The organism is Streptomyces sp. CA-243310, assembly GCF_050936775.1.
Classification (GTDB): domain Bacteria; phylum Actinomycetota; class Actinomycetes; order Streptomycetales; family Streptomycetaceae; genus Streptomyces.
The window spans coordinates 2383310-2440980 of sequence record NZ_JBNJMF010000002.1 but is presented as its reverse complement, the minus strand read 5'-3'; the positions used below and the strand labels follow the sequence as shown (position 1 = coordinate 2440980).

49 protein-coding genes and 2 pseudogenes (2 of these 51 running past the window's edge) are annotated in these 57671 nt (G+C 71.9%); 22 read left to right on the top strand and 29 right to left on the bottom strand.

Going from position 1 to position 57671, the window contains the following annotated elements; genetic code table 11:
• Positions 1-823 carry the 5' portion of an MFS transporter gene (locus tag ACQEVM_RS28665; protein WP_433083733.1) on the bottom strand. The gene continues 509 nt to the left of window position 1, outside the view, so only the first 823 of its 1332 coding nucleotides appear in the window; the start codon lies at positions 821-823; its stop codon lies off the left edge, out of view.
• Positions 824-893: 70 nt separating this feature from the next.
• On the opposite strand from ACQEVM_RS28665, the gene ACQEVM_RS28660 reads away from it, so the two are divergent.
• The 4 genes and pseudogenes from ACQEVM_RS28660 to era all read left to right on the top strand — a co-directional run bounded on the left by ACQEVM_RS28660 (position 894) and on the right by era (position 5298).
• Positions 894-1961 (top strand): GlxA family transcriptional regulator, encoded by a 1068-nt coding sequence (locus ACQEVM_RS28660; RefSeq protein WP_433083731.1) that lies wholly within the window; start codon positions 894-896, stop codon positions 1959-1961.
• 77 nt (positions 1962-2038) lie between these two features.
• On the top strand, positions 2039-3427 hold the full coding sequence (locus ACQEVM_RS28655) for a beta-xylosidase (protein ID WP_433083729.1): 1389 nt from the start codon (positions 2039-2041) through the stop codon (positions 3425-3427).
• Positions 3424-3849, top strand: a pseudogene (locus ACQEVM_RS28650) (WxL protein peptidoglycan domain-containing protein); the annotation flags it as partial. The gene ACQEVM_RS28655 and the pseudogene ACQEVM_RS28650, both read left to right, overlap by 4 nt.
• Positions 3850-4347: 498 nt before the next feature.
• Positions 4348-5298: a GTPase Era gene (gene era, locus ACQEVM_RS28645; protein WP_404135315.1), complete on the top strand. Its 951-nt coding sequence runs from the start codon at positions 4348-4350 to the stop codon at positions 5296-5298.
• Between the two features lie 21 nt (positions 5299-5319).
• Here the strand turns inward: era and ACQEVM_RS28640 are convergent, their stop codons facing one another.
• From ACQEVM_RS28640 to ACQEVM_RS28625, 4 genes are all read right to left on the bottom strand, one after another.
• Complete coding sequence (locus ACQEVM_RS28640) at positions 5320-5988, bottom strand: SAM-dependent methyltransferase (protein WP_433083727.1); 669 nt, start codon at positions 5986-5988, stop codon at positions 5320-5322.
• A 200-nt stretch (positions 5989-6188) separates the two neighbouring features.
• A complete protein-coding gene (locus ACQEVM_RS28635) occupies positions 6189-7001 on the bottom strand; it encodes a GNAT family N-acetyltransferase (RefSeq protein ID WP_433083725.1) in 813 nt (270 codons plus the stop codon).
• 76 nt (positions 7002-7077) lie between these two features.
• Positions 7078-7347 (bottom strand): protealysin inhibitor emfourin, encoded by a 270-nt coding sequence (locus ACQEVM_RS28630; protein WP_433083723.1) that lies wholly within the window; start codon positions 7345-7347, stop codon positions 7078-7080.
• Between the two features lie 28 nt (positions 7348-7375).
• Entirely contained in the window at positions 7376-8440 is a 1065-nt protein-coding gene (locus tag ACQEVM_RS28625) for a M4 family metallopeptidase (protein WP_433083721.1), read from the bottom strand.
• 365 nt (positions 8441-8805) lie between these two features.
• Here ACQEVM_RS28625 and leuA point away from each other — a divergent pair, with 365 nt between their 5' ends.
• From leuA to ACQEVM_RS28595, 6 genes are all read left to right on the top strand, one after another.
• Positions 8806-10569, top strand: a complete 1764-nt coding sequence (gene leuA, locus ACQEVM_RS28620) for a 2-isopropylmalate synthase (protein ID WP_433083720.1) — start codon at positions 8806-8808, stop codon at positions 10567-10569.
• A 395-nt stretch (positions 10570-10964) separates the two neighbouring features.
• Complete coding sequence (locus ACQEVM_RS28615) at positions 10965-11660, top strand: TerB family tellurite resistance protein (protein ID WP_433083718.1); 696 nt, start codon at positions 10965-10967, stop codon at positions 11658-11660.
• 640 nt (positions 11661-12300) lie between these two features.
• Complete coding sequence (locus ACQEVM_RS28610) at positions 12301-13869, top strand: nucleobase:cation symporter-2 family protein (protein ID WP_433085433.1); 1569 nt, start codon at positions 12301-12303, stop codon at positions 13867-13869.
• 121 nt (positions 13870-13990) lie between these two features.
• Positions 13991-14737: a DNA repair protein RecO gene (recO, locus tag ACQEVM_RS28605; RefSeq protein WP_053681973.1), complete on the top strand. Its 747-nt coding sequence runs from the start codon at positions 13991-13993 to the stop codon at positions 14735-14737.
• Between the two features lie 11 nt (positions 14738-14748).
• A complete protein-coding gene (locus ACQEVM_RS28600; protein WP_053681972.1) occupies positions 14749-15573 on the top strand; it encodes an isoprenyl transferase in 825 nt (274 codons plus the stop codon).
• A 59-nt stretch (positions 15574-15632) separates the two neighbouring features.
• Positions 15633-16184 (top strand): YcxB family protein, encoded by a 552-nt coding sequence (locus ACQEVM_RS28595; protein ID WP_433083715.1) that lies wholly within the window; start codon positions 15633-15635, stop codon positions 16182-16184.
• Here ACQEVM_RS28595 and ACQEVM_RS28590 read toward each other — a convergent pair.
• Genes ACQEVM_RS28590 through ACQEVM_RS28575 form a run of 4 tightly spaced genes read right to left on the bottom strand, consistent with a single transcriptional unit; the run spans position 16181 to position 19337 of the window.
• On the bottom strand, positions 16181-16612 hold the full coding sequence (locus ACQEVM_RS28590) for a Fur family transcriptional regulator (protein WP_078999356.1): 432 nt from the start codon (positions 16610-16612) through the stop codon (positions 16181-16183). The genes ACQEVM_RS28595 and ACQEVM_RS28590 overlap by 4 nt on opposite strands.
• A gap of 51 nt (positions 16613-16663) precedes the next feature.
• Positions 16664-17527, bottom strand: a complete 864-nt coding sequence (locus ACQEVM_RS28585; protein ID WP_433083713.1) for a metal ABC transporter permease — start codon at positions 17525-17527, stop codon at positions 16664-16666.
• Positions 17527-18318 (bottom strand): metal ABC transporter ATP-binding protein, encoded by a 792-nt coding sequence (locus ACQEVM_RS28580; RefSeq protein ID WP_433085431.1) that lies wholly within the window; start codon positions 18316-18318, stop codon positions 17527-17529. The genes ACQEVM_RS28585 and ACQEVM_RS28580 overlap by 1 nt, the downstream gene beginning before the upstream one ends.
• Positions 18319-18344: 26 nt before the next feature.
• Positions 18345-19337, bottom strand: coding sequence for a metal ABC transporter substrate-binding protein (locus ACQEVM_RS28575; protein ID WP_433083711.1), 993 nt, complete (start codon positions 19335-19337; stop codon positions 18345-18347).
• Between the two features lie 166 nt (positions 19338-19503).
• Between ACQEVM_RS28575 and ACQEVM_RS28570 the strand changes: the two genes are divergently transcribed.
• Complete coding sequence (locus ACQEVM_RS28570) at positions 19504-20886, top strand: glycine--tRNA ligase (protein WP_433083709.1); 1383 nt, start codon at positions 19504-19506, stop codon at positions 20884-20886.
• Between the two features lie 118 nt (positions 20887-21004).
• Here the strand turns inward: ACQEVM_RS28570 and ACQEVM_RS28565 are convergent, their stop codons facing one another.
• The 4 genes from ACQEVM_RS28565 to ACQEVM_RS28550 form a co-directional block, all read right to left on the bottom strand.
• Positions 21005-21745 carry a VC0807 family protein gene (locus ACQEVM_RS28565; RefSeq protein WP_433083707.1) on the bottom strand — a complete coding sequence of 247 codons (741 nt, stop codon included), beginning with the start codon at positions 21743-21745 and terminating at the stop codon, positions 21005-21007.
• A gap of 263 nt (positions 21746-22008) precedes the next feature.
• Positions 22009-22602, bottom strand: a complete 594-nt coding sequence (locus tag ACQEVM_RS28560; protein ID WP_433083705.1) for a TetR family transcriptional regulator — start codon at positions 22600-22602, stop codon at positions 22009-22011.
• A gap of 21 nt (positions 22603-22623) precedes the next feature.
• On the bottom strand, positions 22624-23661 hold the full coding sequence (locus ACQEVM_RS28555; protein ID WP_433083703.1) for an aldo/keto reductase: 1038 nt from the start codon (positions 23659-23661) through the stop codon (positions 22624-22626).
• A 96-nt stretch (positions 23662-23757) separates the two neighbouring features.
• A complete protein-coding gene (locus tag ACQEVM_RS28550; protein WP_433083701.1) occupies positions 23758-24102 on the bottom strand; it encodes a DoxX family protein in 345 nt (114 codons plus the stop codon).
• Positions 24103-24193: 91 nt separating this feature from the next.
• Here ACQEVM_RS28550 and ACQEVM_RS28545 point away from each other — a divergent pair, with 91 nt between their 5' ends.
• Positions 24194-24649 (top strand): MarR family winged helix-turn-helix transcriptional regulator, encoded by a 456-nt coding sequence (locus ACQEVM_RS28545; protein WP_433083699.1) that lies wholly within the window; start codon positions 24194-24196, stop codon positions 24647-24649.
• Positions 24650-24920: 271 nt separating this feature from the next.
• Here ACQEVM_RS28545 and ACQEVM_RS28540 read toward each other — a convergent pair whose 3' ends face one another.
• The gene (locus ACQEVM_RS28540) at positions 24921-26360 is read right to left on the bottom strand and encodes an MFS transporter (protein ID WP_433083697.1); all 1440 of its coding nucleotides are present in this window, start codon (positions 26358-26360) and stop codon (positions 24921-24923) included.
• A gap of 51 nt (positions 26361-26411) precedes the next feature.
• Between ACQEVM_RS28540 and dusB the strand changes: the two genes are divergently transcribed.
• The 3 genes from dusB (at position 26412) to ACQEVM_RS28525 (ending at position 32119) form a co-directional block, all read left to right on the top strand.
• Positions 26412-27554, top strand: coding sequence for a tRNA dihydrouridine synthase DusB (gene dusB / locus ACQEVM_RS28535; protein ID WP_433083695.1), 1143 nt, complete (start codon positions 26412-26414; stop codon positions 27552-27554).
• A 365-nt stretch (positions 27555-27919) separates the two neighbouring features.
• Positions 27920-30628: a pyruvate, phosphate dikinase gene (ppdK, locus tag ACQEVM_RS28530; protein WP_433083693.1), complete on the top strand. Its 2709-nt coding sequence runs from the start codon at positions 27920-27922 to the stop codon at positions 30626-30628.
• Positions 30629-31066: 438 nt separating this feature from the next.
• On the top strand, positions 31067-32119 hold the full coding sequence (locus ACQEVM_RS28525; protein WP_433083691.1) for a helix-turn-helix domain-containing protein: 1053 nt from the start codon (positions 31067-31069) through the stop codon (positions 32117-32119).
• A 113-nt stretch (positions 32120-32232) separates the two neighbouring features.
• Here the strand turns inward: ACQEVM_RS28525 and ACQEVM_RS28520 are convergent, their stop codons facing one another.
• Positions 32233-33393: an alkaline phosphatase PhoX gene (locus ACQEVM_RS28520; RefSeq protein ID WP_433083689.1), complete on the bottom strand. Its 1161-nt coding sequence runs from the start codon at positions 33391-33393 to the stop codon at positions 32233-32235.
• Positions 33394-33737: 344 nt separating this feature from the next.
• Here ACQEVM_RS28520 and ACQEVM_RS28515 point away from each other — a divergent pair, with 344 nt between their 5' ends.
• Positions 33738-34145, top strand: a complete 408-nt coding sequence (locus ACQEVM_RS28515; RefSeq protein WP_433083687.1) for a VOC family protein — start codon at positions 33738-33740, stop codon at positions 34143-34145.
• 3 nt (positions 34146-34148) lie between these two features.
• Here the strand turns inward: ACQEVM_RS28515 and nirD are convergent, their stop codons facing one another.
• Positions 34149-34595, bottom strand: a complete 447-nt coding sequence (gene nirD / locus ACQEVM_RS28510; RefSeq protein ID WP_433083685.1) for a nitrite reductase small subunit NirD — start codon at positions 34593-34595, stop codon at positions 34149-34151.
• Positions 34592-37135: a nitrite reductase large subunit NirB gene (gene nirB, locus ACQEVM_RS28505; protein WP_433083683.1), complete on the bottom strand. Its 2544-nt coding sequence runs from the start codon at positions 37133-37135 to the stop codon at positions 34592-34594. Before nirB ends, nirD begins: the two co-directional genes overlap by 4 nt.
• A gap of 363 nt (positions 37136-37498) precedes the next feature.
• Between nirB and ACQEVM_RS28500 the strand changes: the two genes are divergently transcribed.
• Positions 37499-38275 (top strand): sulfite exporter TauE/SafE family protein, encoded by a 777-nt coding sequence (locus tag ACQEVM_RS28500; protein ID WP_433083681.1) that lies wholly within the window; start codon positions 37499-37501, stop codon positions 38273-38275.
• Positions 38276-38341: 66 nt separating this feature from the next.
• Here ACQEVM_RS28500 and ACQEVM_RS28495 read toward each other — a convergent pair whose 3' ends face one another.
• Positions 38342-38788: a DUF1772 domain-containing protein gene (locus ACQEVM_RS28495; RefSeq protein WP_433083679.1), complete on the bottom strand. Its 447-nt coding sequence runs from the start codon at positions 38786-38788 to the stop codon at positions 38342-38344.
• A gap of 91 nt (positions 38789-38879) precedes the next feature.
• Between ACQEVM_RS28495 and ACQEVM_RS28490 the strand changes: the two genes are divergently transcribed.
• A complete protein-coding gene (locus ACQEVM_RS28490; protein ID WP_433083677.1) occupies positions 38880-39458 on the top strand; it encodes a TetR/AcrR family transcriptional regulator in 579 nt (192 codons plus the stop codon).
• A 165-nt stretch (positions 39459-39623) separates the two neighbouring features.
• Here ACQEVM_RS28490 and ACQEVM_RS28485 read toward each other — a convergent pair whose 3' ends face one another.
• From ACQEVM_RS28485 to ACQEVM_RS28470, 4 genes are all read right to left on the bottom strand, one after another.
• A complete protein-coding gene (locus ACQEVM_RS28485; RefSeq protein ID WP_433083675.1) occupies positions 39624-40256 on the bottom strand; it encodes a class F sortase in 633 nt (210 codons plus the stop codon).
• A 135-nt stretch (positions 40257-40391) separates the two neighbouring features.
• Positions 40392-40934 (bottom strand): hypothetical protein, encoded by a 543-nt coding sequence (locus ACQEVM_RS28480; RefSeq protein ID WP_433083673.1) that lies wholly within the window; start codon positions 40932-40934, stop codon positions 40392-40394.
• Between the two features lie 211 nt (positions 40935-41145).
• A complete protein-coding gene (locus ACQEVM_RS28475) occupies positions 41146-42420 on the bottom strand; it encodes an ATP-binding protein (protein ID WP_433083671.1) in 1275 nt (424 codons plus the stop codon).
• On the bottom strand, positions 42417-43127 hold the full coding sequence (locus ACQEVM_RS28470; RefSeq protein WP_433083669.1) for a hypothetical protein: 711 nt from the start codon (positions 43125-43127) through the stop codon (positions 42417-42419). Before ACQEVM_RS28470 ends, ACQEVM_RS28475 begins: the two co-directional genes overlap by 4 nt.
• 178 nt (positions 43128-43305) lie before the next feature.
• On the opposite strand from ACQEVM_RS28470, the gene ACQEVM_RS28465 reads away from it, so the two are divergent.
• A complete protein-coding gene (locus ACQEVM_RS28465) occupies positions 43306-43749 on the top strand; it encodes a gamma-glutamylcyclotransferase family protein (protein ID WP_433083667.1) in 444 nt (147 codons plus the stop codon).
• 42 nt (positions 43750-43791) lie between these two features.
• Here ACQEVM_RS28465 and dnaG read toward each other — a convergent pair whose 3' ends face one another.
• The 4 genes and pseudogenes from dnaG to ACQEVM_RS28445 form a co-directional block, all read right to left on the bottom strand.
• A complete protein-coding gene (gene dnaG / locus ACQEVM_RS28460; RefSeq protein ID WP_433083665.1) occupies positions 43792-45696 on the bottom strand; it encodes a DNA primase in 1905 nt (634 codons plus the stop codon).
• A gap of 34 nt (positions 45697-45730) precedes the next feature.
• Positions 45731-47005, bottom strand: coding sequence for an NAD(P)/FAD-dependent oxidoreductase (locus ACQEVM_RS28455; protein ID WP_433083663.1), 1275 nt, complete (start codon positions 47003-47005; stop codon positions 45731-45733).
• A 108-nt stretch (positions 47006-47113) separates the two neighbouring features.
• Positions 47114-48427, bottom strand: coding sequence for a deoxyguanosinetriphosphate triphosphohydrolase (locus ACQEVM_RS28450; protein WP_329445422.1), 1314 nt, complete (start codon positions 48425-48427; stop codon positions 47114-47116).
• Between the two features lie 56 nt (positions 48428-48483).
• Positions 48484-49355: pseudogene (locus ACQEVM_RS28445) on the bottom strand (sirohydrochlorin chelatase).
• Between the two features lie 204 nt (positions 49356-49559).
• On the opposite strand from ACQEVM_RS28445, the gene ACQEVM_RS28440 reads away from it, so the two are divergent.
• From ACQEVM_RS28440 to ACQEVM_RS28430, 3 genes are all read left to right on the top strand, one after another.
• Positions 49560-50243, top strand: coding sequence for a SanA/YdcF family protein (locus ACQEVM_RS28440; protein ID WP_433083660.1), 684 nt, complete (start codon positions 49560-49562; stop codon positions 50241-50243).
• 45 nt (positions 50244-50288) lie between these two features.
• Positions 50289-51080 (top strand): glucose 1-dehydrogenase, encoded by a 792-nt coding sequence (locus ACQEVM_RS28435; RefSeq protein WP_433083658.1) that lies wholly within the window; start codon positions 50289-50291, stop codon positions 51078-51080.
• Positions 51081-51290: 210 nt separating this feature from the next.
• Complete coding sequence (locus tag ACQEVM_RS28430; protein WP_371591370.1) at positions 51291-52424, top strand: RNA polymerase sigma factor; 1134 nt, start codon at positions 51291-51293, stop codon at positions 52422-52424.
• A gap of 110 nt (positions 52425-52534) precedes the next feature.
• On the opposite strand, the gene ACQEVM_RS28425 is transcribed toward ACQEVM_RS28430, so the two are convergent.
• From ACQEVM_RS28425 to ACQEVM_RS28415, 3 genes are all read right to left on the bottom strand, one after another.
• Positions 52535-54457: an ABC transporter ATP-binding protein gene (locus ACQEVM_RS28425; RefSeq protein WP_433083656.1), complete on the bottom strand. Its 1923-nt coding sequence runs from the start codon at positions 54455-54457 to the stop codon at positions 52535-52537.
• Positions 54454-56187: an ABC transporter ATP-binding protein gene (locus ACQEVM_RS28420; RefSeq protein ID WP_433083654.1), complete on the bottom strand. Its 1734-nt coding sequence runs from the start codon at positions 56185-56187 to the stop codon at positions 54454-54456. Before ACQEVM_RS28420 ends, ACQEVM_RS28425 begins: the two co-directional genes overlap by 4 nt.
• A gap of 173 nt (positions 56188-56360) precedes the next feature.
• Positions 56361-57671 carry the 3' portion of an FGGY family carbohydrate kinase gene (locus ACQEVM_RS28415; RefSeq protein ID WP_433083652.1) on the bottom strand. 138 nt of this gene lie beyond the right edge of the window, so the window shows 1311 of its 1449 coding nt (coding positions 139-1449); the start codon falls outside the window, past its right edge; it ends in the stop codon at positions 56361-56363.

Genomic DNA, 57671 nt, shown 5'->3' with positions numbered 1-57671 from the left:
GGGTCCGCACCAGGCCGTTCGTGGTGGCGCCGCAGATCGCGAAGGTGCCGGCCAGCAGCCAGAAGGGGCCGGTGCGGGCCGCCTTGAACAGCACCGTCAGCGCCCGGCGCGCGGCTCCGGGGACCGGGGCGGGCTTCTCCGCGTACGCGCCCCCGTACGGTGCGAGGCCCACGTCCGCCGGGTGGTCGCGCAGCAGCAGCCAGACGAACGGGACGACCACCAGCGCCGCGAGCGAGACCGTGACCGCCGCCGGCCGCCACCCGTGGTGCTCGACCAGCCAGGACAGCAGCGGCAGGAAGATCAGCTGACCGGACGCCCCGGCCGCGGTCAGGATGCCCGTGACGAGCCCGCGCCGGGCGATGAACCAGCGGTTGGTGACCGTCGCCGCGAAGGCCAGCGCCATCGAGCCGCTCCCCAGGCCCACCAGCACGCCCCAGAACAGGATCAGTTGCCAGGACTCGGTCATCCAGAGCGTGGCCACGGTGCCGCCGGATATGACCAGCAGGGCGACGGCGACCACCTTGCGGATGCCGAAACGGTCCATCAGGGCCGCCGCGAAGGGCGCGGTGAGCCCGTAGAGGGCGAGGTTCACCGAGACGGCGAGCCCGATCGTGCCGCGCGACCAGTCGAACTCCTCGTGCAACGGCTCGATGAGCAGGCCGGGCAGGGAGGCGGAGGCGGCGGCGCCGATGATCGTCACGAAGGCGACGGCCGCCGCGAACCAGGCGCGGTGCACGCGCCCCGTCTTCCGCGGGGCGGCGGGAGCGGGGGCGGCCGGCGTGGGGGCGGGTGTGGATGCGGGGGTGGAGGCTGTCTGCGTCACGCAGTCAGCTTCCGGCCCGCAGGCGTCGGCCGACAGTGGCCCGAACGACATGCTTCGCTACGATCGGGCCATGGAGTCCCGTGCGCACCGTGTCGTCGTACTCGCCCTCGCCGGTCTGCTGCCCTTCGAGCTGGGCATCCCGCACCGGATCTTCGGGTACGCCAAGGACCCGGCCGGGCGGCCCTTCTACGAGACCCTCACCTGCGCGCTCCGTCCCGGCCCCGTGGTCACGGACGCCGACTTCGCGGTCCACGTCGAGCACGGCCCGGAGCTGCTGGCCACCGCCGACACGGTGGTGGTGCCCGCCTCGTACGAGCTGGGGCCGGTGTACGAGGAGGGCCGGCTGACCGGGGCGCTCGGCGCGGCGCTCCGTCACATCCGACCCGGTACCCGGCTGGTCTCCATCTGCACGGGGGGCTACGTCCTCGCCGCCGCCGGGTACCTCGACGGCCGCCGGGCAACCACCCACTGGGCCTCCGCCGAGCACTTCCAGCGGCTCTTCCCGGCGGTGCGGGTCGACCCCGGCGTGCTCTACACGGACGACGGGGACGTGCTGACCTCCGCCGGGGTCGCCGCCGGCATCGACCTGTGCCTGCACATCGTGCGCCGCGACCACGGCGCGGCCGTGGCCAACGAGGTGGCCCGGCGGACCGTCGTACCGCCCCACCGCAACGGCGGGCAGGCGCAGTTCATCGAACGTCCGGTCCCCGAAACGCAGTCGGCCAGTACCACGGCGGCGCGCGCCCGGGTGCTCGACCGGTTGCACGAACCGATCCGGTTGAGCGACCTGGCCCGGCAGGAGTCCATGTCGGTGCGGACGTTCACACGCCGCTTCCGCGAGGAGTCCGGGGTCAGCCCGGGGGAGTGGATCGTCGGGCAGCGGGTGGAGCGCGCCCGGTGGCTGCTGGAGCGCACGGAACTGGCGATGGAACAGGTGGCGCGGGAGGTGGGCTTCGGGACGGCGCAGTCGCTGCGCAAGCACGTGCGGGCGGCGTTGGGGGTGAGCCCGACGGCGTACCGGCGCACGTTCCGGGCCTCGGGCGCCCCGGTGGGGTCGGCCGGGGCGGCCGGTCCGGGCGGGTCGGACACCCTCCCATCTTCTGATGGGTCATCAGTTGTTGCCGGTTCCGCGCATTGACTTCTCCCGCCGCCCGCTCGTGAATTGACCCCCTGCCGGGGCGACGGAACGCGGGCGGCGAACGCGGGGGGCGGACAGTGCGAGCAGGACGGACGGGACGGGTCGGGGCGCGCGACAGACGGTGGTCGGCCGCCTTCGCGGTGGGCGGCGTGGTGGTCCTGCTGGCCGCCACGACCGGCGGAGCGCCGGCCGCCGAGGGGGAGCCGCCGCCCCCGGGACAGGTGGAGTTCCCCACGCTCTGTCTCCCGCCCCAGGAGGCCGGGCTGCCGCCCGCCGAGGGGCCGACGACGGCCCGGATCAGCGTCGACGACCCCGCCCCGAAGGTCGGCGCCACCGTCACCGTGACGTACCGGATCATCGCGACCCCCGCCGTGAACCCCGTCGCGGGCGAACTTCCCGCCGACGCGGTGACCCCCACCGGGCGGATCGTGCTCGCGGGCGCGCAGAGCGGCGAGGTGACCGTGGTGGGCATTCGGCGCAACGACCCGGTGCCGGCGGGCGCGGCCCTGCCGGGCGTGACCATGACCGGGACCTTCACCGTCACCGCGCCCGGCGAGATCACCCTCGCCCCGGGCGGCTACAGCCTGCACACCGCTCACCCCGCGGACCTGGACACCCCGTGCACCGCGTCCGGACCCGCCCCCGTGTCCCAGCGCCTCACGGCCGCCCCCCTGCCGGAGGCCAACCTGCGCGCGCTCACGCTGGGGACGGCGTACGGGAAGCCGGGCGCGAGGGTCGCCGTCACCGGCTCCGGCTTCGCCCCGGGGGCGGCCGTCACGGTGGCGGGCCGCACCGGCGCCGCCGAGACCGCCGACCGGGTGGCCGCCGCCGCCGACGAGCGGGGCGTGGTCCGGGCCGAGCTGCCGGTCACCGACAAGGGGACGACGGGCGTGGTCGCGTACGAGGGCGCGGCCTGGTCGGCGCGGGGCGGATCGGGACCCGCCGCCTACACGGTGATCGGGGCCGCCTCGGTGATCGACGCCACCACGGTGATCGGGGCCGCCCCGCCCTCGCAGGGCACCCGGAGGGTCACGGCGGTCGTCGAGCCGGGCGTGCTGACGATGGCCCAGGCGGGGGAGTCCGTGACACTCGGGGCGGTCTCGTACGGGGACGGCGGGTCGGCGGGCGGCCGGATCGGCACCGTCACCGTCGAGGACGCGCGCGGCGGCCCGGCGGGCTGGTCGCTGGTCGGCAGGGTCACCGACTTCGCGGGACCGGGCGGGGTCCGGATCCCGGGCGCCTCCCTGACGTGGACCCCGCGGTGCGTCGCGGCGGCCGGGAGCCCGAGCGCCTGTCGGGCGGGCAGCGCGGGCACGGTCGGCCCGGAGGGGGCCGTGCTGGCCTCCACGGCGGACGGCGCGCCGGCGGGCGGGACCTTCACGGTGGACGCCGGGGTGGAACTGCGCGTCCCGCCCTACACCCCGCCGGGGTCGTACACGGCCGTCCTGACGCTGACCCTGTCGTGACGCGGTCGGTCGCCCGGTGGCGGCGACTCCCCGTCGCCCTCGTCGTCGCGGGCCTCGCCTGGCTCGCCGGCGCCGGACCGGCGACCGCCGCCGACAACGGCCGGTGGTCCGTGCTCCCCGCCGCCACCGCCGTCGGACAGCGCCCGTACTTCCACCTCGCCGCCGCCCCCGGCACGGTGGCCCGGGACACCGTCACCGTCGCCAACCGCACCGACCGCCCCCGCACCTTCCGGCTCTACGTCGCCGATGCCCACAACACGGCCCGCGACGGCGGCTTCGCGGTCCGCGGACCCGACGAGCCGCGCCGCGCCACCGCCGCGTGGACCGCGCTCGCGCGGGAGCGGGTGACCGTGCCGGCCCGGGGATCGGTCGACGTCGGATTCACCGTCACCGTCCCCGACCGGGCCGAGCCGGGGGACCACGCCGGCGCCGTCGTGGCCCTGGAGGACCGACCCGCCGGCGCGGGCTCCGGCATCGACGTGCGGAAGGCGGTCGCGGCCCGCCTCCATCTCCGGGTCACCGGGCCGACCGCGCCCGCCCTCGCCGTCCGGGACGTCCGGGTCGGAGGGAGCGACGGACGCGCCGAGGTCACGTACACGCTCCACAACCGGGGCAATGTCACCCTCCGCCCCCGCGCCGCCCTCACCGTTTCCGGGGCCTTCGGGCGCACCTTGTCGCAGCGGACCCTCACCGGCCTGCCGGCCGAGCTGCTGCCGGGGCAGGACGTGCGGCTGAGCAGCAGGTGGGACGGCCCGCCGACCCTGGAGTGGACCCGGCTGACGATCCGGGCACAGGCCGCGGGGGCCACCGCCGAGGGCGCCGTCGAGCATGCCGCGCACCCCCTCCTGACCACCTTCCTGGCGGGCGCTTCGACCGTCCTGGCGGTGGGCTGGTCGGCGCTGGGAGCCGCATCGGGGAGAATGGCCCGTATGAGCGATCGTTCCCCCGAGCCCACCGCCCCGCACCGCGCGGGCTTCGCATGCTTCGTCGGCCGCCCCAACGCGGGGAAGTCGACCCTGACCAACGCGCTCGTGGGCACCAAGGTCGCGATCACCTCCAACCGGCCGCAGACCACGCGCCACACGGTCCGCGGCATCGTGCACCGCCCGGACGCCCAGCTGGTGCTGGTCGACACCCCCGGCCTGCACAAGCCGCGCACCCTGCTCGGCGAGCGCCTCAACGACGTCGTCCGCTCCACCTGGTCCGAGGTCGACGTCATCGGCTTCTGCCTGCCGGCCGACCAGAAGCTCGGCCCCGGCGACAAGTTCATCGCGAAGGAACTCGCGGGGATCAAGAAGACCCCCAAGATCGCCATCGTGACGAAGACCGACCTGGTCGAGTCCAAGCAGCTCGCCGAACAGCTCCTGGCCATCCACCAGCTCGCCGCCGAGCTCGGCTTCGAGTGGGCCGAGATCGTCCCCGTCTCGGCCGTCGGGGACAGCCAGGTCCAGTTGCTGGCCGACCTGATCGCGCCGCTGCTGCCCGAGAGCCCGCCGCTGTACCCGGAGGGCGACCTCACCGACGAGCCCGAGATGGTGATGGTCGCGGAGCTGATCCGCGAGGCCGCGCTGGAAGGCGTACGGGACGAGCTCCCGCACTCCATCGCCGTCGTCGTCGAGGAGATGATCCCCCGGGAGAACCGCCCGGCGGACCGCCCGCTGCTGGACATCCACGCGAACGTCTACATCGAGCGGCCCAGCCAGAAGGGCATCATCATCGGCCCGAAGGGCTCCCGCCTGAAGGAGGTCGGGATGAAGTCGCGCAAGCACATCGAGGCGCTGCTCGGCACCCCGGTCTTCCTCGACCTGCACGTGAAGGTCGCCAAGGACTGGCAGCGCGACCCCAAGCAGCTCCGCAAGCTTGGCTTCTGACCTCGACCAGGACGAAAAGCACTAGGGCAGCCGGCGGACCTTCACCGCGTTGTCCAACCGGGTCCCGGGCCGGCCGTCAGGCCGGTTCTGGGCCCGTTCGTGTTCCTCGGCCAGCAGCACCTCCCAGGCGCCGTCCGGCAGCTCCAGGTCGGCGACGACCTCGGTGGGCGTCGGGAAGCGCACGCCCTCGACCGGCGGCTCCTGCCAGGGCGCCCAGCCCGCGTGGCCGACGATCAGCAGGACTCCGCCGGGGGCCACGGCGGCGGCGGCCCGGCGCAGGATCCGCTCGCGCGGGAACTCCCCGTACGAGTGCAGGAAGCAGGCGGAGACGAGGTCGTACTCGCCGGCCGGGAACGAGTGCGCGAAGTCGTGCCGCTGCCACTCCACCCGGTCGCCGACGCCGGCGTCCGCCGCGTGCGAGGCCGCGCGTTCCAGGGCCACCCCGGAGATGTCGCTCGCGGTCACCCGCCAGCCCCGCCGGGCCAGCCAGACGGTGTCGCCGCCTTCGCCGCAACCGAGGTCCAGGGCCCGGCCGGGGGCGAGGTCCCCCGCCTCGCGGACCAGGGCGGTGTTGGCCTCGCCGCTCCAGATCCGGTCGTTCTCCCGGTAGCGGCCGTCCCAGAACTCCTCGCCCGTGACACCGGGCTCGGGGGTGGGCGGCTGGGCGTGGGTGTGCGCGTGGTCGGACACGAGGACCTCGGTCTCTGCGGGAAGGGGCGCGGGCCAGGCCCCGACCGTCCGGGTGCCTGTGCCGCCGATGCTCCGCCCGGGCCCCCCGAAACGCCAAAGACTCTTGCCGTTTCGGCAACCGCCAGGCCGTCCGGCCGTCCGGGCGCCCGTCCGGGCAGCCGCCGCACCGCGCCCGACTCCCCGCCGGCCGGTCCGGAGGGCTACTCCGGGGGTGCCACGGGCTCCGCGATGAGGGCGGTGGCCATGCGGCGGAAGCCGATCCGGCCGTATATCCGGGCCACGTCCTCGTCTCCCGCCGACAGGAACACCGTCCGGACCCCGCTCGCGAGCGCCTGCTCGACCAGGGCCGCCGTCACCGCGAGGGCCAGGCCCTGCCGGCGCGCCGCCGGGAGGGTGCCGACGGCGACGACCTCCGCGACGTCGCCGACCGGGATGTACTGGCCCGAGCAGAGCACCACGCCGTCCCGTACGGCCGCGGCCATCCCCGTGCCGCCCGAGGCGAGCTGATCCGAGAGCCGCGCGCGGCGCGGTTCCACCGACGGATCCGTCAGCGCCGCCGCCAGTTCGGTCGTCCCGGCTTCGCCCAGCGCCGTGCCCGGGGCCGCGAACGCCAGCGCCGGCACCGTCACCGCCGCCGCCAGCAGCGGGTCGTCCGCGCCGAGGACCCGTACGTCCGGATGGGCCGGGGTCGGCCGCACGGACTCCAGCACCATCAGCGGATGCGAGCTGACGCGCAGTCCCGCCGCCTCCACCGAGGCCCGCAACGAGGGGCTGTTTTCGGCCACCCATTCGAAGGCCTCGGGTACCTTCAGCTCCCGTTGGCGGGCGAGCACCCGTTCCACGTCGGCCGCGGAAGCCTCGGGTCCGCCGAGCGAGGGGCGCGCGTAGTACGACCACCCCTCGCCCTCCCGCACGAACAGGGTGAGCGGCCCGAAGTCCTCGGCCCGGGCTCCGCCCACGCGCGGGACCGTGTCGTAAAACCGCTCAAGGGCGGAAAGAATCTCTGTGGTCATCCGCCAATCCAAGCAAAGCGCCTGCTCGAAGGCCTCCCAATTACCGCAGGACGACCGCAGGCGCCCGAGGGGTGGCCTACGCGCCCTCCTTCAGCACGCGCGAGATCAGATCGCGTTGGGCGTCCGACAGGTACGGCTCCGCGCAGGACACCGTCCGCCCGTCCACCGTGATCCGGTACGAGAAGCCGTCCCGCACCCGGTCCGGCCCGTGTCCCGGCGGCCCCGGCAGCAGGGCCTGCCGGGCCAGGTGCCGCCACTCGTCCTCGTCCGGCCGGCCCGAGGTGTCCACCTCGGCCCGGCGCTCGATGCCCGCGAAACCGCCCGTCCGCACCACCAGAATCCGCATGCCCGCCTTCTTACCCCGGATCGGCCGGCTACCCCAGGCCGACGGTCGACCACGCCTTCTGGAGCGCCTGGTGCTCGGGGCCGCCGTCCCCGTGGCGCGCGACGGCCGCAGCCGTCGACAGCCGGGCGAAGTCCGCGAACTCCGCGTCCGGGGCGAGTTCCCCGCCGGTGAGGGTGTCGTACCAGATCTGCCCGGCCCGCTCCCAGGCCTTGCCGCCCAGCTCGGTCGCCACGATGTAGAAGGCGTGGTTGGGGATGCCGGAGTTGATGTGCACGCCGCCGTTGTCGCTGTGCGTGCGGACGTAGTCGTCCATCGACGCCGGCTGCGGGTCCTTGCCCAGCTCGTCGTCGTCGTACGCCGTTCCGGGTGCCTTCATCGAGCGCAACGCGACGCCGCTGACCTGGGGGCCCAGCAGTCCCGCGCCGATCAGCCAGTCCGCCTGGTCCGCCGTCTGCTCCAGCGAGTACTGCTTGATCAGGGAGCCGAAGACGTCGGACATCGACTCGTTCAGGGCTCCCGACTGGCCCCGGTACTCCAGGTTGGCCGTGTACTGGGTGACGCCGTGGGTCAGCTCGTGGCCGATCACGTCCACCGACACCGTGAAGTCGAGGAAGAGGTCCCCGTCCCCGTCGCCGAAGACCATCTGGCGGCCGTCCCAGAAGGCGTTGTTGTAGTCCTCGTCGTAGTGCACGGTGGCGTCCAGGGGCAGCCCCGAGTCGTCGATCGAGCGCCTGCCGAAGCCCTTCAGGAAGAGGTCGTACGTGGCCCCCAGTCCCGCGTACGCGCGGTTCACGGTGGCGTCCCGCGTCGGGGCGTCACCCTCCCCGCGCACCTTGTTCCCGGGGAGCCGGGTGCGGTGCAGCGCGTCGTACACGGTGCGGCGCGGTGCGTCGGACACGGGCGCGCCGAGCGTCGGGGCGACGCCCCGGACGGTGGTGACCCGGCGCCGGGTGCGCAGCAGGGAGTCGCGTTCGAGGGTGCGCTGCGCGGCGTCGGCGCGACGGGTGTTCTCGGACCGGGCGATGCGGTCGAGGAGGTGGGGCGGGACCACCGTGCAGAAGACGGGGTGCGCGGGGTGGTGAGTGGCGTCCATGCGGGCAATGTGGCAGTACGTGATTGTCCTGTCACTAGCAGCGACCATGATTCATTCGGTTGTCTGAAAGCGCCCGCGCCACGTTGACGGATCGACCGGACCTGACGGCCGGGAAAGAGCTTTACCTCACAAACGGTGCAAAACGGACCACCCGGTCTTGCATACTGAAACAGGTCCTCGCATCACGGCGCGGCTCGGCTAGGCTCGGTCCATCATGCGTTTCGGGCTGCTTCTCCTTAGCTGCCGCGGCGAGGGTCTGTAGTCGTAGGCCGGCCCCCTCCCCGCGGAGTTTGGTGTTGCGGTTTTGCGACCGCCCGTCGGCCGTCCCAGCGAACTACACGCGGACACGCGAGGAGCCCTACGCCATGAGCCAGCAGCCTTTTGTCGGTCGCCCCACGCCCATCACGAACGCGACCCACACCCAGCGCCCCTCCGGGATGCCGGTGCACAAGTACGGCTTCTACGAGCAGGTCGAGATCCCGGACCGCACCTGGCCGAACGCCCGCGTCACCAAGGCCCCCCGCTGGCTGTCCACCGACCTGCGCGACGGCAACCAGTCGCTGATCGACCCGATGACCCCCGCCCGCAAGCGCGAGATGTTCGACCTGCTGGTGCGCATGGGATACAAGGAGATCGAGGTCGGCTTCCCGTCCTCCGGCGAGACCGACTTCAACTTCGTGCGCTCCATCATCGAAGAGGGCGCGGTCCCGGACGACGTCACCATCTCCGTACTGACCCAGGCCCGCGAGGACCTGATCGAGCGGACCGTGGAGTCCCTGGTCGGCGCCCGGCGCGCGACCGTCCACCTGTACAACGCGACCGCCCCCACCTTCCGCCGCGTGGTCTTCCGCGGCTCGAAGGAACAGATCAAGCAGATCGCCGTCGACGGCACCCGCCTGGTCATGGAGTACGCGGAGAAGCTGCTGGGCCCGGAGACCACCTTCGGTTACCAGTACAGCCCGGAGATCTTCACCGACACCGAGCTGGACTTCGCCCTGGAGGTCTGCGAGGCCGTCTGTGACGTCTGGCAGCCGGGCGAGGGTCGCGAGATCATCCTGAACCTGCCCGCCACCGTGGAGCGTTCGACGCCGTCCACGCACGCGGACCGCTTCGAGTGGATGGCCCGCAACCTGACCCGCCGCGAGCACATCTGCATCTCCGTGCACCCGCACAACGACCGCGGCACCGCCGTCGCCGCCGCCGAGCTGGCGCTGATGGCCGGCGCCGACCGCATCGAGGGCTGCCTGTTCGGGCAGGGCGAGCGCACCGGCAACGTCGACCTGATCACGCTGGGCATGAACCTGTTCTCCCAGGGCATCGACCCGCAGATCGACTTCTCGCAGATCGACGAGATCCGTCGCACCAGCGAGTACTGCAACCAGATGGAGGTCCACCCGCGCCACCCCTACGCGGGCGACCTGGTCTACACCGCCTTCTCCGGCTCCCACCAGGACGCCATCAAGAAGGGCTTCGACGCGATGGAGGCCGACGCGGCCGCCGCCGGCAAGACGGTCGACGACATCGAGTGGGCGGTCCCGTACCTGCCCATCGACCCCAAGGACGTCGGCCGCTCCTACGAGGCGGTCATCCGCGTCAACTCGCAGTCCGGCAAGGGCGGCATCGCCTACGTCCTGAAGAACGACCACAAGCTGGACCTGCCGCGCCGCATGCAGATCGAGTTCTCCCGGATCATCCAGGCCAAGACCGACGCCGAGGGCGGCGAGGTCACGCCGAAGGCGATCTGGGACGTGTTCTCGGACGAGTACCTGCCGAACCCGGAGAACCCGTGGGGACGCATCCAGCTGCGCTCCGGCTCGACCGCCACCGACAAGGACGGCACGGACACGCTGACCGTCGAGGCCGTCGTGGACGGCGTCGACGCCGTGCTGACCGGCACCGGCAACGGCCCGATCTCGGCCTTCTTCGACGCCCTGGCCGGCATCGGCATCGACGCCCGCCTGCTGGACTACACCGAGCACACGATGAGCGAGGGCGCCTCCGCCGTGGCCGCCTCGTACATCGAGTGCGCGATCGACGGCCGCGTCCTGTGGGGCATCGGCACCGACGCCAACACCACCCGCGCCTCCCTGAAGGCGGTCATCTCCGCCGTCAACCGCGCGGGCCGCTGACCCTCCCCGCCCCGTCCGCAACCCCGCCGCTCCACCCGGAGCGGCGGGGTTGCGCGCGTCCCGGCCGAGCGGGAGACGTCACCGCCGTGACCTCCGCGCCGCTCCGTCCGGATGGTGCGGGCGGCCACGGCGTTGACGCGGATCGCGCCCGCCGCGCGATCCCGCGCGAGCCGCCCCGCAGGGCCGACAACCCCTGCGCCGCCAGGCCAAACGCCGCCCGGGCGGGCCGGAATCGGGCAGACGGAGATCGGCCAAGTCCCGGATCCGGGGGATGTTGTCTTGTCACACGACTGACGCATCCTCACCGATGTGGCTAACATCACGCCAACCCGGGCGATGGTGCCAGGGGGTCCCGCCCGTGCCCGAAAGCCACGGGGGAGTTACGGAGGTGCGACGTGCTGCCAGCTCGGGATGGGGACGGCCGGAAGCTGACGGCCTGGGGCATCCGGACCACCTGGAGCACCGTGGGCGACGGGGAGTTCTACTGCCCCGACTGTGGGGGTGACCGCAACTACCGCCGCCGCACCGGCCGCCGCAGGTTCACCGTCCTCGGGATCCCGCTGCTGCCGCGCGGCCACGCCGGGCCCGTCGTCGAATGCCAGGCCTGCCGGGAGCGCTACGACGCCGACGTGCTGGACCACCTGACCACCACCCGCTTCTCGTCGATGCTCCGGGACGCGGTCCACACGGTGACCCTCGCCGTGCTGGCGGCGGGCGGAACCACCTCCCAGAGCACACTGGAGGCCGCCGTGTCGGCCGTACGGTCCGCCGGGTTCCAGGACTGCACCGAGGAGCAGTTGGAGTCCCTCGTGGACGCCCTGGCCGCCGACGAGGGCCGACTGGGTCTGTACGACGGCCCGGAGTGCCGGGGTGCCGCGCTGTCGATCGAACTCCACGAGACCCTGGAACCCCTGGCCCCGCACCTGGCCGGGCCGGGCCGTGCCTCGCTGCTGCTCCAGGGCGCGCGGATCGCCCTCGCCGACGGGCCGTACACCCCGGCCGAGCGCGAGGTGCTGGCCACCGTGGGCGCCGCGCTGCGGATGGAAACGGACGAGGTGGCACGGCTGCTGTCGGCGGTCCGGGCCCCGTAGCCCCACCCGCCGCACCCCGAACACCATGCGCCCCCGGCCACGCGAGGCCGGCGGCGACGCGCGCCCGGACACCGTGCGCCCCGCCCGCCCCGATCGCATCCGAAACCGGTCGCCGCGCCCCTCCTCGACGTAACGATCCGGCCTCGCGGGGCCGAACCGGAGCGCCGCGCGATCCGTGCCAAGGGAGGGAACCGGCCCCTCCGGGAGTGGGACGCCGGACCGCCCGATGGCTGGAACCATGCGCTCGGCTTTGCCGTGCCGAACCCCGGCGAAGGCGGTCCGCGCAGGTCATCGCCGCGGGCTTCGCGCGTGCGCAGTACCTGCGCGGTGCGTGCGCGGTACGGGATGCGGCCTTCGCGGTCCACCGGCCATAGCCGCCGCTCGCGTGTTCCCGCCAGTGGCGGAACCTCCAGATCGACGACCCCGAAACGTCAACACTTTGTAGAAGTCGACGATATCTGTGAGCGCCCCCACAGGCGTTCAATTCCGGTCACACGACGAGACGCCGCCGGTAACACAGCGGGGCTTCGATGCACGTGAATTCACTGACATCCCGGCGGACCAACGGGTTCGCGACCCACTCCGGCCAGGGATGACCAGATCTCCTCTCGTCACCTACCTATCGAAGGGCAAGGCAGAGATGGCACGTGTCGCCGCCCGGCTTTCCGCCAACGGAGAGCAGAGCTCGCACCCGGTCGACGAGGTGCTCCCCCTCCCCAAGCTGGCGCTGTACGGCTTCCAGCACGTACTCGCCTTCTACGCCGGTGCGGTGATCGTTCCGATCCTCGTCGGCAGCGCGCTCAAGCTCAGTCCCGAGCAACTGGTCTACCTGATCAACGCGGACCTCTTCACCTGCGGCATAGCCTCGATCATCCAGGCCTGGGGCATCGGGCGGATCGGTGCCCGACTGCCGATCATCCAGGGCGTCACCTTCACCGCCGTCTCCCCGATGATCGCCATCGGCCTGGGCGCGGGCGGTGGCACGGCGGCCCTGCTGGTGATCTACGGAGCCGTCATCACGGCCGGCATCGCCACCTTCGCCTTCGCCTGGATGCCCGCACGTGTCTTCCGCGTCGTGATGTCGCTCTTCCCGCCGGTGGTGACCGGCACGGTGATCACCATCCTCGGCATCGTCCTGCTCCCGGTCGCGCTCAAGGACGTGGTCGGTGGCGCCCCGCTCGTCGGCGACGGCGGGGACCCGAAGCAACTCGCCTACGCGGTCGGCACCATGCTCTTCGTCCTCGTGATGATGCGCCTCGGCCGCCCCTTCGTCTCCAGCATCGCGGTCCTGCTCGGCCTGGTCGGCGGCACGCTCGTCGCCTTCGCCCTCGGCGACGCCAAGTTCGCGGCCGTCGGCCAGTCCGACTGGATCGGCGTCACCACGCCCTTTCACTTCGGCGCCCCGAAGTTCGAGTGGTTCCCGATCCTCCTCATGCTGATCGTCATGCTGATCACGATGGTCGAGACGACCGGTGACACCTACGCGGTCGGCGAGATCGTCGGCAAGGACATCGACAGCGAGACCGTCGCCCGGGCGCTGCGGGCCGACGGCGCGGCCACCGCGATCGGCGGCCTGCTGAACTCCTTCCCGTACGTGGCCTTCGCCGAAAACGTCGGGCTGGTCCGCGTCACCAAGGTCAAGAGCCGGTTCGTGGTCGTCGCGGCGGGCGTGATCATGATCATTCTGGGTCTGCTGCCCAAGGCCGCGGCGGTCGTCGCCGCGATCCCGCCCGGTGTCCTCGGCGGCGCCGCCACCGTGATGTTCGGCATGGTCGCCCTCGCAGGCATCCAGACCCTCGGCAAGGTGGATCTCAAGGAGGAGAAGAACGCCCTGATTGTCGGCGTCGCCCTCGCCTTCGCGCTCTTCCCGGCGACCGTCCCGGCCTTCTTCGAGAAGCACATGAGCGTGGATCTCGCCTCGCTCCTCAACAGCGGTGTGACGCTCGGCGCCACGGCCGCGATCTTGATGAACCTGCTCTTCAACGGCCTGGGCAAGGGCGATCCGCACGCCGAGCCGCAGGCCGCCCCCGACGCCGCCCCGGAGGTCGTGCTGCCCGCCCAGGCGGACGCACCGGTCGCCCTGGCGGTCGCGCACAAGGCCGACGGGACGGACGGGACGGACAGGACGGACGGGACGGACCGCACGGACAAGGCGGCTGCGGGGGACCCGGCCGGCACGACGGACGGCGCGGCGACGCCCGCGGGCTGATCCTCCCGAGACGTGACGGCCCCGCGCCCGGACCCCGGTCCGGCGCGGGGTCTCGCCGTTCCCGCGCGGGTCCTCGTACAGGCGTCCCCGCCCGGGTCCCCGTACAGGCGACAATGGGGCCATGAGTCTGTTCCGCGACGACGGCATCGTGCTGCGCACCCAGAAGCTGGGTGAGGCGGACCGCATCATCACGCTCCTCACCCGGGGGCACGGCCGGGTGCGGGCCGTCGCCCGCGGCGTACGGCGGACGAAGTCGAAGTTCGGGGCCGGGCTGGAACCTTTCTCCCACGCCGACGTGCAGTTCTTCGCCCGGGGCAGCGAACTGATCGGCCGCAGCCTGCCGCTCTGCACCCAGACCGAGATCATCGCCCCGTACGGCAACGGCATCGTCACCGACTACGCCCGCTACACCGCCGGCACCGCGATGCTGGAGACCGCCGAACGCTTCGCCGAGAACGAGGGCGAACCGGCCGTGCAGCAGTACCTCCTCCTCGTCGGCGGACTGCGCACCCTCTCGCGCGGCGAACACGAACCCCACCTCATCCTCGACGCCTTCCTGCTGCGCTCCCTCGCCGTCAACGGTTACGCGCCCAGCTTCGACGACTGCGCGAAGTGCGGGATCCACGGCCCCAACCGGCACTTCTCCGTCGCCGCGGGCGGGGTGATATGCGGAGACTGCCGGGTACCCGGCAGCGTCGTACCCTCGTCTGAGGCCATCGCTCTGCTCAGCGCGCTGCTGACGGGCGACTGGGGTCACGCGGACGCCTGCGAGGCGCGTCACGTGCGGGAGGGCAGCGGGCTGGTCTCGGCCTATTTGCACTGGCATCTGGAGCGCGGGCTACGCTCCCTGCGATACGTCGAGAAATAGGAGCTGGACACATGGCACGACGCGGGATTCTGGGACGCTCTCGCCGGGAGTACAAGGTTCCCGAGCCGCACCCGTCCGGTGCGCGCCCGCCGAAGATCCCCGGCGAGCTGGTCCCGAACCACGTGGCCGTGGTCATGGACGGCAACGGCCGGTGGGCCAAGGAGCGCGGACTGCCGCGCACCGAGGGCCACAAGGTCGGCGAGGGCGTCGTCCTCGACGTGCTCAAGGGCTGCCTGGAGATGGGCGTCAAGAACCTCTCCCTCTACGCCTTCTCGACGGAGAACTGGAAGCGCTCGCCCGACGAGGTCCGCTTCCTCATGAACTTCAACCGCGACGTCATCCGCCGCCGCCGCGACGAGATGAACGAATTGGGCATCCGCATCCGCTGGGTCGGCCGCATGCCCAAGATGTGGAAGTCGGTCGTCCAGGAACTCCAGGTCGCCCAGGAGCAGACCGTCGACAACGACGCGATGACCCTGTACTTCTGCGTCAACTACGGCGGCCGCGCGGAGATCGCGGACGCGGCGCAGGCCATCGCCCGTGACGTCGCGGCCGGCCGGCTCGACCCGTCGAAGGTCAACGAGAAGACCTTCGCGAAGTACATGTACTACCCGGACATGCCCGACGTGGACCTCTTCCTGCGCCCGAGCGGCGAGCAGCGCACCTCCAACTACCTGCTCTGGCAGAGCGCGTACGCCGAGATGGTGTTCCAGGACGTGCTGTGGCCGGACTTCGACCGCCGGAACCTGTGGGCGGCCTGCCTGGAGTACGCCCAGCGCGACCGCCGCTTCGGCGGCGCCGTGCCGAACCAGGGAGAACCGGGCGCCTCCGCCTGACCGGCTGACGGCTCGACCGGCTGACGGATTGACCGGATCCCGCCGATAAGCTCCCTGTCATGGACACGGATACGGAGCCCTCGGCGCAGCCGGACGGGCAGGCGGTCGAGCTGGTCTACTCGATGACCAGGGCCGACATCGTGCAGGCCCTGCGCACGCGGGACTCCCACACGGCCTCGGGACGCCGCGCCAGGTGGGCTTTCCCCCTGGGCGGACTGATGGCCATGGGGCTCGGCGCCCTGACCCTGGCGGAGGGGGAGGGGGTCCTCGGCAGGCCCCTGTTCTTCTTCGCCGCCGGCGCGTTCCTGTGGGCCCTGGTGTTGTTCGCTCCGCGGCTCCAGGCACGGGCCTTCGGCGGGCTGCTGGACAAGACGGGGGAGGCCCGCGTCGTCGTCGACGCTTCCGGCGTGCACGTCAGGACTGCCGACACCCGGACGCACATCGGCTGGGCGGCCCAGCCGCGGTACACGGAGACGGACGGGATGTTCCTTCTGCTCAGCGACGACAAGCGGGCGGCGGCCATGACCATGCTGCCCAAGCGGGGCGCTCAGGATCCCGCCGACATCGACCGCCTGCGGGACGTGCTGGACCGGAACCTGCGCCGGATCTAGCCGGCCGCCGCGGCGCAGTCGGCGCAGGTGCCGAAGATCTCCACGGTGTGGGCGACGTTCACGTAGCCGTGCTCGGCCGCGATGGACTCCGCCCACTTCTCCACGGCCGGACCCTCCACCTCGACCGCCTTGCCGCACTTGCGGCAGACCAGGTGGTGGTGGTGATCGCCGGTGGAGCAGCGGCGGTAGACGGACTCGCCGTCGCTGGTGCGCAGCACGTCGACCTCACCCGCGTCGGCGAGCGACTGCAGGGTGCGGTACACGGTGGTCAGGCCCACGGAATCGCCGCGGTGCTTGAGCATGTCGTGGAGTTCCTGGGCGCTGCGGAACTCGTCCACCTCGTCCAGTGCCGCCGCCACGGCCGCCCGCTGCCGGGTGGATCGTCCTCGTACTGGCGCGGTATTCATCTCGCCAGGCGCAGTCGCCACCGGTTCCTCCTCGTTTCGGCCTCGGCCCATTGTGCCAGGCGGCCGAGACTCCTAGACCTTCACATCGTCGCGCGTACAGACCTCCTCGGCGCTCCGGGCGACCCTGGCCCGGCGCCGGGCCAGGGGGGTGGACAGGGCCGTCATCACCATGAAGACGGCGATGGCGAGCAGCACGATCATGGCGCCGGAGGGCGCCTCGACGTAGTACGTGGCGGCCGTGCCGGTCAGGGCGACGGTGACGCTGATGGCGATGGCCAGGCCCAGCGTCGTGGCGAAACCGCGGGTCATGCGCTGTGCGGCAGCGACCGGGATCACCATCATGGCGCTGACCAGGAGCAGGCCGACGATCCGCATCGCTACGGTGACGGTGACGGCCGCGGTGATCGCGATCAGCAGGTTCAGCGCGCGCACCGGCAGCCCGGTGACCCGGGCGAACTCCTCGTCCTGGCAGACGGCGAACAACTGCCGGCGCAGGCCGATCGTGACGGCGAGGACGAAGGCGGCCAGGATCACCATGGCGATGACGTCCTCGGACGCGACCGTGGTGATCGAACCGAACATCGACCCGAGCAGCATGGTCGTGGACCCGCCGCCCAAGTTGATGATCATGACTCCACCGGCCAGACCGCCGTAGAAGAGCATCGCGAGGGCGACGTCGCCGCTGGTCCGGCCGCGGGAGCGGATCAACTCCATGCCTACGGCGCCGACGACCGCGACGAGGGTGGCCATCCACACGGGACTCGTGTGCAGGACGAAGCCCAGCGCGACGCCGGTCATGGCGACGTGGCCGAGGCCGTCACCCATGACGGCCTGGCGGCGCTGGACGAGGTACGTGCCGATGGCGGGGGCGGTCAGTCCGACCAGACCGGCCGCGATCAGCGCCCGCACCATGAAGGGGTAGGTCAGGAGGTCCATCAGCTCAGCAGTCCCGTCCGGAGGGGCTCGGCGTCGTGCGCCGCGTGGGGGTGTACGTGGTCGTGGCCGGGGAGGGCGTGCTGGCCCACGGCCTCCGGGGGCGGTCCGTCGTGCATCACGCAGCCGTCGCGCAGGACGACGGCCCGGTCGATCAGCGGCTCCAGCGGGCCCAGCTCGTGCAGGACGAGGAGGATGGTCGTCCCGGCCTCCACCTGGTGCCGCAGGGCGTTCGCGAGGACCTCCTGGTTCGCCAGGTCCACGCCGGCCATCGGCTCGTCCATGATCAACAGTTCGGGTTCCACGGCGAGTGCCCGGGCTATGAGCACGCGCTGGTGCTGGCCGCCGGAGAGGGCGTTGATCGAGGCGTCGGCGTACGTGTCCATGTCGACGAGGGCCAGTGCCCGCTCGACGGCGGCCCGGTCGGCCTTGCGCAGCACCCCGAAGCGGGAGCGGGCCAGCCGGCCGGCGGAGACGATCTCCCGGACGGTGGCCGGGACGCCGGCGGCGGCCGTGGTGCGCTGCGGGACGTAGCCGATGCGTGACCACTGGCGGAAGCGCCTGAACTCGGTTCCGAAGAGGGACAGCTCGCCGTCGGTCAGCGGGACCTGGCCGACCACGGCGCGTACGGCCGTGGACTTCCCGGAGCCGTTGGCGCCGAGCAGGGCGACGACCTCACCGCGCCGGACGGTGAGGTCGATCCCGCGCAGCACGGGGCGCGAGCCGAGCGAGGCCGTGGCTCCGCGCAGGGATATGACGGGCTGGTCCGTTGTCTGACCCGACGTGGACTGCATGGCTCGCGCCTCCGTTGCTGCTGTCATCACTTGGCTCCGAGGGCCTTCTGGAGGTTCTTCAGGTTCGACCGCATGACCTCGAAGTAGTCAGCGCCCTGGGACTTGTCGGTGATTCCCTCGAGAGGGTCGAGGACGTCGGTCTTCAGGCCGGTGTCCTTCGCGAGGGCCTTGGCCGTCTTGTCGCCCGCCAGCGTCTCGAAGAACACGGTGGTCACCTTGTCCTTGGCCGCGACGCCCTGGAGGTCCTTCATGCGGGCCGGGCTGGGCTCGGACTCGGGGTCGATGCCGGAGATGCCCTCCTGGTCGAGCCCGTAGCGCTCGGCGAGGTAGCCGAAGGCGGCGTGGGTGGTGATGAAGGTCTTGGAGGCCGTGGTCCTCAGGCCGTCCTTGAACTCGGTGTCCAGGGAACCCAGTTCGGTGACCAGCGTCGCGGTGTTCTTCTCGTAGTCCGCCGCGTGCGCGGGGTCGGCCTTCCCCAGGGCCGCGCCGACGCCCTTGGCGATCTGCGCGTACTTGGCGGGGTCGAGCCATACGTGCGGGTCCTTGCCGGCGCCGCCGTGGTCGTGGTCGTGCCCCTCGCCCTCGGTCGCGTGATCGCCGCCCTCGGCCGCGTGGTCGTGGTCGTCGTGCCCGGAGGCGGCGTGCGCCTCCAGCTCGGTGAGGGCGCCGGCGTCGACGACGTTCTTCACGCCGGACTGGGCGACGGCCTTGTCCACGGCGGGTTGCAGCGTCTTGAGGTAGAGGATCACGTCGGATTCGCCGAGTCGGCCCGTCTGCTTGGGCGTGATCTCCAGATCGTGCGGTTCGACACCCGGCTTGGTCAGGGTGGTGACCGTCACGTGCTCCTTGCCTATCCGCTCGGCGAGGAACTGCATGGGGTAGAACGACGCCGTCACGGCGAGCTTGCCGTCCGTGTTCCCTCCGGCGGCACTGGCTCCGGAGCAGGCGGTGAGGGCCGTCGCGCCGAGGGCGACGGCGCCGGCGAGGGCTGCGGCGGGTATGAGGCGTCGTACGTTCATGACATCCATTTTCATCAAAGATGGAAACGATTGTCAAAAACCCTGGTGGGGGGAGCCCGCGCGGGCCGCCGGAGGGCCGGGCAAGGCCCTCCCGATTTGAAAGGGGGGGTGCGGGCGCCGGTAACCTAAAGGCTTCGCCGTTCGTCCTCGTAATGAAGAGAGCACCGTGGCCGCCGACAAGATCGAAACCATCGTCAGCCTGAGCAAGCGCCGTGGCTTCGTTTTCCCGTCCAGTGAGATCTACGGCGGCTCCAAGGCCGCCTGGGACTACGGCCCGCTCGGTGTCGAGCTGAAGGAGAACATCAAGCGCCAGTGGTGGAAGGCCATGGTCACCGGGCGTGAGGACATCGTCGGTATCGACTCCTCCGTGATTCTGGCTCCCGAGGTGTGGGTGGCCTCCGGCCACGTCGCCACCTTCTCGGACCCGCTGACCGAGTGCACCTCCTGCCACAAGCGCCACCGCGCGGACCACCTGGAGGAGGCGTACGAGGCCAAGCACGGCCGCGTGCCCGCCAACGGTCTTGCCGACATCAACTGCCCCAACTGCGGTGTGAAGGGCCAGTTCACCGAGCCCAAGCAGTTCTCGGGCATGCTGGAGACCCACCTGGGCCCGACCCAGGACACCGGCTCCAAGGCGTACCTGCGCCCGGAGACCGCCCAGGGCATCTTCACCAACTTCGCCCAGGTGCAGACGACTTCCCGCAAGAAGCCCCCCTTCGGCATCGCGCAGATGGGCAAGTCCTTCCGCAACGAGATCACCCCCGGCAACTTCATCTTCCGCACGCGCGAGTTCGAGCAGATGGAGATGGAGTTCTTCGTCAAGCCGGGCGAGGACGAGCAGTGGCAGGAGTACTGGATGCAGGAGCGGTGGAACTGGTACCGCGACCTCGGCATCCGCGAGGAGAACATCCGCTGGTACGACCACCCGAAGGACAAGCTGTCCCACTACTCGAAGCGCACCGCCGACATCGAGTACCGCTTCAACTTCGGTGGCAATGAGTTCTCCGAGCTCGAAGGCGTGGCCAACCGCACCGACTTCGACCTCAAGGCCCACTCGGCCGCCTCCGGCCAGGACCTGACGTACTTCGACCAGGAGGCCGGCGAGCGCTACACGCCGTACGTCATCGAGCCGGCGGCCGGTGTCAACCGCGCCATGCTCGCCTTCATGCTCGACGCGTTCAACGAGGACGAGGCCCCCAACGCCAAGGGCGTCATGGAGAAGCGCACCGTGATGCGCTTCGACCCGCGCCTGGCCCCGATCAAGGTCGCCGTCCTGCCGCTGTCCCGCAACGCGCAGCTGTCGCCGAAGGCCAAGGGCCTTGCCGCCGACCTGCGCAAGAACTGGAACATCGAGTTCGACGACGCGGGTGCCATCGGCCGTCGTTACCGTCGTCAGGACGAGATCGGTACGCCGTTCTGCGTCACCGTCGACTTCGACACCCTGGACGACAACGCGGTGACCGTGCGCGAGCGCGACACCATGAAGCAGGAGCGCGTTTCCCTGGACCAGATCCAGAGCTACCTGGGCAGCCGTCTGCTCGGCTGCTAGTCCGCGGTTGCCGGTCGGCGGCCTCGCCGTCACGGCTCGCCGGAATGCCGGTGGCCCGGTGCGCGACGCGCACCGGGCCACCGGCATTTTCCGTCTCCCTGCGGCGGGGGCCTCAGGCCTATGCGGTCCCGGCATGCTGCTCGGCCGAGGCCGTCTCCGCGGCCGCGGCCGAGGCCGTCTCCGCGGCGCGCCGTTCGCCCTCCGCCTGCGAACGCTTGCCGTAGAGGGCGGTCCAGACGCCCAGCAGGCCGAGCACCGTGTAGATCGTGACGGGGCTGAGGACCACCATCGTGTCCGTGTCCAGCGCGTAGGTCAGGGCGATGCGGACCCCGGCCTCGAGCAGGTAGACCACGCCCCACACCGTGGTCATCACGATCATGGTCCGGCGGAAGCCCTCGTACTGCCACAGGCCGTTCCACCAGGCCGTGCTCTCGGGAGTCCCGTCCGTGGCGAACTTGCGGCCGAAGTAGAACATCAGCGGCCTCGGTGCGAGAAGGGTGGCGAGGCAGAGCAACCCGAACAACCCCGTCACCCCCGAGTCCTTGATCAGCAGGGCCCGCGCCGAGTGCGCGCCGATCAGCGAGACGACCGCCGTGATCACCAGGAAGACCAGGGTGACGATCGCGAACTCGTCGACCTTGCGGCGCCAGGCCAGGTGGATGGCGCTGTCGAGGACGGGCCACGCGCTGCTGATCAGCAGCGCGTCGAACTCCCTCCAGCCGTGGTCGTGCAACTGGTTGTAGGTGATGATCGGCGCGACCACGTTGAGCCCGATGGTCAGAATCCAGCCGAGCGCCGCGGCGCCGCCCGACCGGGCGGGTGGTGCGGGGCGGGGGCCCTGCGGTGGTGGAGCGGACATGCTTCCCCCTGAGAAGTACCTGACGGTGTCTCGGGGAACGTAGGGCAGGGCCGCGTCCGGTGACAGGGGTCTCCGACTCAAATGATCACCAAGTCGAACGGAACCGCCTGCTCCGAATCAACGCCGCCCGGAGCGGGGGCAGTCGGACGGTCGTCGGTCCCCGGTCGTCCGTCCGCAGTCCGCGGCCGTCGATCCCCGGCCCGCGGCCGACGATCTGCGGTCGGGGTCCCGGGGGCGTCGGGTCAGGCGCGCAGACCCCGGGGTCAGGCGCGCAGACCCCGGATGACGAGCGAGGTGACCGCCTCGAACTCCGGGAGGATGGTCGGGGAGAGCCAGTCGGCGGCGTACTGCGGATCATGGAACCGGCCCGTGGCGTCGAAGACGGCCCGCGCCGCGGCCGGCACGTCGGGTGCGGCCAGCGTCCCGGCCTCGACCCCGTCGGCGATGATCCGGACCAACTGCTCGATCAGCTCGCTCAGGTGCCGGTCCACCACGCCGCTGTTCTCGGCGAGCAGCACGGTGTACGTCGCGAACAGCTCCGGGTCGGCGCCCGCCTTCTTGCGCTTGGCCTCGAAGAGGGCCTCCAACCACGCCTCCAGCCTGGAGGGTGCCGTCTCGGCGGGGGCCGAGGCGATCTCCTCCAGCATCGCGACGCTCTTGGCGAGCCAGCGGTCGGTGACCGCCTCGCGCAGCGCCGCCTTCGACGGGAAGTGGCGGTACACGCTGCCGTGACTGACGCCCAGCGCGCGCGCCACGTCCACCACGGTCGCCTTGGTGGGGCCGAAGCGACGCAACACGTCCTCGGTGGTTTCGAGGATGCGCTCCGGAGTCAGGGGTTCGGCAGCAGCAGGGGGCATGAGTACGACCGTACAGCTGGCTCAGTGCTCACTGTCGAGGTGGGCCATCTGGGCCTGCGGGTATCGATCGCCGGCCGCCGCCCCGGCCGGGACCGCCTCCTCGATGGCGGCGAGGTCGGCGGAGGTCAGCTCCACGTCGAGTGCGCCCAGTGCCTCGTCGAGGCGGTCCCGGCGGCGGGCGCCGACCAGCGGCACGATGTCCTCCCCGCGGGCCAGCACCCAGGCGATGGCGATCTGGGCGACACTCACGCCCTTGCTGTCGGCGACCTTGCGCAGGGCGTCCACCAGGTCGAGGTTCCGGTCGAGGTTGTCGCCCTGGAAGCGGGGGCTCATCCCGCGGAAGTCGCCGGGGGCCAGCGCCCGGTCGCGGCCGAAGTGGCCGCTGATCAGGCCTCGGGAGAGCACCCCGTACGCGGTGACTCCGATGCCCAGCTCGCGGGCGGTCGGCAGGATCTCCTCCTCGATGCCCCGCGAGATCAGCGAGTACTCGATCTGGAGGTCCGAGATCGGTGCGACGGAGGCTGCCCGGCGCAGGGTCTCCGCGCCGACCTCCGAGAGGCCGATGTGCCGCACGTGTCCGGCCTGGACGGCCTCGGCGATGGCACCGACCGTCTCCTCGATGGGGACGTCCGGGTCCACGCGGGCGATCCTGTAGACGTCGACGTGGTCCCGGCCGAGCCGCTGGAGGGAGTAGGCGAGGAAGTTCCGGACGGCGTCGGGCCGGCCGTCGTACCCGGCGAAGCCGCCCTCGACCGTGCGCAGCGCGCCGAACTTCACGCTCGTCAGCGCCTGCTCACGGGCCGCGGCGGGCGCGGTGCGCAGCGCCTCGTTGATCAGCAGTTCGTTGTGGCCCATGCCGTAGAAGTCGCCGGTGTCGAGCAGGGTGACGCCCGCGTCCAGGGCGGCGTGGATGGTCGCGATCGACTCGCTCCGGTCGGCCTCGCCGTACAGGGCGGACATGCCCATGCAGCCCAGCCCCAGCGGGAAGACGGAGGGGCCGGCGGTGCCGAGGCGGCGGGGGGTGCGAGGGGTATGGGGAGCGTTCTGGTGAGTGGTCATGAAAAGAGAATGGCATGACGAGTGACAGATTTCAATATCTGTCACTCGTCAGCATGAAGGGGTGCCGGATCCGGATCGAGGTGGGGTGGGGGTGGGTCAGGAGGCCAGGCGCAGCGCCAGCGCCGCCGCCGAGAGCAGCGTGAGGACGGCTGCCGGGGCGAGGTCGTAGTCCTTGACGCGCAGGTGGCTCACGACCGCGCCGATGAAGTAGAGGGTCACTCCGGCGGCGGCGGCCACGCCGAGGGGTGCCACCCACATGCCCACGACCAGCCCCACCGCACCGGCGGCCTTCAGTGCGGCCAGGGTCGGCAGCAGGGAGTCCGGCACCGCCACCTTTCGCATGTTCGCGAGGATCGTCTCGTTGCGCCGGAGGGTGAGGGTCGCCGACGCGGCGAGCGTGAGGGCGAGCAGGGCGGCGATGGCGACGTAGGCAATGAACATGATGAGCTCCAATGGTCGAGTATGTAAAACCATTGAATAGCATCAATGATCAGAAGATCGCAATCATTTCATGGGCGCTACGATGTGGGACATGACGGCAGCACAGGACGCCCCGAACCCGCCGCAGCGGCTGGGCCTGCTTCTCGCCTGGCACGGATCGGTCACCCAGACCCGCATGAAGAAGGCGCTCAGTGCGGCCGGGCTCACCCCCCGACACGCCATGACGCTCATGCACCTGGAGGGCGGCCCCGTCGGTCAGCGGGCGCTCGCGGCCCGGCTGGAGGTGGACCCGAGCGTGCTCGTCGGGATCCTGAACGACCTCGAGCGCGACGCTCTGGTCGAACGCCGCCGCGACCCGGCCGACCGCCGTCGCCACAACGTGGCCATCACGGCCGCCGGCTCGGCCGCCCTCGGCGAGACCAACGCGGCCCTCGACGCCGTCGAGCTGGGCCTGTTCTCCGGCCTGTCCGGGGCCGACCAGGAAACCCTGCGCGCGCTCCTGGCCCGGATCGACTCGCACGCCGACGACTTCGAGTGCGGGGAATAGGCCCCCGGAACCCCGCCGCGCGGCAGGGCCCGAAAGGGGCGGGCCAAGGGCTGTCCCGTCATCCCGGGCGGATCGGGGCACGCTTCCGGTTCCTTCCCGGGCGGATCGGGGCGCGCTTCCGGTTCCCGGGCGGATCGGCGCACGCTGCCGGTCCGGCCCCTCGCCGTGTCGCCGGAAGACCCGAATGCGCCCGGTACGAAAAAGCCCCTCCGCCTTGCGGCGCACCGCGTCCGACGCCGTGCGCCGATCCGCCAGGGGTGAGGGACGGCCCTCAGGAGACCCGTGCACCGATGTCGCGGCTCGGGGCCTCCAGGGTGCTCGCCGTGCGCAGGGCCGTCGCGCGGGCCCAGGGGCCGGTGGTCAGGAGGCCGACCGCGAGGACCGACGCACCGCAGAGCGTGATGATCCACCAGGCGGGCCGGGTCGCCTCCACGAAGCTCGCGCCGCCCGACGTGCCGGCCGCCAGGACCGCGCCGATCACGGCGACGCCGAGGGTGGCCCCGGTCTGTCGGCTGGTGGAGGCCACCGCCGCCGCCACGCCCGCCTGGGCGCGCGGCATCCCGGAGACGGCCGCGTTGGTGATCGGCACGTTGACCATCCCGAAGCCGAGGCCGAAGAGCACGTAGCCGGCGAACATCATCGGGGTCGAGGTCTCGGCGGAGAACGCCGCGAAGAGCAGGCCGCTCGCCGCCATCGTCACGCCGGCGATCACCAGCGGCAGCCGCGGCCCGGAGCGGGCCAGGAGCCGCCCGGACACGGGCGCGCAGAGGAAGGCCATCGCGGCCATCGGCAGCATGTACAGGCCCGCGCCGAGGGCGTCGAGCTCGAGCACGTCCTGGAGGTAGAGGGTGTTCAGGAAGAGGAACCCGGACATCGCGGCGAAGGCGCTCACCGCGATCACCGTCGCGCCGCTGAAGGGGGCGCTGCGGAAGAACCGGGGGTCGATCAGCGGCTCCGCCCGGCGGCTCTCGTGCAGCAGCAGCCACACCAGGGTGACCGCGGCGGTCAGCGCGCAGCCGATGACCAGCGGCGAGGTCCAGCCGGCGGCCGGGGCCTCGATGATCCCGTACGTCACCGAACCCAGCAGTGCCATGACGAGGAGCTGGCCCACCGGGTCCGGGCGGCGTGCGTGCTCGGCCCGGGACTCGGGGACGTAGCGCAGGGTCAGGACGAGGGCGAGCAATCCGATCGGAAGGTTGAGCCAGAAGATGGAGCGCCAGCCGACCGAGTCCACGAGCAGCCCGCCGATCAGGGGGCCGGCGGCCATGGAGATGCCGACGACGGCGCCCCACACGCCGATGGCGCGGGCTCGTTCCTTCGGGTCCGTGAAGGTGTTGGTGATGATCGACATGGCGACCGGGTTGAGCATCGAGCCGCCCACGGCCTGGAGCATGCGGAAGACGATGAGCCATTCCAGGCTCGGTGCGAGCGAGCACAGCAGGGAGCCCGCGGTGAAGAGCACCAGCCCGAGGGCGAAGATCCTGCGGCGCCCGAGCCGGTCCCCGGTGGACCCCGCCAGCATCAGCAGCGAGGCCAGCACGAGGGTGTAGGCGTCGATCGTCCACTGCATCCCTGCGACCGAGGCGTCCAGATCGTGCCGGATGGCGGGCAGGGCGACGTTGAGGACGGTGGTGTCGAGACTGACGATGAGCAGGCTCATGCAGCAGATCGCCAAGACGAGAGTGCGCCGCCCGGGGCTCAAGTCACGCATGCTGCCGATAGTACGACTAACTAACGACATGCGTGATGCGACAATGGGCGGATGACCACGCTTCCTCCGCCTCTCGCGATCGGCCCGCACACCGTGCAGCCCCCGGTGGTGCTCGCGCCGATGGCAGGCATCACCAATGCCCCGTTCCGTACCCTCTGCCGCGAGTTCTCGGGCGGCAAGGGGCTGTTCGTGAGCGAGATGATCACGACCCGCGCCCTGGTCGAGCGCAACGACAAGACCATGCAGCTGATCCACTTCGACGAGACCGAGAAACCTCGCTCGATTCAGCTGTACGGGGTGGACCCCGTCACGGTCGGCAAGGCCGTCCGCATGATCGTCGAAGAGGACCGGGCCGACCACATCGACCTCAACTTCGGCTGCCCCGTCCCCAAGGTCACCCGCAAGGGTGGCGGCTCCGCCCTCCCGTACAAGCGCAACCTGCTGCGCGCGATCCTGCGCGAGGCCGTCGCGGGAGCCGGGGACCTGCCCGTCACCATGAAGATGCGCAAGGGCATCAACGACGACCACCTCACCTACCTCGACGCCGGTCGGATCGCCGTCGAGGAGGGGGTGACCGCCATCGCCCTGCACGGGCGCACCACCGCCCAGCACTACGGCGGCACCGCCGACTGGGACGCCATCGCGCGGCTCAAGGAGCACGTGCCGGAGATCCCGGTGCTCGGCAACGGCGACATCTGGTGCGCCGAGGACGCGCTGCGCATGGTGCGGGAGACCGGCTGCGACGGCGTGGTCGTCGGGCGTGGCTGCCTGGGGCGGCCGTGGCTGTTCAACGACCTGGTGGCCGCCTTCGAGGGGCGCCCCGAGGACTTCCACAAGCCGACGCTGCGCGAGGTCGCGACCACCATGCTCCGGCACGCCCAGCTGCTGGGGGAGTGGATCGGCGACGAGACGCGCGGGGTGATCGACTTCCGTAAGCACGTGGCCTGGTACCTCAAGGGCTTCGCCGTCGGATCCGAGATGCGGGGCAGGCTCGCGGTCACGTCTTCCCTGGCCGAGCTGGGTGCTCATCTGAGCGAGCTGGATCTGGATCAAGGTTGGCCCGAGAGCGCCGACGGTCCGCGCGGCCGGACGTCCGGAAACAACCGGGTTGTCCTGCCCGAGGGCTGGTTGAACGATCCTTACGACTGCGCCGGCGTCGGCGAGGAAGCCGAGCTGGACACTTCCGGAGGCTGACAAATCGCCCTCCACGTCGCGTGATATACGCCACGCATGGGGCAGGTTTCGCTCAGATGAGCACGGAAGTCACGGGTAAGACTTTCAAAGGGTGGCACTGGGTGCCACCCTTTGTTCGTTCAACTCTTGAACGCAAATGTATCGATGATCGCTCATCCGAGCGTGATCAGGCCTCAATCGACCCCTCCGCCTTCGGGACTCGAACGCCCTTCGGGCTTTCGCATTACTCTTCGGTTACTTTCGAATGGCTGGCGCACGGGTGGTTACGGCCGCATGACGACCAAGTGGACGTACCCAGAAGCCTTCGATCTGGGTATGTTCCTGGCCGTCAGGGCAGCCACCGAGTCCTCGAGGAGTCGAGACCCGTGTCGGAAAACAAAGATCAGAAGCTCGTCTACGACTTCACCGAGGGCAACCGGGACCTCAAGGACCTTCTCGGCGGCAAGGGAGCCAACCTCGCCGAGATGACCAACCTCGGTCTGCCGGTCCCCCCCGGCTTCACCATCACCACCGAGGCCTGCAAGGTCTACCTCGAAAGCGGCGAGGCCCCGGCCGAGCTGCGCGACGAGGTCAGCGCGCACCTCGCCGCCCTCGAGGCGAAGATGGGCAAGAAGCTCGGTCAGTCGGACGACCCGCTGCTGGTCTCCGTGCGCTCCGGCGCGAAGTTCTCGATGCCCGGCATGATGGACACCGTCCTGAACATCGGTCTCTCCGACGACTCCGTGACCGGCCTCGCCTCCCAGTCCGGCGACGAGCGCTTCGCGTGGGACTCGTACCGCCGCCTCATCCAGATGTTCGGCAAGACCGTCCTGGGCGTCGAGGGCGAACTGTTCGAGGACGCGTTGGAGGCCGCCAAGGCCGCCAAGAAGGTCACCGTCGACACCGACCTCGACGCCGCCGACCTGAAGAAGCTCGTCAAGCAGTTCAAGAAGATCGTCTCGAGCGAGGCCGGCCGCGAGTTCCCGCAGGACCCCCGCGAGCAGATGGACCTCGCCGTCGAGGCGGTCTTCGACTCCTGGAACACCGACCGCGCCAAGCTCTACCGCCGCCAGGAGCGCATCCCCGGCGACCTGGGCACCGCGGTCAACATCTGCTCCATGGTCTTCGGCAACCTGGGCCCCGACTCCGGCACCGGCGTCGCCTTCACCCGCGACCCGGCCAGCGGCCACCAGGGCGTCTACGGCGACTACCTGCAGAACGCCCAGGGCGAGGACGTGGTCGCGGGCATCCGCAACACCGTCCCGCTGGCGGACCTGGAGGGCATCGACAAGGCCTCCTACGACCAGCTCATGACGATCATGGAGACGCTGGAGACCCACTACAAGGATCTCTGCGACATCGAGTTCACCATCGAGCGCGGCCAGCTGTGGATGCTCCAGACCCGCGTCGGCAAGCGCACCGCCGGCGCCGCCTTCCGCATCGCCACCCAGCTCGTGGACCAGGGCCTGATCGACGAGGCCGAGGCCCTCCAGCGCGTCACCGGCCACCAGCTGGCGCAGCTGATGTTCCCGCGCTTCGACGAGGACGCCAAGACCACCCTGCTGGGCCGCGGCATCGCCGCCTCCCCGGGCGCGGCCGTCGGCAAGGCCGTCTTCGACTCGTACACGGCCGTCAAGTGGTCCCGCTCGGGCGAGAAGGTCATCCTGATCCGCCGCGAGACCAACCCGGACGACCTGGACGGCATGATCGCCTCCGAGGGCATCCTGACCTCGCGCGGCGGCAAGACCTCGCACGCCGCCGTCGTGGCCCGCGGCATGGGCAAGACCTGTGTCTGCGGTGCCGAGGAGCTCGACGTCGACACCAAGCGCCGTCGGATGACGGTCGGCGACACGGTCATCGAAGAGGGCGACGTCGTCTCCATCGACGGCTCCACCGGCAAGGTCTACCTCGGTGAGGTACCCGTCGTACCGTCCCCGGTCGTCGAGTACTTCGAGGGCCGCATGCACGCCGGCGCCGACGACGCCGACGAGCTGGTCGCCGCCGTGCACCGGATCATGGCCTACGCGGACCGCGTCCGCCGGCTGCGGGTGCGCGCCAACGCCGACAACGCCGAGGACGCGCTGCGCGCCCGTCGCTTCGGCGCCCAGGGCATCGGCCTGTGCCGCACCGAGCACATGTTCCTCGGCGAGCGCCGCGAACTGGTGGAGCGACTGATCCTCGCGGACACCGACGGCGAGCGCGAAGAGGCACTCAGTGCCCTGCTGCCGCTGCAGAAGAAGGACTTCGTCGAGCTGTTCGAGGCCATGGACGGCCTGCCCGTCACCGTCCGCCTCCTGGACCCGCCGCTGCACGAGTTCCTGCCCGACATCACCGAGCTGTCGGTCCGCGTCGCCCTCGCCGAGTCCCGCAAGGACGCCAACGAGAACGACCTGCGCCTGCTCCAGGCCGTCCACAAGCTGCACGAGCAGAACCCGATGCTGGGCCTGCGCGGTGTCCGCCTCGGCCTGGTCATCCCGGGTCTGTTCAAGATGCAGGTCCGGGCGATTGCCGAGGCCGCCGCCGAGCGCAAGAACGCCAAGGGCGACCCGCGCGCCGAGATCATGGTCCCGCTCGTCGGCACCGTGCAGGAACTGGAGATCGTCCGCGACGAGGCCGACCAGGTCATCGCCGAGGTCGAGGCCGCCACCGGCACCCACCTCAAGCTGAGCATCGGCACCATGATCGAGCTGCCCCGCGCCGCGCTGACCGCCGGTCAGATCGCCGAGGCCGCGCAGTTCTTCTCCTTCGGCACGAACGACCTGACCCAGACGGTGTGGGGCTTCTCCCGCGACGACGTCGAGGCCAGCTTCTTCACCGCCTACCTGGAGAAGGGCATCTTCGGGGTCTCGCCCTTCGAGACCATCGACAAGGACGGCGTGGGCGCGCTGGTCCGCAGCGCCGTCGAGGCCGGCCGGGCCACCCGCCCCGACCTCAAGCTCGGCGTCTGCGGCGAGCACGGCGGTGACCCCGAGTCGGTGCACTTCTTCCACGAGGTCGGCCTGGACTACGTCTCCTGCTCGCCGTTCCGGATCCCGGTGGCGCGCCTGGAAGCGGGCCGCGCTGCGGCCGAGTCCAAGGGCTCGGACAGCCGCTGAGTCCTCCCTGAGCCGGGTTCCGGAACGGCTCGGTCGGGCACGAACCCTTCCGAGTCGAACCGGTTCCCAAGGCCGCGCCCGTCCCCGGGATTCCTGACCACCGGGGCCGGGCGCGGCCTGCTTTCGCAGCACGCATATTCACCGGGCCTTTACGGCACCAGGCGGTGGACGGATCCCCACCCGTCCACCGCCTGCCGCCTATCCGCCGGACACGTCGGCGCTTCCCGGTGCGACCGACCGCCAGGCCCCGCAAAGCCCCCCACGGCCTTCACGGAGCGTTTCGGTCGCACTGGAGTGTGCCCGGCGGAGTACAGGATTTCGGTTGTCACGCCCCCGCCGAAAGGGGTTTCAACTGTGGCCGAAAGGGCGTGGTGACCACGTGTGACGGCATGCATACTCATGGGGCGGGGGGATTGCGGTTGCACAGGTGGGGGTTCGGTGCTTCGTATCCATTTCACGGGAGTGGACCTCGCACGCGTACGGATGGCAGCACGTCCCGATGCGTTGTGGGAAACGATTCTCAGTTTTCACCGTTTAAGGGACCGGCGCGATGCCCGGCTGTTCGGTGAATGGCGTACGGAAACCCGGAGCCGGTTGAATGGTGAAACAAGGCTCCTCGGCGCGCTGATACCGGGGCGCGGCTATTTCCCGGATTTCCTGACTCCGCTAGAGGGTCAGTACGGGTGGGACGTGGGCCTCGACGCGCTGCGCGGGATCCGTCCCGAACGCATGCGGCGGGAGCTGACGCTGCTGGGCACGGGAGCCGGCTTCGGGGCGGCGTTCGGCATGCCCTCGGGCGTGAGCGACGGCGCCGACACCCTGGTCCCGCGACGCCTGCGGGACTTCATGGACGGCGGGACCAAGCACCTGCCGAGGCTGCTGGCGGAGCTGCGCGGCTACCACCGGGCGGCCGTCGAGCCGTACTGGACGCACATCCAGGCGCAGATCGAGGCCGAGCGGGCCGCCCGGGGCCGGGACCTGCTGGACGGCGGCGCGGACGAGCTGCTGGCCTCGCTGCCGCCGATGCTGCGCTGGCGCGCCCCGGTCCTGGAGTGCGACTACCCCGTGGACCGGGACGTGCGGCTGCGGGGGCGCGGGCTGCTGCTCCAGCCGTCCTTCTTCTGCCGGCGCACGGCGGTGACCCTGCAGGACCCGGAACTGCCACCGGTGCTCGTCTACCCGGCGGCGGCCCAGCTCGCCTCGACGACGCCCGGGGGCGAGGTCACCCGGCCGGTGGAGGAGCACCGCCAGCGCACCCTGGGCAAGCTCGTCGGACACACCCGCTCGGTGGTGCTGCGGGCCATCGGTGACGGCGCCACCACGAGTGAGCTGGCCCGCCGGGCCGGGGTCTCCCTGGCCTCGGCGAGCCAGCACGCCTGTGTGATGCGCGAGGCGGGCCTGGTCACCACCCTGCGGCGGGGCAACGCCGTGCTGCACACGGTGACCCCGCTGGGCGCGGCCCTGCTCAAGGGCGGGGCCGTGGCGTCCTGAGACCCGGTGCGGCCGAACCGGCCGGGGTGAGGCCCGGCCGGTGGCCGCGGGGGTCCGGACCCGTGCGGGGCCCGGACTCCCGCGGCGCCGGAGTCCGCGGCGGGACCCGGGCCCTACACGCGGAAGGGGCCCGAGACCTCGTAGGTGATGCCGCCGGCGGAGCTGCCGCTCGTGCCGCGCTGACTGCTGAAGTACAGCCGGTTGCCCGCGGGGGAGAAGGCGGGGCCGGTGATCTCCGAGGAGGACTGGCCGGTGATCCTCAGGAACGGGGCCACCACCTCGTCCGGGGTGATCACGCAGATGTCCATGCTGCCGCCGTCCTCGGCGACGTACAGGTCCCCGTACGAGGACCCGGTGACGTTGTCCACGCCGGTCAGCGGGGCCGCCCCGCCGGGGACCAGCGAGTCGTCGTAGGTCAACTCGTAGGTGCCGGAGGCGAGGTTCAACCGCCAGACCCGGTTGTCGCCCTTGGTGGTGAACCAGACCGTGTCGTTCGCGTAGTGGCAGCCCTCGCCGCCGTTGAACTTCCTGGCGCCGGAGACCTGGCTGCGGGTGACGGTCGGGGAGCCGTCCGGGTCGGGGACGGTGGCCCAGGTGAAGGAGCCGGAGGTGGCGCTGCCGGCCTTCAGGACCTGGAGGGTGCCGGCGGAGAGGTTGCCCCAGGTGGTGGGGACGAAGCGGTAGAAGCAGCCGTTCGTCTCGTCCTCGGTCAGGTAGATCACCTTGCGGACGGGGTCGGCGGCGGCCGCCTCGTGCTTGAAGCGGCCCAGCGCGGGCCGTTGGACTGAGGCGTTGAGCCCGTACGGGTCGGTCTCGTACACGAAGCCGCGGTCGACCTCCTCGCAGGACAGCCAGGTGTTCCAGGGGGTCTTGCCGCCGGCGCAGTTCTGTCGGGTGCCGGAGAGGATCCGGTAGGCGCCGGTGACGGCGCCGGCGGCGTCGAACCGCACGGCGCTCGCGCCGCCACTCGGGTTGATCTCCGAGTTCGACACGTAGATCCAGCCGGTGCCGTCGGCGAAGCAGGCGCCGCCGTCGGGAGCCTGGTGCCAGGCGTACGAAGTGCCGCCGACGACCTGCCCGGAGCGGGCGACGACGCGGCTGGTGAAACCGGCGGGCAGCATGATGCCGTTGGCGTCGGCCGTGCCGAGCGCCCCGTAGGGTCCGGCGCCGGGCTGGGCGGGCGCGGCGTGGGCGGCCCCGCGCGTCAGCGTGCCGGCGAAGGCGGCGGCCGAGGAGCCGATGACGGCGCCGCGCAGGAAGGTACGACGTTCCACGGTCACTCCTGGGGGAGACGGGCCTCGGCGTCCGGGTGGGCGGCGAGGTCGCACGCGTCGAGGAACCTAGGGGTGTCGAGTTGACGTGATGTCAATTCCTCATGACGCGGGAGCGACCTGCGCGAGGTCAATCCCCCGACCGGGGCCTCCGGGGCCCGGCGCCGCCGCCGGCCGCGGGTCCGCTCGCGACGGCGCCCCGGGCGCCCGTCCGACCCTCGCCGCGTGCCCCGCACGAGAATCCCGGAAAGTTTTCGCCGGGACCGATGAGTTTCACCGCCCCCCGCGGTCTATCCCTCGAACGCAACGGAAACCGCTGCGGCACCCGCGAGAGAAGAGAGACCGAGATGTCCTCCACCATGATCTTCGTCAACCTGCCGGTCAAGGACCTCGACGCCAGCAAGGCCTTCTGGGGCAAGCTCGGCTACTCCTTCAACGCCCAGTTCAGCGACGAGAACTGCGCCTCGATGGTCATCAGCGACACGATCGTCGCGATGCTCCTCACCGAGGCCCGCTTCAAGGACTTCACCCACAAGGCCATCACCGACACCTCCACCAGCACCGAGGTGCTGCTGTGTCTGAACGCCGAGAGCCGTGCCGCCGTGGACGAACTGGTCGACGGGGCCCTCGGCGCGGGCGCCACCGAGCCGCGCGCCGCCCAGGACCACGGCGTCATGTACGGCCGGGCCTTCGAGGACCTCGACGGCCACACCTGGGAGATCATGTGGATGGACCCGGCGATGATCCAGGGCTGATCCTCAGACGGAGACCGTGACGGTCCCGGCCGACAGCGCGAACGCGGCGGACGGCGCGGCGGTCGCGGGCGCCTCGGAGGCCGTCGGCGTCGCAGGGGTCGCGGAGGTCGGGGTGGTCACGGAGGTCGCGGTGGTCCGCACCGGGTAGGTTCGGACCGCCACCTCCTCGTCGTCCAGGCAGCGCCCCGATTCCAGGTCGAAACGCTGCTTCAGCAGGGGCGACGCCACGAACGTCCTGCCCCGCGCGCACCCCACCAGCCCCCGCGACAGCACGTGCGCGCCGGTGAAGGGGTCCTGGTTGCCGATGGCGTACGGGCGCCCCGCGCGGTCGACGAACACCGCGGCCTGACTCCCGTCGGGCAGCAGCGCCGCGACGCCGCGCCCCGGCACGAGCGAGGACAGCTCGCACACGGCGAGCCAGCGATCGTCCAGCCTCAGTTCCACGTTCATCGGGTGCCTCCCACGGGCTCCAGGGTCAGGATCGCCAGGTCGGGCTTGACCTGGTCGCGTTCGGGTACGAAGCGCACCGTCGGGTCGGGGGCGCCGGGCGCGTTGACGAAGGACACGAACCGGCCCAGGCGCTCCGGGTCCTGGAGCGTCTCGGCCCATTCGTCGCGGTAGTGCGCGACGTGGTCGGCCATCAGGGCCTCCAGCTCCGCGCACAGCCCGAGCGAGTCGTGCACGACGACGTCCCGCAGGTGGTCGAGGCCGCCCTCCAGCCGCTCCAACCAGGTGGAGGTGCGCTCCAGTCGGTCGGCCGTGCGGATGTAGAACATCAGGAACCGGTCGATGAGCCGGACGAGTTCGGCGTCGGACAGGTCCTGGGCCAGCAGGTCGGCGTGGCGCGGGGTGGCCCCGCCGTTGCCGCCGACGTAGAGGTTCCAGCCGCTCGCGGTGGCGATGACCCCGAAGTCCTTGCTCTGGGCCTCCGCGCACTCGCGGGCGCAGCCGGACACCGCCGACTTCAGCTTGTGCGGGGCGCGCAGGCCCCGGTAGCGCAGCTCCAGGTCGATGGCCATCCGGACGCTGTCCTGCACCCCGTAGCGGCACCAGGTCTGCCCGACGCAGGACTTCACCGTCCGCAGGGCCTTGCCGTAGGCGTGCCCCGACTCGAAGCCGGCGTCCACCAGCCGCGCCCAGATCCGCGGGAGCTGGTCCACGCTCGCCCCGAAGAGGTCGATGCGCTGCCCGCCGGTGATCTTCGTGTAGAGGCCGAAGTCGCGGGCCACCTCGCCGATCACGATCAGCTTGTCGGGGGTGATCTCCCCGCCGGGGATGCGCGGGACGACCGAGTACGAGCCGTTGCGCTGGAGGTTCGCCAGGAAGTGGTCGTTGGTGTCCTGGAGGGCGGCCTGCTCCCCGTCGAGGACGTAGCCGCTCGCGCCGAGCGTCGGGGCCAGGGAGGCGATGATCGACCCGACGGTCGGCTTGCAGACCTCGCAGCCGTCGCCGCCCCGGGCGCCCTCGCGGCCGTGGGCGTCCAGGATCTCCCGGTACGAGGTCAGTCGGCGGGTGCGGACGATCTCGTACAACTCGGCCCGGCTGAAGGGGAAGCAGCCGCACAGTCCCTTGTCGGCGGCGGCCGGCAGCAGCTGTCCGATGACCTTGAGGCAACTGCCGCAGCCGGTGCCCGCCTTGGTGCACTTCTTGACCTCGGGCAGGTCGGCACAGGCGGTGATGGCCTGCTTCGTGACGTTGTGGCAGGAGCAGATCACCGCGCTGTCCGGGAGCGCCGACGGGCCGAGCGCGACGGGCGCGCCGGCCCCCGCCGGCAGCACCAACTGCTCGGGGGCGACGGGCGGCACGCTCCCGGTGAGCGGGCGCAGCAGCCCGTACGCGTCCGCGTCCCCGACCAGGACCCCGCCCAGCAGCACCCCGTCGGGGGCGACGACCAGCTTCTTGTAGACGCCGGACCGGGCGTCCGAGTAGACGACGTCGAGGCAGCCCGGGGTGGTGCCGTGCGCGTCACCGAAGGAGGCCACGTCCACGCCGAGCAGCTTGAGCTTGGTGGACAGGTCGGCGCCGGTGAACTCCTTCTCCCGGCCGAGCAGGTCGTCGGCGGCCGTCTCGGCCATCTCGTAGCCGGGGGCCACCAGTCCGTAGACCCGTCCGTCGGAGGCGAGCGCGCACTCGCCGATGGCGTAGACGCGCGGGTCGGAGGTGCGGCAGCGGGCGTCCACACCGATCCCGCCGCGCTCCCCGACGGTCAGCCCGCTGTCACGGGCGAGCTGGTCACGGGGGCGGACCCCGGCGGAGAAGACCACCAGTTCCGTGTCCACGGTGGATCCGTCGGACAGCCTCATGCCGGTGACCGAGCCGTCCTCGCCGGTGAGCACCTCCTGGGTGCCGACGCCGGTGTGCACCGTCAGCCCCATGTTCTCGATGGTGCGCAGCAGGGCCCCGCCGCCGCCGTCGTCCACCTGCGCGGGCATCAGGCGCGGGGCGAACTCCACGACGCGGGTGACCAGCCCCAGGCCCTGGAGGGCGCCCGCGGCCTCCAGCCCCAGGAGCCCGCCGCCGACGACCGCGCCCGCGGTACGGGTCCTCGCGTACTCCTCGATGGCCAGCAGGTCCTCGATGGTGCGGTACACGAAGCAGCCGGGGGCGTCGTTGCCGGGGACCGGCGGCACGAAGGGGAAGCTGCCGGTCGCCAGGACGAGCACGTCGTACGGGAACACCCGGCCCGAGCGGGACACCACGGTGCGGGCCTCGCGGTCGATGCGCTCGGCCGGGTCGCCGAGGTGCAGGTCGATCCCGTGCTCGGCCATGAACCCGTCCGGGACCATCGACAGGTCCTCTGCGGTGGTGCCGGAGAAGTACGAGGTCAGGTGGACCCGGTCGTAGGCGGGCCGGGGCTCCTCGCAGAGCACGGTGACGCGGTGCGTGGCCGTGGCCCCGCGTTCGGCGAGGGCCTCCAGGTAGCGCTGCCCGACCATGCCGTGGCCGATGAGCACGATGGCGGGGGTGGGCGTGGGCGTGGCTGCGGCCATGATCAGGAGCCTCCGTCGTCGGTGGGCGGGTCGGTGGGCAGGGGGGGGGGGGGGGGGGGGGGGGGGGGGGGGACGGGCCGCTGCGGACCACCGCCGTGCGCTGCCGCTCCGCCGTCATGGCACGAGCGTGCGCGGCTGCTGTTTCCCCGCCGCATCGCCGTTGTTACCCGGACGGAACGCGCACCTCAGCACCGGGTCCAAGGGCCGGTGAGGCGTTGTCGTGCTGTTCCTGATGGCCCGGGCGCCGGCCACCGCCCTGCCGTTCCGCTCCCGATCGGGCGCCGGCCCGCCAAAGCTCAACCTTTGCGCAAGTTTCCGACGATTGATGGTTCCTGCACCCATCCGTTGCCTAGGGTCGAGGCCGTGCCTGACATATCCACGACCATGATCGTCGTCCTCTGCGTGGCCGCCGCCGCGGCCGGCTGGATCGACGCGGTGGTGGGCGGCGGCGGCCTGCTGCTCCTGCCCGCCCTGCTGCTCGGCCTGCCGAACGCCCATCCCGCCACCGTGCTCGGTACGAACAAGGCCGTGGCCATCGTCGGCACCGCCGGCGCCGCCGTGACGTACGTGCGCAAGGCGCCGGTGAACGTGAAGCTCGCCGTCCGGATCGGCCTCGCCGCGCTCGTCGGGTCGATGGGGGGCGCCGCGCTGGCCGGCGGGATCAGCAAGGACGCGCTGCGGCCCCTGATCATGGGCGTGCTCGTCGTGGTCGCGGGCGTGGTCATCTTCAAGCCGGGCTTCGGCGCCGCCCCGTCCACCGCGCCCGTGAGTCGACACCGGGTCCTGCTGGCCATCGGTCTCGCGGGTCTCGGCATCGGCTTCTACGACGGCCTGATCGGCCCCGGCACCGGGACCTTCCTCGTGCTGGCCCTCACCGCGCTGCTCCATCTCGACCTGGTCACCGCCTCGGCCACCGCCAAGATCGTCAACTGCTGCACGAACGCCGGGGCGCTGGCGATGTTCGCGTACCAGGGCATGGTGCTGTGGCAACTCGCCGCCCTGATGGCCGCCTTCAACCTGGCCGGCGCCATGGTCGGGGCCCGGATGGCCCTCAGCAAGGGCAGCGGATTCGTCCGCGCCGTGCTGCTGACGGTGGTCGGGGCGCTGGTGGTGAAGCTCGGCATCGAGCAGTGGGGCTGACCGGCACCCCGGCGGGGCGTGGCGCGCGGGGATCGGGCGCAGCCGGCGTGGTGTCGGCACGCGGGCTCAGGCGAGGGCGGTGACCAGCAGGGCGAAGGCGGCGATGATGACGGCGACGCGGACGTAGTGGAAGCGGTCCCAGCGGTTCATCTGCTCCTTCCAGCCGGCGGGCCGGTTCTCGGTGGTCCACGTCTTGCTCTGGTTGTTGATCGGGACGAGCAGCAGGAGCGACATGACCACGCTGAGGATCAGCAGTGCGCCTGCGGTGACGACGAGTCCGGCGCCGTCGTGGTGCCGGCCGGTCGTGGCCCAGACCGCGACGAGGACGAGCGAGCCGATGTACCAGACCGGCATGACGGCTCCGAGCATCCGGGCGCCGTGGCTTCGGCCGCGTTGGTTGCTGTCGTCGGGGAGGGCGTTGAGGATCGGGTTGATGACGAAGGCGACGGAGAACTCCACTCCCACCATGAGGCCGACGATCACGGTGGTGACGATCTCGAGTGCGTTGAGCATGGCTGCTCCTCCTGGAATCTAGCGGTGCTAGGTGATGAGGCAACGCTAGTCCTGCTGACGCTTGATTGTCTAGCGGTGCTAGGATCGAATCATGTCGGTACAGGAACGCAAGGAGCGCGAACGAGCGGTCCGCGAGCGCCTCATCGTGACGACGGCCCGCGAACTCGCCGAACAGCAGGGCTGGGACGCGGTCACCACCCGCCGGCTCGCCGAGCGCATCGAGTACAGCCAGCCCGTCCTCTACAGCCACTTCCGCGGCAAGCGCGAGATCATCGGCGCCGTCGCCCTGGAGGGCGCCGCCGAGATGGCCGCGGCGCTGCGGGCCGCGGCCTCCGCCGCGGACGGCCCGCGCGCCCGGGTCGCCGCCCTCGCCCGCGCCCACCTCGACTTCGCCGAGCGCAATCCGGCGGTCTACGACGCCATGTTCCAACTCGACGGCGGCCTGGCGTTCGCCGACGAGGAGACCCCGGAGCCGCTGAAGGACGCCTTCGCGGCCCTGTCGGAGACCCTCGGCGAAGTGGCCGGGGAAGGCGTCCACCCGGCGCTGTTCACCGAGGTCTTCTGGGCGGCCCTGCACGGGCTGGCCACCCTGACCCGGGCGGGACGGCTGCCCCGGGGTGACGCCGAGCGCAGGGTCGATCTGCTGGTGGACCGGCTCGCCGTGGTCTGACGCGCCGTAGGGCCGCGCGGCACGGCTCCTCGGGCCCGCGCGCCCGCCCGCCCGCCCGTCCGTGCGGCGCGGCGCGGCGCGGCGGCGGGTCGATCGGCCCCGCGCCCCGACCGGGCACCCGCCCCGGACACCGCGGGCCCTACCGGCGCCACTTCGACGACCGGGTTAGTGGGTTCCCGTCAGGTGCGCGAAGACGACGACGTTGCCCCGGTAGCCCGTACGCGGCGAGAAGCCACCGCCGCAGGTGATCACCCGGAGTTCGGCGCGCGGCGAAGGCCCGTACACGCGGTCGTCGGGGAAGTCCTCGGCGTCGTACACCTCGACGGCGTGGACGGTGAACACCGCCGTGCGTCCGTCCGCGCGTGCCACCTCGATCGCCGCCCCGCGGTGCAGCGCGCCCAGGTGGTAGAAGACGGCGGGACCGGTGGCGTGGTCGACGTGACCGGCGACGACGGCCGTGCCGACGGCGCCCGGCGTGACGCCCTCCCGGTACCAGCCCGCGAGGTCGCGCCGGGCGGGCGGCGGCACCTGGAGGCTGCCGTCGCGCTCCAGGCCCAGACCGGTCAGCGGGGCGTCCACGCGGATGACGGGGATCCGGATCCGGATGGGCGGGGAGCCGGGCAGCGGATCGATGCTGCCGGGGTACGAGGCCTGGGCGCTCAACGTGTTCAGGGCCTCGGCGGGGGAGGGCAGCGGCGGTCCCGCGGTCTCGGCGGAGCCGCTGGAGACGAGCCAGACGCCGACGCACGCGGCCAGGGCGAGGAGCCCGCCGCGGCCGGCGGCGCGGGAGGTGTCCATGTCTGCCCCCTTGCGTTCGGCGTGCAGATCCTGTGGCTGATCCGTCGCCCGACCCCGCGAACGGGGGGACCTCGCGGGGCGGGCGACGGGGTGCGGTACCGGTCGGACCGCGGCCGAAGCCGCGGCGGGCCTCCGTCAGCTCTGCGTGCCGCTCGCCCGGCGACGCATGAGCCAGGTACCGCACACGGCGACCGCGGCCAGGACGGCCGCTCCCGCCGCGATCTTGGCGGGGTTGGCCGTGGCGGTCGTCCCGCCACCCACCCCGGTGTGGACGTGGCCCTGCGGGCCGCGTTCTGTGACGACCAGGTTGCCGGTGGCGAACTTGCCGTTCGCGCAGGTCACCCCGATGTCGTAGGTGCCGGGTCCGTGGTGGCGGGAGACCTGGAACTGCCCCACGACGACCTCCTTGTGGGTACCCGGGACCAGTTTGAATCGGCCGCCGCCCACGGTGGTGGCGTCGCCGTCGGCGCTGCCGGCGGGGCCGCACGCGTTCGTGTTCACGGTGACGGTGGCCCCGGCGACGGCGGACTTGGGCCACACCTCCAACGGGGCGAAGTCCCCCGCGATGAAGCCGGGCATGCCGAGGTCCGCGGCGGCGACCGCTCCGGCGACCGGGCCGGCGAAGGCGACGGCGGTCAGCGCGGTGGCGGTGAGCACGTGTGCGGTGCGTCGGCGCATGGGGACTCCTCGGGACGCGGGGTCGTGATTCCGAGGTAACCCGGGGTGGAGCCTTCGTGCCTGTCGATGAGGTGTCAGGTATGCCGGTCCTGCGATCGTTCTCGCAGGTCAAGAGCGGTGTTCGGGTCATCTGCGGCCCCCGGCCGGACGGGTGAACCGCGCCCCGCCCGCCCCCGGGCCCGAACCTCCGGACCGCCCCGCCGCCGGACCCTCAGGCGTCGGGGAGCGTGACCACCGCCGAGGCGCCGGCCGGGGGAGGGTTGGACAGGGTGACCGCGGCGCCGATCACCGCCGCCTGACCGAGCGCGATGGTCAGACCGAGCCCCGTGCCCTGGCCCCGCTCCGGCGTCCCCGTCAGGAACCGCCGGGGCCCCTCCCGCAGCACCTCCTCCGGGAAGCCGGGCCCCTGGTCCCGGACCGTCACCGTGTTCCCGGACACCGTGACCGAGATCGGGCCCGCGCCATGGCGCCGGGCATTGACCAGCAGGTTCGTCAGGATCCGCTCCAACCGGCGGGCGTCCGTGCGGACGGACCCGGCGGCCTCGCCCCCGACGATCTCCGCCGCCACCCCGGAGCGCCGCGTGATCGACACCGTCAGCGGCCCCAGTGGATGCTCCTCCAGGCGGGCCTCCTCCCGGTCCGCGTCCAGTCGTGCCACCTCCAGCAGGTCCTCCGTCAGGGTCCGCAGCGCCGCGACCCGGTCGCGCACCAGTTCCGTCGGCCGTCCGGGCGGCAGCAGTTCCGCGGCCGTGTGCAGGCCCGTCAGCGGAGTCCGCAGCTCGTGCGCCACGTCCGCCGTGAACCGGCGTTCCGCTTCCAGCCGTTGCTGGAGACTGGCGGCCATGGTGTCGACGGCCGCCGACAGTTCGGCCACCTCGTCGCGCGTGCCCGGCGTCCCCGTCGGGCCGATCCGCGCGTCCAGATCCCCCTCGCTGATCCGCCGGGCCGTCTCCGCCGCCGCCCGCAGGTCCCGGCTCATCCGGCTGGCGAGCAGCGCACCGCCGACCGCCGCCAGGGCCACGACACCCACCCCGTACGCCACCAACTGCGTGTCCAAATCGTTCAGTTCGGCCCGCTCGTGAGCCAGTGACCGTCGTACGGACAGCACGTGCTCCCCGCCCACCGGCCGGGCCGCCCACACCGTCGGGTGCTCCCCGCCCAGGTCGAGCCAGGTCGTGCGCCGACCCGCGAGGGCCGCCTCCCGAAGCCCCGGCGGCAGACCCGGACAGTCGATCCGCGCGTCGATCTCCCCGACCCTGCCGAAGTCGAGCCCGCCCGTCAGCTCGTACACCTGTCGTACCCGGACCAACTGGGCCACGGCGCCCGCCCGCGCGGCCTCCCCGACCTGACGGACCCGAGCGTCGTGGATCAACAGGCCGATGGTGACGGCGACGAGCGAGCACCCCACGGCCAACAGGGCAGCGATCTTCCAGCGCAGACCGAGTACCCCCGGCAGCCGCCGCACCCGCGCCCCGAGGCGCCTCACCGGCCCACCCGCCCGCGCTGCGCCCCCGAGGAGACCCCGGGGGCGGACGGCGCCCCGGACGTACCGCCGGAGCCGCACCCGCCGTAGCGGCGCTCCTCGCTGACGACCGTCATCCGCTGCCCGTCCCACTGGTAGCGGACGGCCTGCCGGCCGCCCGCGTCCGCCGCCGTGCGGGTCAGCAGGTCCCGGCCGAGGGACTCGACCGCCATCCGCCGGCCCGTCGCGAAGAGCACGGGAACGATCTTCCCGTCCTGCGCCGTGTACACGGTCAGCGCGGTGCGCCCCGAGTCCGTGTCGGCCGCGACGATCAGTTCGGGCTTCCCGTCGCCGGTCAGATCCAGGTACACGGGCGGTCGCAGGCCGGGCTCGCCGGGGCCGTCGATCCGGCCCCGGGTCGCGTAGTGCGCCATGTTCCGGTCCGCCCGCACGACGGCCGCGACGTCCACCCCCGCCAGACCGTTCGGGCCGAGGGCGGGGGCGTGCGGCAGCGGCGCCGGGGGCGTGCGTCCGTTGCCGGCCTCCGCGCCCGGGGAACGGGGGGAGTCGTCGCCCCAGGCCGGCCAGAGCGGTTCGGGTCGGGGCTGGATGGAAACCGGGGGCGCCGGCTCGCCCGCGGCGAGCCCGTCGGGCGAGGCACAGCCGCCCGCCACCGCGGCGAGGGCGCACAGCAGCAGGGCGGCGAGGGAGCGGTGGATCGATCGCGTCATGGAGGAGGACAGCCGTGGGGTGGGGGACGGGCGGAATCCGATGATGGACGGGGCCCGTCACGGGGACCGGGAGATTGTGTAACAGCGGTGCGTACGGTGGGATCGGGCGGGGGAAGTCGGGCCTTTCGGCCCGGGTCCGACCCCGCCGAACGTCCAGTGGAACCCGAAGGAGCACCCCGTGACATCGGTCGATCGGCCGGAATCGGCCGGATCACCCCTGCCGTTCTTCGTGTACGGCACCCTGCGCCCCGGCGAGGTCAACCACGACCTGTTCCTGCGGGGCCGGGTCGTCGCCGAGACGCCGGCCACGCTCCCGGACGCCGTCCTCTACGAAGGCCCCGGATATCCGTACGCCGTCGCGCGCCCCGGCGCCGCGATACGCGGCGAGCTGATCACCGCGGCCCCCGGCCGGTACGCGGAACTGCTGGTCGCGCTCGACCTGCTGGAGGAGTACGAGGGACCGGACCGGCCGGGCAACCTGTACGACCGGGTCGTCCGCGAGGCCCTGCTCCGGGACGGCACCCCGGTGCCCGCGTGGGTGTACCTGGCCTCCCCGCTGCTCGCCCGGGACCTGGCCGCCTCCGGCACCGAGATCCCCGGCGGCGACTGGCTCGGCCGCTGACCGGCCCCACCCGACCGAGGGGAGGGGAGGGGCGTCGCGGGGCTACAGCCCCTCGGCACCCCGGTTGCGCAGCCGCCGACCGTACTGCTGGAGCACCCACAGCTCCTCCTGGACCGCCGCGTGCTGCTCCGGCGGGGCCTGCGGGCTCAGGCGGGTCAGCGTGCCCTGGATCTCCAGGACCCGGCGGTCGACGGCGCGCAGGCGGACCTGCACCAGCTGGACCCCGGCGTAGATCTCGTCGACCGTCTTGGCGTGGATGGCCTCCACCGCCAGCTCCGTGACCATCGCGCGGACGGTGTCGTTCGGGGCGGCCTCGCGGACCCGGGCCAGGTAGTCGTCGGTGTCCTGGGAGGCGCCGCCGGCGTCCTGGATGGCCTGGCGGACCGCCGCGTAGGGAGGGGCCGTGAACTCGTCGATCCCGTACGCGTCGAACGCGGGGGAGACCAGGGCCGGTCGCTGGAGCGCCAGCTTGAGCAGCTCCCGCTCGGTGCGGTGGGCGGGGCTGCGCAGGTTCAGCGCGGGCCCGCCGCCGAACGCCGCCGGCGCGGTGGTGGGGGCGGCCTCCTCCCGGGGGCGGCCCCGACCCTGCTGCTGCGGCTGGTTGCCGCGCTCGCGCGCCCACCGCGCCAACTGGGCGACCCGCTTGACGACGAACTGCTCGTCGAGGATGCCGAGCATGCCGGCCAGTTGGACCGCGGACTCGTGCTGGATCGACAGGTCCTTGATGCTGGCGACGACCGGCGCCGCCTCGGCCAGCGCGGCAGCGCGCCCCGCCGGGTTCTCCAGGTTGTGTCGGGACACGATGTGCCGCAGGGCGAACTCGAACAGCGGGGTCCGGGCCTCCACCAGCCCCGACACGGCGGCGTCGCCCTGTGCCAGGCGCAGGTCGCAGGGGTCCATGCCGCCGGGGGCGACGGTGATCGAGGTCTCGGCCGCGAACTTCTGGTCGTCCTCGAAGGCGCGCAGCGCCGCCTTCTGGCCGGCGGCGTCGCCGTCGAAGGTGAAGATCACCTCGGCCGTGGCGTTGTCCATCAGCAGGCGCCGCAGGATCTTGATGTGGTCCCCGCCGAAGGCGGTGCCACAGGTCGCGATGGCCGTGGTGACCCCGGCCATGTGGCAGGCCATGACGTCGGTGTAGCCCTCGACGACCACGGCCCGGGAGGTCTTGGCGATCTCCTTCTTGGCCAGGTCGATGCCGTAGAGGACCTGGGACTTCTTGTAGATCGCGGTCTCGGGGGTGTTCAGGTACTTGGGGCCGTTGTCGTCGTCGCGCAGCTTGCGCGCGCCGAAGCCGACGACCTCGCCGCTGATGTCGCGGATCGGCCACATCAGCCGACCGCGGAACCGGTCGATGGGCTTGCCGCTGCGGCTGTCCTGGGCCAACCCGGAGGTGATCAGTTCCTTGTCGGTGAAGCCCTTGCCGCGCAGGAACCGGGTCAGGTGGTCCCAGCCGGCCGGGCTGTAGCCCACGCTGAAGTGCGTGGCGGCCGCCTGGTCGAAGCCGCGCTCCGCCAGGAACTTGCGGCCGATCTCGGCCTCGGCGCCGTCGAGCTGCTCCACGTAGAACTGCGCGGCGGCCTTGTGCGCCTCGACCAGGCGGATCCGCTCGCCGCGGCCGCTGGTGCCGGCGGTGTAGCCGCCCTCCTCGTACCGCAGGGTGATGCCGGCCTGGCCCGCGAGCCGTTCGACCGCCTCCGAGAAGGAGAGGTGGTCGATCTTCATGATGAAGTCGAGGGTGTCCCCGCCCGCCTGGCAGCCGAAGCAGTGGTACAGCCCCTTGCCGGGGCTGACCTGGAAGGACGGGGACTTCTCGTCATGGAAGGGGCAGAGGCCCTTGAGGTTGCCGCCGCCCGCGTTGCGGAGCTGGAGGTAGTCGGAGACCACGGCGTCGATCGGGACCGCGTCCCGTACCGCCTTCACGTCGTCGTCGTTGATCCGTCCTGCCACCCGTGAAGTCTACGGCCGGGCGACGGCAATCCCGTCAGGCCCCCTCCGCCACCACCAGGGAGGAAAGCGGAACCGAAGGATCCGAGAGCCTGCCCGGGTCCACCGGCGCCTTCGACCTGATCAGGGCCTGGATGTGCTCGGTGACGTCCCACACGTTCACGTTCATCCCGGCCAGCACCCGGCCGTCGGACAACCAGAACGCGATGAACTCCCGCTTCCCCACGTCCCCGCGGATCAGCACCTGGTCGTACCCGCCGGGCGGCGCGTACCCCGAGTACTCCAGGCCCACGTCGTACTGGTCGGAGAAGAAGTACGGCACCCGGTCGTAGGAGACCTCCTGCCCCAGCATCGCCCGCGCCGCGGCCGGACCGCCGTTGAGGGCGTTCGCCCAGTGCTCCACCCGCAGCCGGGCCCCGAGCACCGGGTGGTGCGCCGCCGCCACGTCCCCGACGGCGAACACGTCCGGGTCGGAGGTCCGCAGGGACGCGTCCACCGCGATCCCGCCGCCGTGCTCCCGGTCGACCAGGGCCAGCCCCGAGGTCTCGGCCAGCGCGGTGCGCGGCGCCGCGCCGATCGCCGAGAGCACCGCGTGCGCCGGGTGCTCCTCGCCGTCGTCGGTACGGGCGGCCAGCACCATCCCGTCGTGCCCGACGATCTCGGTGAGCCGGGAGCCGAAGTGGAAGCGGACCCCGTGCTCGGCGTGCAGGTCCGCGAAGAGCCGGCCGATCTCCGGGCCCAGCACCGCGTGCAGCGGGGTCGCCTCCGGCTCGACCACGGTCACCTCGGCGCCGTACCCGCGGGCCGCCGCCGCGACCTCCAGGCCGATCCAGCCCGCGCCCGCGATCAACAGGTGGCCGTTGTCCCGGCCCAGGCCGGCCAGGACGTTGCGCAGCCGCTCGGCGTGCGCGAGCCGCCGCAGGTGGTGCACGCCGGCGAGGCCGGTGCCCGGGATGTCGAGGCGGCGCGGCTCCGCACCGGTCGCCAGCAACAACCTGTCGTAGTGCAGCGCGGTGCCGTCGCCCAGCACCACCTTCTTCGCGTCCCGGTCGAGCTGCACCGCGGGCTGCCCCAGATGCAGCTCGATGTCCGAGCGCGCGTACCAGGACGGCTCGTGGACGAAGACGCTCTCGCGCTCCTCCTTGCCCGACAGGTAGCCCTTGGACAGCGGAGGCCGTTCGTAGGGATGCTCACGTTCGTCGCCGATGAGGATCACCCTGCCGGTGAACCCCTCGGTCCGCAGCGTCTCGGCCGCCTTCGCCCCGGCCAGTCCCGCGCCGACGATGACGAATGTTCGGTGTGCGTCGACCACCTGATGCCTCCTCATAACCTCTCCGCCACATGCGACCACATGCGAGCGTCCCGCACTGAGCCTGCCCCGTGAAGGGGGAATGGCCCGATCGGCTCACCCTTCGGTGCGTCAGGGCCTTCTGGTGAGACGGGCGTGAAGGGAGCGCGCGGACGCGTCGGTGAGACAGGCGATCTGGTCGACGACCGCGCGCTTGCGGGCCTTGTCGTCCGTCGCCGCGTCGAAGATCGCCCTGAACTGCGGTTCCAGGCCCTCGGGCGCGCGGGCGCTGAGCGCCTCCGCGAGTTCGGCCAGGACGACGCGTTGGTCGGCGCGGACCCGCTCCTGCTCGTCGCGCTGCATCACGTACAGGTCCGCGACCGCCTTCAGGACGGCGCATTCGTTGCGCGCCTCGCGCGGGACCACCAGTCCGGCGGAGTACCGGGTCAACCGGCCCGGCCCGTGGGCCTCCCGGGTCGCGGTCTCGGCGGCCGTGCAGAAACGGCCGATCAGTTGGCTGGTGGCGTCCTTCAACCGGGCCTGCGCGATGGCGGAACCGTCGTAGCCGTGCGGCCACCACTCCTGCTCCATGAGCCGGTCCAGGGCTTCGCGCAGTTCCTCGGGCGCGGTGTCGGCCGGCACGTAGCGACCGATGGCGACCCGCCAGATCGTGGCGCGTTCGGGCTCCGCGAAGAGCAGGTTCGGGTCGAGGTGGCCGGCGTGCAGGCCGTCCTCGAAGTCGTGGACGGAGTACGCCACGTCGTCCGCCCAGTCCATGACCTGGGCCTCGAAGCACTTGCGGTCGGCGGGCGCGCCACGGCGCAGCCACTCGAAGACGGGCAGGTCGTCCTCGTACGCGCCGAACTTGACCGAGCCCGGGTCGGTGGGGTGGTCACCGCGGGCCCAGGGGTACTTGGTGGCGGCGTCCAGGCAGGCCCGGGTGAGGTTCAGGCCGACGCTGACGAGTTCGCCCGACACGGCATCGGGCACGAACCGCTTGGGTTCCAGGCGGGTCAGCAGGCGCAGCGACTGGGCGTTGCCCTCGAAGCCGCCGCAGTCCTTCGCGAACTCGTTCAGCGCCTCCTCGCCGTTGTGGCCGAACGGCGGGTGGCCCATGTCGTGCGAGAGGCAGGACGCCTCGACCAGATCGGGATCGCAGCCGAGGGCCAGCCCGAGTTCCCGGCCGATCTGGGCGCACTCCAGCGAGTGCGTCAGCCGCGTACGAGGACTCGCGTCCCAGTCGTACGAGCGCGTGCCCGGGGTGACGACCTGCGTCTTGCCGGCGAGCCGGCGCAGCGCGGCGGAGTGCAGCACCCGGGCGCGGTCCCGCTGGAAGGCGGTCCGGCCGGGCCGTTTGTCGGGCTCGGCGGCCCAGCGCTCGGTGTCGGCCGGGTCGTACGGGTCGACGGGACGGGCGGGTGCGGTGGTGCCTTCCAAGCCTTCCATGGTCAGACGGTAACCGGAACCACCGTCAAGGCGGGCGATCCGACCGAACCCGCCTCCTACGCGACGGCCCGCTCCGACGGCCGTTCCCGACGGGCCAGGGCCTCCTCGTACCGCCGCACCACCAGGCGGGCCAGCGCCGGGTGCGCGCCCAGCGGCGCCGCGGCCGGTCCGGTCGCGGCGGCCGCGCTCGCGGTGGCGAACCGGCCGGGAGCGGTGAAGTACGAGGCGACGGCGACCCGGCGCCCGGTCCGGAGCGACAGGGCCCGCACGGCGTCGGGCACGCTCGGCGCGGCGGCCGAGGCGTGGCCCGGGACCACGGCGACCCCGCCGAGGCGCTCGGAGAGCAGGGCCGCGCCGAGGCGGACGTCGGCGGCGGCGTCCGGGTCGCGAGAACCGGCCGAGGCCAGCACGACGGGCGTGCCGGGGCTCCAGCCCGCCTCCAGCAGCCGCTCGAACAGGGCCTCGACCAGCAGCGGATGCGGACCGAGCGGCTCGGCGACCCGGGTCCGCAGATGGCCGGCCCGGGCGGCGGTCGCGGGCAGGTCCCGCTTGACGTGGTACCCCCGGCTGAGCAGCAGCGGCACCAGGACGGCCTCGCCGGTGGCGCGGTCGAGGGTGTCTTCGAGCAGGGGCCGGTTCAGCTCGACGTGCCCCAGCCGGACGTCGAGCCGGGGGCGGAGCTCACGGACCCGTTCGAGCAGGGCCTCGACGGTGGGCAGGGCACGAGGGTCGCGGCTGCCGTGGGCCACGGCGACGAGGGTGGGCTGCATGCGTGGACTCCGTGGTGCCGGGCCCCCGGGCCGTGCCGGGGGCGCAATCCGCTGAGCTGCGTGCCGAGCTGCGCGGTGATCCGCGTCAGCAGCTCCGCGGCGGTGGCGGGAGGGAGGGGGAGGGACTGGTACTCGGGAGGGTGCGCCGACTCCGTCATGAACCGATCCTGCGGGGCCGAGGTTGCCGGGGCGTTGCGCCGGGGTGACGGGTCTTTACCGGCTGCTCACCGGCGCCAGCGGGGCGCTGTGCTTTCCGCCCGGCGCCGGTGGGAGGCGCACGCCCGGGGCGGTCGTCGAAACCGCGCGCCCCGTCCCCGCGTCCTGAACAGCGACACATCCGAGGGCGTCACCGGGGGGAAAACATGCGCGGGATCGGGAAGAGGCTGCCGCTGCGCACCGTCAGGGCCCGGCGGCGGGCCGTGCAGGCCGTCATGGCCGGCTGCGTGCTGGCGCTCCTGCCCTCGGCCTGGACGCACGCCGCCGCCGCGCCGCGACTGCGGACCACGGCCGACGCGCCGGCGGCCGACGTGGCGGTGGTGTTCGGAGCCGGACTGTGGAACGGCAGACCCACCCCCTACCTGGCCGACCGGCTGGACGCGGCCGCCGAGTTGTACCGCGCCGGCAAGGTCAAGGTCGTCCTGGTCACCGGCGACAACAGTCGCAAGGAGTACGACGAGCCCGACGCGATGCGCACCTACCTCACCGGGCACGGGGTGCCGGACGACCGGGTCGTCAGCGACTACGCCGGCTTCGACACCTGGGACTCCTGTGTCCGCGCCAAGGAGATCTTCGGGGTGCACCGGGCGGTACTGATCAGCCAGGGCTTCCACATCCGACGGGCCGTCGCCCTGTGCCGGGCCGCGGGCGTGGACTCGTACGGGGTCGGGGTCGCCGACGTGCACGACTCCACCTGGTACTACGGCAGCACCCGCGAGGTCTTCGCGGCCGGCAAGGCGGCGCTGGACGCGACCCTGCGGCCCGCACCGCGCTTCCTGGGACCGAAGGAGGAGGGGGTGTCGCGGGCCCTGGCCGCTCTGGCAGACTGACGCGACCGCCGGCATATGCCGATTAGTCATATGCCGATCCGTCGTATGCGTCAGGGGCGTGGAACCGTGGCAGTCGTGGATCTGACCGGCAAGGTCGTCGTCGTCACCGGCGGAGCCCGAGGACTGGGCGCGGCCACCGCGCGGGCCGTCGTCGACGGCGGCGGCAAGGTGCTGATCACCGACGTGCTGGAGACGGAGGGCGCCGAGACCGCCGCCGAACTGGGCGACGCGGCCCGCTTCCGGAAGCACGACGTGACCAGCGAGGCCGACTGGACGGCGGCATTGGACCACGCGCTCGCCGAGTTCGGCCGCGTCGACGGACTGGTCAACAACGCCGGCGTGGCCACCGGCCGGTTCCTGGAACACGAGAGCGTCGAGCACTTCCGCCGGGTCGTCGACATCAACCTGGTCGGCACCTTCATCGGCATCAAGGCCGCGATCCCGCTGCTGCGCGCGAACGGCGGCGGCTCCATCGTCAATATCTCCTCCGCCGCCGGCCTCACCGGCCTCGCCCTGACCGCCGGCTACGGGGCCTCCAAGTGGGGCGTGCGCGGCCTGACGAAGATCGGCGCGGTCGAACTCGCCGAGGCACGGATCCGCGTCAACTCCGTACACCCCGGCATGACGCTCACCCCGATGACCGCCCCGGTCGGCATCGAGGCCGGCGACGGCAACTACCCCGGCGCCCCGATGGGCCGCGTCGGCGCCCCCGAGGAGATCGCCGCCGCCGTCGCCTTCCTGCTCTCCGACTCCGCCGGATACATGACGGGCGCCGAACTCGCCGTGGACGGCGGCTGGACGGCCGGCCCCACGGTGAAGCACCTGACCGGCCGGTGACCCCCGCCCTGCGGGGCACCGGCCGCAACGCCCCACCCCGCCGGCCGGCCCCCCTCACATCACGCGCCGCGCTCCGCGAACGTCACCCCCAGGGCCGCCGACAACCGGTCTCGGACATCCGTCCGATCCGCATCGGGATTCCCGCCAGGGGGTAACCATCGGTCACGCACCGGACTCAGAAAGTGCTCGCACGCCCCTCGTGGCGGCGATGTGTCGTACCCCACACTGAGGTGCGGTGCCCCCGTCCTCGGAGCCCTGGAGGTCGCCCCCGTGCAGACCCGGACCCTGACCGTGAACGTGAGTCACCCCGCTCGGGCCGACGAACCCGTCGAGGCGCAAGCCGAAGCCGTCGACGACGAGCCCGAGGTCTTGGAGCTGATCGAACCGGTGCCCGAGCAGCGCAGGCGCAGCGCGGACAGCGGGAGCGGGGCGGGACCCTCCGCCGACCTCTTCCGACAGTACCTGCGCGAGATAGGCAGGATCCCGCTGCTCACCGCAGCGGAGGAAGTGGACCTGGCGCGACGCGTCGAGGCCGGACTGTTCGCCGAGGAGAAGCTGGGCAACACCCCCGGCCTCGACCTCCAACTCACCCTCGACCTGGACAAGCTCGTCGTCATGGGACGGATGGCCAAACGCCGCCTCATCGAGTCCAACCTGCGCCTCGTCGTCTCCGTGGCCAAACGCTACGTGGGCCGCGGGCTCACCATGCTCGACCTGGTCCAGGAGGGGAACCTCGGGCTGATCCGGGCCGTCGAGAAGTTCGACTACGCCCGCGGCTACAAGTTCTCCACCTACGCCACCTGGTGGATCCGGCAGGCGATGTCCCGGGCCCTCGCCGACCAGGCCCGGACCATCCGCGTCCCCGTCCACGTCGTGGAACTGATCAACCGCGTCGTGCGCGTCCAGCGCCGCATGCTCCAGGAACGCGGGTACGAGCCCACCGCCGAAGAGGTCGCCGTCCACCTCGAACTGACCCCCGAGCGGGTCCTGGAGGTACTCCGTCTCGCGCAGGAGCCGGTCTCCCTGCACGCCCCCGTGGGTGAGGAGGACGACGTCGCCCTCGGGGACCTCATCGAGGACGGGGACGCCACCTCGCCCATGGAGTCGGCCGCCTTCTTCCTGCTCCGCGAGCACCTGGAAGCCGTGCTCTCGACCCTCGGCGAGCGCGAACGCAAGGTCGTCCAACTGCGCTACGGCCTGGCCGACGGCCGGCCGCGCACCCTGGAGGAGATCGGCCGGATCTTCGGCGTGACCCGCGAGCGGATCCGGCAGATCGAGTCCAAGACCCTCAACAAGCTGCGCGACCACGCCTTCGCCGACCAGCTCCGCGGCTATCTGGACTGACGCGCCCGTCCGTCCGGACCGCACGCGACCCGGACGGGCAAGCCCGGACAGGCCGAAGGGGTGCCCCCTCGACGAGGGCACCCCGAAACCACCGCGACGAGCCCGCCCGGTCAGTCGACCTCGGCCACCGCCTGCGCGAACTGCGCCGCGTACAGCCGCGCGTAGGCGCCGTCCGCCGCCAACAGCTCCTCGTGGGTGCCCTGCTCCACGATCGACCCGCTCTCCATCACCAGGATCACGTCCGCGTCGCGGATCGTGGACAGCCGGTGCGCGATGACGAAGGACGTACGGCCGTGCGCGAGACGCGCCATGGCCTTCTGGATGAGCACCTCGGTACGGGTGTCCACCGAACTGGTCGCCTCGTCGAGCACCAGGATCACCGGGTCCGACAGGAACGCCCGCGCGATGGTGATCAGCTGCTTCTCGCCCGCACTGACCCCCGCGCCCTCGTCGTCCAGCACCGTGTCGTAGCCGTCCGGCAGGGTGCGGATGAAACGGTCCGCGTGCGCCGCCCGCGCGGCCTCCTCGATCTCCGCGCGGGTCACCTCGCGCGAAGCGCCGTAGGCGATGTTCTCCGCGATGGTGCCGCCGAACAACCAGGTGTCCTGGAGCACCATGCCGATCCCGCTCCGCAGTTCCTCGCGGGTCATCTTCGCGATGTCCACGCCGTCCAGGGCGATCTCGCCGCCCGTGACCTCGTAGAACCGCATCAGCAGGTTGACCAGCGTGGTCTTGCCGGCGCCCGTCGGGCCGACGATCGCGACCGTGTGCCCCGGTTCGACCGTCAGCGACAGGTTCTCGATCAACGGCTTGTCCGGCTCGTAGCGGAAGGCGACCTTGTCCAGGGTGACCTGGCCGCGCAGCGACTCCGGACGCTCCGGGACCTCCGCGTCCGCCTCCTGCTCCTCGGCGTCGAGCAGCTCGTACACCCGCTCCGCCGAGGCCACACCGGACTGCACCAGGTTCGCCATGGAGGCGACCTGCGTCAGCGGCATCGAGAACTGGCGCGAGTACTGGATGAAGGCCTGCACGTCACCGATCGACAGGGTGCCCGAGGCCACCCGCAGACCGCCGACGACCGCGATCAGCACGTAGTTGACGTTCGAGATGAAGAACATCACCGGCTGCATGATGCCGCTGACCAACTGCGCCTTGAACGAGGCCTTGTACAGCTCCTCGTTCTCCGCGGCGAAGACCGCCGCGGACTCCTTCTGCCGCCCGAAGACCTTGACCAGGTTGTGCCCCGAGTACATCTCCTCGATGTGCGCGTTGAGCGTGCCCGTGGTCTTCCACTGCGCCACGAACTGCGGCTGCGACTTCTTGCCGATCTTCGCCGCGACGAAGATCGAGACCGGTACCGTCACCAGCGCGACCAGCGCCAGCAGCGGCGAGATCCAGAACATCATCGCCAGCACGCCGACGATCGTCAGCAGCGAGTTCAGCAACTGCCCCATCGTCTGCTGGAGGGTCTGCCCGATGTTGTCGATGTCGTTCGTCGCCCGGCTCAGCACCTCGCCGCGCTTCTGCTGGTCGAAGTACGACAGCGGCAGCCGCGACAGCTTCGCCTGGAGCTCCTCGCGCATCCGGTACACGGTGCCGTTCATGACGTGGTTCGACAGCCGCGTCGCCACCAGCATCAGCAGTCCCGCGAGGGTGAACACCACCAGCGCCCAGATCGCCACCACCCCGACGGCACCGAAGTCGATGCCCTGCCCCGGCGTGAAGGCGGTCCCGGACAGCATGTCCGCCGTGCCGTCCTGGCCCTTGGCGCGCAGGTCGTCCAGCGCCTGCTGCTTCGTGATCCCGGCCGGCATCTGCCGGCCGACGATCCCCGCGAACACCAGGTCGGTGGCATGACCCAGGATCTTCGGGCCGACCACCGTGAACGCGACGCTGCCGATGACGGCGACGACCATGCCCCACAGCTTGCCCCGGTCCTGCGCGAGCTGCCCCAGCAGCCGCTTGCCCGACCCCTTGAAGTCCATGGACCGCTGGGCCGGCCCCATCATCATTCGTCCTCCGGGCCCGCTCACGCCGCCTCCGCCTCCGTCAGCTGGGAGAGCACGATCTCCCGATAGGTCTCATTGCCGGCCATCAACTCGTGATGGCGTCCCTCGCCCACCACCCGGCCCTCGTCGAGGACGATGATCCGGTCGGCGTCACGGATCGTGGACACCCGCTGGGCGACGATGACCACGGTCGCGTTCTCCGTCTCGCGCGACAGCGCCGCGCGCAGCGCCGCGTCCGTCGCGTAGTCCAGCGCCGAGAAGGAGTCGTCGAACAGGTAGATCTCCGGACGCTGCACGAGCGTGCGGGCAATCGCCAACCGCTGCCGCTGACCGCCGGAGACATTGGTGCCGCCCTGGGCGACGGGCGCTTCGAGGCCCCCCTCCAGCGCGGACACGAAGTCCTTGGCCTGGGCCACCTCCAGCGCCTGCCACAGCTCCTCGTCCGTGGCGTCCGGCCGCCCGTAGCGCAGGTTGGAGGCCACGGTGCCGGAGAACAGGTACGGCTTCTGGGGCACCATGCCGACCGTCCTGGCCAGCAGCTCCGGATCCAGCCGGCGCACGTCCTCCCCGTCGACCAGCACCTCGCCGCCGGTCGCGTCGAACAGCCGGGGGACCAGCCCCAGCAGCGTGGACTTGCCGCTGCCCGTGGAGCCGATCACCGCCGTCGTCTCGCCGGGACGGGCCACCAGATCGACGCCGCGCAACACCGAGGCCTCGGCGCCGGGGTAGCGGAAGTCGGCGCCGCGCAGCTCCAACTGCCCGTGCCGCCGCAGCTCGCGCACCGGGTCGGTGGGCGGGACCACGCTGGACTCGGTGTCCAGGACCTCCTGGATGCGCTCGGCGCAGACCTCGGCGCGCGGCACCATCATGAACATGAAGGTGGCCATCATCACGGACATGACGATCTGCATCAGGTAGGCGAGGAACGCCGTCAACTGGCCGATCTCCATGCCGCCGCTGTCCACGCGCATCGCGCCGAACCAGATGACGGCGACGCTGGAGATGTTCACCACGACGATGACGACGGGGAACATCAGCGCGAGCAGCTTCCCCGAGGCCAGCGAGACTCCGGTGAGCTCGGCGTTCGCCTCCCGGAAGCGCTCCTTCTCGTACGCGTCGCGGACGAAGGCGCGGATCACGCGGTTGCCGGTGATCTGCTCGCGCAGCACCCGGTTCACGATGTCCAGGCGGGTCTGCATCTTCCGGAACAGCGGCCGCGTCTTGAAGACGATGGCGCCGACCGACAGGCCGAGGATCGGGACGACGGCGAGCAGGACCCCGGACAGCTTCACGTCGAGCGACAGCGCCATCGCGATGCCGCCGACGCACATGATCGGCGCCGAGACCATCAGCGTGAAGGTCATCAACGCCAGCATCTGGACCTGCTGGACGTCGTTCGTCGTACGGGTGATCAGGGACGGGGCGCCGAACTGGCCGAGCTCACGCGCGGAGAAGCTCTGCACGCGGTCGAAGACGGCGGCCCGGACGTCCCGGCCGAGCGCCGCGGCGGTGCGGGCGCCGTAGTAGACGGCCCCCATGTTGCAGGCGAGCTGGACGAGCGAGACACCGAGCATCAGCGCGCCGAAGCGCAGGATGTAACCGGTGTCACCGTTGACGACACCGTTGTCGATGATGTCGGCGTTGAGCGTGGGCAGGTAGAGGCTCGCACTGGTCTGCAGCAGTTGCAGCAGCACCAGCAGGGCGATGGGTTTCCGGTACGGACTCAGGTGGGTCCGCAGAAGTCGTATGAGCACGCGCAGGCTCCGGTCGGCAAGATCGAGGGGGTTCGCTCCATCTTCGGCCAATCGGGTGCCCGATCCCCACCGGTTTTCGCAAAGGCAGGTCAAAAGGACCAGACCGCCTCAGTCCCCTTGCGGGCGCCGTCCGGGGGCCCGCCCCGGGCCGGGCGACACTTCGGCGCCAGGGCCTAGAACGCCCCGGGGTGGATCTGCTCGCGCGTCGCGACGTACTGGCGGCGCACCGCCTGCCAGGCCGGGTAGTCCTCGTCCGGCTCGAAGACCTGCGCCGCCGGACCCGGCCAGACCGGCGGGGTGTGCGGGCCGAGGGTGCCCCGCGCCACACCGAGGGCCCACGCCGCCTGGCGGGCCGCACCCAGTGCCGCGTAGTCGGCCGGAGCCGGGACCACGATCTGCGTCCCGAACAGGCCCGGCGCCGCCGCCTGCACGGCGGGCAGCTCGGCCGCCGCGCCCAGCAGGAACACCCGACGGATCTCCACCCCGCGGTGCCGCAGGATGTCGAGGGCGTCGGCCAGACCGCACAGCATGCCCTCGAAGGCGGCCCGCGCCAGGTGCTCCGGCTTCATCGAGTCCCGCCGAAGACCGGACAGGGTGCCCGCGGCCTGCGGCAGGTTCGGCGTCCGCTCGCCCTCCAGGTACGGCAGCAGTACGAGGCCGTGCGCACCCGGAGTCGACTTCAGCGCCAGCGCGCTCAACCCCTCCAGGTCGGTGCCGAGCATGTCGGCGGTGCCGCGCAGGGCCCGTACGGCGTTGGAGACGTTCACCACCGGCAGGTGCATGCCGCCCGCGTCGGCGAGCGAGGTGATGAGGCCGCCCGGGTCGGGCAGCGCCTGGTGGTGCACGGCCATCACCGAGCCGGAGGCGCCCAGCGACACGACCGCGTCGCCCAGGCCGAGTCCCAGCCCGAGGGCGGCGGCCATGGTCTCGCCGGTCCCGGCGGATATCAGCAGCCCCTCGGGAGTGGTGCCGGCGGCGTCGGCCGGGCCGAGCACCTCGGGCAGCAGCGCCTGATGGCCCAGGGCCAGTTCGACGAGGTCGGGGCGGTAGGTGCCGGTGGCCGTCGACCAGTAGCCGGTGCCGGACGCGCCGCCCCGGTCGGTGGTGCGGCGGGCGGGCCGGCCCAGCAACTGCCAGACGAGCCAGTCGTGCGGGGACATCAGCACGGCCACCCGACGCGCCGCCTCGGGCTCGGTACGAGCCAGCCAGGCCAGCTTCGAGATCGGCTGCGCGGAGTGCGGGACGCAGCCCACGGCCTCGGCCCAGCCCCGACGACCGCCGAGCACCTCGATCAGATCGGCCGCGGCGACCTGCCCGCGCTTGTCGTTTCCGACCAGTGCCGGACGCACGAGGGCGCCCTGCGTGTCCAGGGCGAGCAGGCCGTGCTGCTGCGCGGAGACCCCTATGGCCTGGACCCCTTCGAGGAGACCGCCGCCGGCCGCCTCGCCGAGCGAGAGCAGCCACGCCTGGGGGTCCGTCTCGTG

Coding starts and splice junctions, on each gene's coding strand:
- ACQEVM_RS28610 (WP_433085433.1), top strand. CDS start 12,301: ATGGCACGTGTCGCCGCCCGGCTTTCCGCCAACGGAGAGCAGAGCTCG.
- ACQEVM_RS28625 (WP_433083721.1), bottom strand. CDS start 8,440: ATGGACGCCACTCACCACCCCGCGCACCCCGTCTTCTGCACGGTGGTC.
- leuA (WP_433083720.1), top strand. CDS start 8,806: ATGAGCCAGCAGCCTTTTGTCGGTCGCCCCACGCCCATCACGAACGCG.
- ACQEVM_RS28480 (WP_433083673.1), bottom strand. CDS start 40,934: ATGCGCCGACGCACCGCACACGTGCTCACCGCCACCGCGCTGACCGCC.
- ACQEVM_RS28435 (WP_433083658.1), top strand. CDS start 50,289: ATGCGTCAGGGGCGTGGAACCGTGGCAGTCGTGGATCTGACCGGCAAG.
- ACQEVM_RS28495 (WP_433083679.1), bottom strand. CDS start 38,788: ATGCTCAACGCACTCGAGATCGTCACCACCGTGATCGTCGGCCTCATG.
- ACQEVM_RS28660 (WP_433083731.1), top strand. CDS start 894: ATGGAGTCCCGTGCGCACCGTGTCGTCGTACTCGCCCTCGCCGGTCTG.
- ACQEVM_RS28485 (WP_433083675.1), bottom strand. CDS start 40,256: ATGGACACCTCCCGCGCCGCCGGCCGCGGCGGGCTCCTCGCCCTGGCC.
- ACQEVM_RS28600 (WP_053681972.1), top strand. CDS start 14,749: ATGGCACGACGCGGGATTCTGGGACGCTCTCGCCGGGAGTACAAGGTT.
- era (WP_404135315.1), top strand. CDS start 4,348: ATGGCCCGTATGAGCGATCGTTCCCCCGAGCCCACCGCCCCGCACCGC.
- ACQEVM_RS28580 (WP_433085431.1), bottom strand. CDS start 18,318: ATGCAGTCCACGTCGGGTCAGACAACGGACCAGCCCGTCATATCCCTG.
- ACQEVM_RS28490 (WP_433083677.1), top strand. CDS start 38,880: ATGTCGGTACAGGAACGCAAGGAGCGCGAACGAGCGGTCCGCGAGCGC.
- dusB (WP_433083695.1), top strand. CDS start 26,412: ATGACCACGCTTCCTCCGCCTCTCGCGATCGGCCCGCACACCGTGCAG.
- ACQEVM_RS28470 (WP_433083669.1), bottom strand. CDS start 43,127: ATGACGCGATCGATCCACCGCTCCCTCGCCGCCCTGCTGCTGTGCGCC.
- ACQEVM_RS28550 (WP_433083701.1), bottom strand. CDS start 24,102: ATGTTCATTGCCTACGTCGCCATCGCCGCCCTGCTCGCCCTCACGCTC.
- ACQEVM_RS28560 (WP_433083705.1), bottom strand. CDS start 22,602: ATGCCCCCTGCTGCTGCCGAACCCCTGACTCCGGAGCGCATCCTCGAA.
- ACQEVM_RS28575 (WP_433083711.1), bottom strand. CDS start 19,337: ATGAACGTACGACGCCTCATACCCGCCGCAGCCCTCGCCGGCGCCGTC.
- ACQEVM_RS28595 (WP_433083715.1), top strand. CDS start 15,633: ATGGACACGGATACGGAGCCCTCGGCGCAGCCGGACGGGCAGGCGGTC.
- ACQEVM_RS28630 (WP_433083723.1), bottom strand. CDS start 7,347: ATGCGGATTCTGGTGGTGCGGACGGGCGGTTTCGCGGGCATCGAGCGC.
- ACQEVM_RS28540 (WP_433083697.1), bottom strand. CDS start 26,360: ATGCGTGACTTGAGCCCCGGGCGGCGCACTCTCGTCTTGGCGATCTGC.
- ACQEVM_RS28585 (WP_433083713.1), bottom strand. CDS start 17,527: ATGGACCTCCTGACCTACCCCTTCATGGTGCGGGCGCTGATCGCGGCC.
- recO (WP_053681973.1), top strand. CDS start 13,991: ATGAGTCTGTTCCGCGACGACGGCATCGTGCTGCGCACCCAGAAGCTG.
- ACQEVM_RS28635 (WP_433083725.1), bottom strand. CDS start 7,001: ATGACCACAGAGATTCTTTCCGCCCTTGAGCGGTTTTACGACACGGTC.
- ACQEVM_RS28450 (WP_329445422.1), bottom strand. CDS start 48,427: ATGGAAGGCTTGGAAGGCACCACCGCACCCGCCCGTCCCGTCGACCCG.
- nirD (WP_433083685.1), bottom strand. CDS start 34,595: ATGAACGTGGAACTGAGGCTGGACGATCGCTGGCTCGCCGTGTGCGAG.
- ACQEVM_RS28565 (WP_433083707.1), bottom strand. CDS start 21,745: ATGTCCGCTCCACCACCGCAGGGCCCCCGCCCCGCACCACCCGCCCGG.
- ACQEVM_RS28515 (WP_433083687.1), top strand. CDS start 33,738: ATGTCCTCCACCATGATCTTCGTCAACCTGCCGGTCAAGGACCTCGAC.
- nirB (WP_433083683.1), bottom strand. CDS start 37,135: ATGGCCGCAGCCACGCCCACGCCCACCCCCGCCATCGTGCTCATCGGC.
- ACQEVM_RS28545 (WP_433083699.1), top strand. CDS start 24,194: ATGACGGCAGCACAGGACGCCCCGAACCCGCCGCAGCGGCTGGGCCTG.
- ACQEVM_RS28440 (WP_433083660.1), top strand. CDS start 49,560: ATGCGCGGGATCGGGAAGAGGCTGCCGCTGCGCACCGTCAGGGCCCGG.
- ACQEVM_RS28555 (WP_433083703.1), bottom strand. CDS start 23,661: ATGACCACTCACCAGAACGCTCCCCATACCCCTCGCACCCCCCGCCGC.